The 43,244-nt window shown below is 68.9% G+C and carries 39 protein-coding genes and 2 pseudogenes; 21 read left to right on the top strand and 20 right to left on the bottom strand.

Annotated elements, in window-relative coordinates:
• Positions 1-167: 167 nt before the first annotated feature.
• Positions 168-1,196: an endonuclease/exonuclease/phosphatase family protein gene (locus GAS53_RS10175; RefSeq protein WP_151477159.1), complete on the top strand. Its 1,029-nt coding sequence runs from the start codon at positions 168-170 to the stop codon at positions 1,194-1,196.
• A gap of 127 nt (positions 1,197-1,323) precedes the next feature.
• Here the strand turns inward: GAS53_RS10175 and snpA are convergent, their stop codons facing one another.
• On the bottom strand, positions 1,324-1,977 hold the full coding sequence (gene snpA / locus GAS53_RS10180) for a snapalysin (RefSeq protein WP_404829201.1): 654 nt from the start codon (positions 1,975-1,977) through the stop codon (positions 1,324-1,326).
• A gap of 228 nt (positions 1,978-2,205) precedes the next feature.
• Between snpA and GAS53_RS10185 the strand changes: the two genes are divergently transcribed.
• Positions 2,206-3,135 carry a LysR family transcriptional regulator gene (locus tag GAS53_RS10185; RefSeq protein ID WP_151477160.1) on the top strand — a complete coding sequence of 310 codons (930 nt, stop codon included), beginning with the start codon at positions 2,206-2,208 and terminating at the stop codon, positions 3,133-3,135.
• Between the two features lie 118 nt (positions 3,136-3,253).
• Here GAS53_RS10185 and GAS53_RS10190 read toward each other — a convergent pair whose 3' ends face one another.
• Positions 3,254-5,326: a PhoX family protein gene (locus tag GAS53_RS10190; protein ID WP_151477161.1), complete on the bottom strand. Its 2,073-nt coding sequence runs from the start codon at positions 5,324-5,326 to the stop codon at positions 3,254-3,256.
• Positions 5,327-5,572: 246 nt separating this feature from the next.
• Here GAS53_RS10190 and GAS53_RS10195 point away from each other — a divergent pair, with 246 nt between their 5' ends.
• The 4 genes from GAS53_RS10195 to GAS53_RS10210 all read left to right on the top strand — a co-directional run bounded on the left by GAS53_RS10195 (position 5,573) and on the right by GAS53_RS10210 (position 10,305).
• Entirely contained in the window at positions 5,573-6,985 is a 1,413-nt protein-coding gene (locus GAS53_RS10195; RefSeq protein WP_151477162.1) for a VWA domain-containing protein, read from the top strand.
• Between the two features lie 183 nt (positions 6,986-7,168).
• Entirely contained in the window at positions 7,169-8,884 is a 1,716-nt protein-coding gene (gene metG / locus GAS53_RS10200; RefSeq protein WP_151477163.1) for a methionine--tRNA ligase, read from the top strand.
• Positions 8,885-8,910: 26 nt separating this feature from the next.
• Complete coding sequence (locus GAS53_RS10205) at positions 8,911-9,504, top strand: hypothetical protein (protein ID WP_151477164.1); 594 nt, start codon at positions 8,911-8,913, stop codon at positions 9,502-9,504.
• 57 nt (positions 9,505-9,561) lie between these two features.
• The gene (locus GAS53_RS10210; protein ID WP_151477165.1) at positions 9,562-10,305 is read left to right on the top strand and encodes an aminoglycoside 3'-phosphotransferase; all 744 of its coding nucleotides are present in this window, start codon (positions 9,562-9,564) and stop codon (positions 10,303-10,305) included.
• A gap of 105 nt (positions 10,306-10,410) precedes the next feature.
• On the opposite strand, the gene GAS53_RS10215 is transcribed toward GAS53_RS10210, so the two are convergent.
• Together GAS53_RS10215 and GAS53_RS10220 are read right to left on the bottom strand one after the other, a co-directional pair.
• On the bottom strand, positions 10,411-11,124 hold the full coding sequence (locus GAS53_RS10215) for a class E sortase (protein WP_151477166.1): 714 nt from the start codon (positions 11,122-11,124) through the stop codon (positions 10,411-10,413).
• Between the two features lie 219 nt (positions 11,125-11,343).
• The gene (locus GAS53_RS10220) at positions 11,344-12,690 is read right to left on the bottom strand and encodes a pectate lyase family protein (RefSeq protein WP_151477167.1); all 1,347 of its coding nucleotides are present in this window, start codon (positions 12,688-12,690) and stop codon (positions 11,344-11,346) included.
• Positions 12,691-13,709: 1,019 nt separating this feature from the next.
• Here GAS53_RS10220 and GAS53_RS10235 point away from each other — a divergent pair.
• A complete protein-coding gene (locus tag GAS53_RS10235) occupies positions 13,710-14,186 on the top strand; it encodes a hypothetical protein (protein WP_151477168.1) in 477 nt (158 codons plus the stop codon).
• A gap of 127 nt (positions 14,187-14,313) precedes the next feature.
• Here GAS53_RS10235 and GAS53_RS10240 read toward each other — a convergent pair whose 3' ends face one another.
• From GAS53_RS10240 to aspS, 6 genes are all read right to left on the bottom strand, one after another.
• Entirely contained in the window at positions 14,314-14,679 is a 366-nt protein-coding gene (locus GAS53_RS10240; protein ID WP_151477169.1) for a cupin domain-containing protein, read from the bottom strand.
• A gap of 145 nt (positions 14,680-14,824) precedes the next feature.
• Positions 14,825-16,684, bottom strand: a complete 1,860-nt coding sequence (locus GAS53_RS57575) for a carbohydrate-binding domain-containing protein (RefSeq protein ID WP_263974121.1) — start codon at positions 16,682-16,684, stop codon at positions 14,825-14,827.
• On the bottom strand, positions 16,681-17,469 hold the full coding sequence (locus GAS53_RS10250) for a polyphosphate polymerase domain-containing protein (RefSeq protein WP_151477170.1): 789 nt from the start codon (positions 17,467-17,469) through the stop codon (positions 16,681-16,683). Before GAS53_RS10250 ends, GAS53_RS57575 begins: the two co-directional genes overlap by 4 nt.
• The gene (locus GAS53_RS10255; RefSeq protein WP_151477171.1) at positions 17,466-18,140 is read right to left on the bottom strand and encodes a DUF4956 domain-containing protein; all 675 of its coding nucleotides are present in this window, start codon (positions 18,138-18,140) and stop codon (positions 17,466-17,468) included. Before GAS53_RS10255 ends, GAS53_RS10250 begins: the two co-directional genes overlap by 4 nt.
• A 257-nt stretch (positions 18,141-18,397) precedes the next feature.
• The gene (locus GAS53_RS10260; RefSeq protein ID WP_151477172.1) at positions 18,398-19,360 is read right to left on the bottom strand and encodes an intradiol ring-cleavage dioxygenase; all 963 of its coding nucleotides are present in this window, start codon (positions 19,358-19,360) and stop codon (positions 18,398-18,400) included.
• 164 nt (positions 19,361-19,524) lie between these two features.
• Entirely contained in the window at positions 19,525-21,288 is a 1,764-nt protein-coding gene (aspS, locus tag GAS53_RS10265) for an aspartate--tRNA ligase (protein WP_151477173.1), read from the bottom strand.
• A gap of 245 nt (positions 21,289-21,533) precedes the next feature.
• Here aspS and GAS53_RS10270 point away from each other — a divergent pair.
• Positions 21,534-23,685 (top strand): annotated as a pseudogene (locus GAS53_RS10270) (SpoIIE family protein phosphatase); the annotation flags it as partial.
• Here the strand turns inward: GAS53_RS10270 and GAS53_RS56195 are convergent.
• On the bottom strand, positions 23,651-24,850 hold the full coding sequence (locus tag GAS53_RS56195) for an AI-2E family transporter (RefSeq protein ID WP_151477175.1): 1,200 nt from the start codon (positions 24,848-24,850) through the stop codon (positions 23,651-23,653). The pseudogene GAS53_RS10270 and the gene GAS53_RS56195 overlap by 35 nt on opposite strands.
• A 209-nt stretch (positions 24,851-25,059) precedes the next feature.
• Here GAS53_RS56195 and GAS53_RS10280 point away from each other — a divergent pair, with 209 nt between their 5' ends.
• Positions 25,060-26,427 (top strand): cytochrome P450, encoded by a 1,368-nt coding sequence (locus GAS53_RS10280; RefSeq protein WP_151477176.1) that lies wholly within the window; start codon positions 25,060-25,062, stop codon positions 26,425-26,427.
• A 147-nt stretch (positions 26,428-26,574) separates the two neighbouring features.
• Here the strand turns inward: GAS53_RS10280 and GAS53_RS10285 are convergent, their stop codons facing one another.
• A complete protein-coding gene (locus GAS53_RS10285) occupies positions 26,575-28,002 on the bottom strand; it encodes a condensation domain-containing protein (protein ID WP_151477177.1) in 1,428 nt (475 codons plus the stop codon).
• A gap of 176 nt (positions 28,003-28,178) precedes the next feature.
• Entirely contained in the window at positions 28,179-28,364 is a 186-nt protein-coding gene (locus GAS53_RS10290; RefSeq protein ID WP_151477178.1) for a hypothetical protein, read from the bottom strand.
• 394 nt (positions 28,365-28,758) lie between these two features.
• Between GAS53_RS10290 and GAS53_RS10295 the strand changes: the two genes are divergently transcribed.
• From GAS53_RS10295 to GAS53_RS10315, 5 genes are all read left to right on the top strand, one after another.
• The gene (locus GAS53_RS10295; RefSeq protein WP_151477179.1) at positions 28,759-29,001 is read left to right on the top strand and encodes a hypothetical protein; all 243 of its coding nucleotides are present in this window, start codon (positions 28,759-28,761) and stop codon (positions 28,999-29,001) included.
• A gap of 536 nt (positions 29,002-29,537) precedes the next feature.
• Positions 29,538-29,903 (top strand): hypothetical protein, encoded by a 366-nt coding sequence (locus GAS53_RS10300; RefSeq protein WP_151477180.1) that lies wholly within the window; start codon positions 29,538-29,540, stop codon positions 29,901-29,903.
• A gap of 400 nt (positions 29,904-30,303) precedes the next feature.
• Positions 30,304-30,591, top strand: coding sequence for a hypothetical protein (locus GAS53_RS10305; RefSeq protein ID WP_151477181.1), 288 nt, complete (start codon positions 30,304-30,306; stop codon positions 30,589-30,591).
• 120 nt (positions 30,592-30,711) lie between these two features.
• A complete protein-coding gene (locus tag GAS53_RS10310) occupies positions 30,712-30,999 on the top strand; it encodes a hypothetical protein (RefSeq protein ID WP_151477182.1) in 288 nt (95 codons plus the stop codon).
• A 104-nt stretch (positions 31,000-31,103) separates the two neighbouring features.
• A complete protein-coding gene (locus tag GAS53_RS10315) occupies positions 31,104-31,454 on the top strand; it encodes a hypothetical protein (RefSeq protein WP_225858848.1) in 351 nt (116 codons plus the stop codon).
• A 240-nt stretch (positions 31,455-31,694) separates the two neighbouring features.
• Here GAS53_RS10315 and GAS53_RS10320 read toward each other — a convergent pair whose 3' ends face one another.
• The 3 genes from GAS53_RS10320 to GAS53_RS10330 form a co-directional block, all read right to left on the bottom strand.
• The gene (locus tag GAS53_RS10320) at positions 31,695-31,991 is read right to left on the bottom strand and encodes a hypothetical protein (RefSeq protein WP_151477183.1); all 297 of its coding nucleotides are present in this window, start codon (positions 31,989-31,991) and stop codon (positions 31,695-31,697) included.
• A gap of 318 nt (positions 31,992-32,309) precedes the next feature.
• Positions 32,310-32,600: a hypothetical protein gene (locus GAS53_RS10325; protein WP_151477184.1), complete on the bottom strand. Its 291-nt coding sequence runs from the start codon at positions 32,598-32,600 to the stop codon at positions 32,310-32,312.
• A 219-nt stretch (positions 32,601-32,819) separates the two neighbouring features.
• The gene (locus GAS53_RS10330; protein ID WP_151477185.1) at positions 32,820-33,296 is read right to left on the bottom strand and encodes a hypothetical protein; all 477 of its coding nucleotides are present in this window, start codon (positions 33,294-33,296) and stop codon (positions 32,820-32,822) included.
• Positions 33,297-33,811: 515 nt separating this feature from the next.
• On the opposite strand from GAS53_RS10330, the gene GAS53_RS10335 reads away from it, so the two are divergent.
• Together GAS53_RS10335 and GAS53_RS10340 are read left to right on the top strand one after the other, a co-directional pair.
• A complete protein-coding gene (locus tag GAS53_RS10335) occupies positions 33,812-34,615 on the top strand; it encodes a hypothetical protein (RefSeq protein WP_151477186.1) in 804 nt (267 codons plus the stop codon).
• Between the two features lie 74 nt (positions 34,616-34,689).
• Positions 34,690-34,977, top strand: coding sequence for a hypothetical protein (locus tag GAS53_RS10340; RefSeq protein WP_151477187.1), 288 nt, complete (start codon positions 34,690-34,692; stop codon positions 34,975-34,977).
• A 152-nt stretch (positions 34,978-35,129) separates the two neighbouring features.
• Here the strand turns inward: GAS53_RS10340 and GAS53_RS56200 are convergent.
• From GAS53_RS56200 to GAS53_RS10350, 3 genes and pseudogenes are all read right to left on the bottom strand, one after another.
• A pseudogene (locus GAS53_RS56200) lies at positions 35,130-35,338 on the bottom strand (hypothetical protein); the annotation flags it as partial.
• Positions 35,339-35,510: 172 nt separating this feature from the next.
• A complete protein-coding gene (locus GAS53_RS10345; protein ID WP_151477188.1) occupies positions 35,511-36,482 on the bottom strand; it encodes a pirin family protein in 972 nt (323 codons plus the stop codon).
• A gap of 137 nt (positions 36,483-36,619) precedes the next feature.
• Positions 36,620-37,111 (bottom strand): SseB family protein, encoded by a 492-nt coding sequence (locus GAS53_RS10350; RefSeq protein ID WP_151477189.1) that lies wholly within the window; start codon positions 37,109-37,111, stop codon positions 36,620-36,622.
• Between the two features lie 248 nt (positions 37,112-37,359).
• Here GAS53_RS10350 and GAS53_RS10355 point away from each other — a divergent pair, with 248 nt between their 5' ends.
• The 3 genes from GAS53_RS10355 (at position 37,360) to GAS53_RS10365 (ending at position 41,018) form a co-directional block, all read left to right on the top strand.
• Positions 37,360-39,186, top strand: a complete 1,827-nt coding sequence (locus GAS53_RS10355) for an acyl-CoA dehydrogenase (protein WP_151477190.1) — start codon at positions 37,360-37,362, stop codon at positions 39,184-39,186.
• A 201-nt stretch (positions 39,187-39,387) separates the two neighbouring features.
• Positions 39,388-40,686: a M18 family aminopeptidase gene (locus GAS53_RS10360; protein ID WP_151477191.1), complete on the top strand. Its 1,299-nt coding sequence runs from the start codon at positions 39,388-39,390 to the stop codon at positions 40,684-40,686.
• Between the two features lie 80 nt (positions 40,687-40,766).
• Positions 40,767-41,018 carry a DUF6458 family protein gene (locus GAS53_RS10365; RefSeq protein ID WP_151477192.1) on the top strand — a complete coding sequence of 84 codons (252 nt, stop codon included), beginning with the start codon at positions 40,767-40,769 and terminating at the stop codon, positions 41,016-41,018.
• Between the two features lie 78 nt (positions 41,019-41,096).
• On the opposite strand, the gene GAS53_RS10370 is transcribed toward GAS53_RS10365, so the two are convergent.
• Entirely contained in the window at positions 41,097-41,540 is a 444-nt protein-coding gene (locus tag GAS53_RS10370) for a cupin domain-containing protein (RefSeq protein ID WP_151477193.1), read from the bottom strand.
• A gap of 52 nt (positions 41,541-41,592) precedes the next feature.
• On the opposite strand from GAS53_RS10370, the gene GAS53_RS10375 reads away from it, so the two are divergent.
• Positions 41,593-42,609, top strand: a complete 1,017-nt coding sequence (locus GAS53_RS10375) for a GlxA family transcriptional regulator (protein WP_151477194.1) — start codon at positions 41,593-41,595, stop codon at positions 42,607-42,609.
• Positions 42,606-43,100 (top strand): LURP-one-related/scramblase family protein, encoded by a 495-nt coding sequence (locus GAS53_RS10380; protein WP_151477195.1) that lies wholly within the window; start codon positions 42,606-42,608, stop codon positions 43,098-43,100. The genes GAS53_RS10375 and GAS53_RS10380 overlap by 4 nt, the downstream gene beginning before the upstream one ends.
• Positions 43,101-43,244 lie beyond the last annotated feature (144 nt).

The raw sequence follows: 43,244 nt of genomic DNA on the forward strand, positions 1-43,244 counted from the left end.
ACCAACCGACACCCCCACCCACCCCAGGGGCGCGGGGCTGTGACATTTGCGGCTCCGCCGCGTGGGCGCGACCAGCCCCCACCCACCCGCACTCACCCCCCGTCGGCAACCATCCCCCCACGTCCCCCGTCTTTGAGAGAGGATCCAGGAAGACGAAAGGGGCGGACTTGGGCAGTGCGACGGCAGAGACGGATGAGTGGACCGAGGGCGGCGACGACGACGTCCCGGTGTCGCGGCGCGGCGGGACACGGGCCGGCGCGTGGTTCGCGGCGCTACTGCTTCTCGGCGTGAGCGTCGTCGTCGGGTGCCGTATCGCCGACACCGACGGCATCACCCCCGTCCCCCAACTCCTCGCCTTCCTGCCCTGGCTCCTCGCCCCCACCGCCCTCGCCCTCCTCCTCGCCGCCCTCAGCCGCTGGCGTACCGGCCTCGCGTGGGGCGTGGCCGCCCTCGCCGCGATCGCCTGGTTCATCGAGCCGTACGGGAAGACGACAGAACCCGAGGGCACCCCGGTCACCGAACTCCGCGTTCTCACCTCGAACATCGAGTTCGGCCAGGCGACGGACGAACTGATCGAGGAAGTCAGAAAGCAGAGTCCCGACATCGTCTTCGTCCAGGAATGCGAGTACACCTGCGACGACAGGCTGAAACAGGTCTTCGGCAAGGGAACGAAGGACGCATACCCCTACCGGCAGGCGGTCGAAGGCGCGGGCTCGGACGGGTCCGTCATCCTCAGCCGCCATCCCCTGAAACCGACGGCCGGCATCCCGGCCACCATGGGCATGCCCGGCGCCACCGCCGATGTGAAGGGCCACGAGATCCGTCTCCAGCTGGCCCACCCCATGCCCCCGCTCCCGGCCCACGTGAGCACCTGGCGCAAGGAACTCAGCACCCTCCGCGACTACGCCGCGGCGAACGACACCCGCCCCACCATCCTCGCGGGCGACTTCAACGCCTCGCAGGACCACGCGGCCTTCCGCCGCATCCTCGACACCGGCTTCAGGGACAGCGCCCGCCTCACCGGCGACACCCGCACCCCGACCTGGCCCGCCATCACGGCCCCCGCCCTGGGCGCCCAGATCGACCACGTTCTCGTATCCCGGGACCTCTCGGCGAACAGAACCCGTTTCCTGGAACTCGGGAGCACGGACCACCGGGCACTCGTCGTGGATCTGACCCTCCACAAGGTCACGTAGAACCAGGGAGAGCCGGGGACAGCCGGGGACAGCCGGGGACAGCCAGGAACGAAAGGCGACGTGGGCCGACCCTGTGCAGGAGGGGCGGCCCACGTCAGTGGGGGGTGGGTGTTACAGCCGGGAGGACCTAACGGTCCTGGTTCACCTTCGCCAGCGCCTTCGCGAGACCATTGGCCCACAGCTGGTCCACGCGGGCCCGCTCCTGCGCGTCCGGGTTCGGGTTGGTGCAGGACGGCCCGGGCCCGCCGCCCGACATCAGCTCGCTGCACGGCCCTTCGTAGTGGTCGGGCAGGCCGAGCACGTGCCCGGTCTCGTGGGCGGTCACGCGCGTGGAGTCGTACTCCTCGTTCTGCGCGTAGTCGAGGAAGATGTAGCCGCCGCCGTGCCCGTCCGTGGAGGCGTACGAGCCGCGCGGGTCGTTCCCCTCGCGGTACGTGAAGTCGGCGTTGGAGCCGGCCTGGAGCTTCACGTTCGAGACGGAGCTGTTCCAGATCTGCGTGCTGCGGGCTATCTCGGCGCTGAAGGTGGGCGCGGAGGAGGCGTTGTAGACGACGGTGACGGCGGCGGCCTTCGGGTTCGCGGCCCGCTTCTCGGCCACGGACTTCAGCACGGCGTCGAAGAACGCCTGGTTGGCCTTGGCTTCCTCGGCGGAGCCGTTGTAGCCGGCGACGGGAGTGGCCGGAGCGGCCGAGGCCGGGACGGCACCGAGAGCGGCGGCCGTGAGACCGAGCCCGACCGCGGCCGAGAGCATGGGCATGGACAGGCGCATGGAGAAGCGCATCGATGACTCCTTGAGTGGGGGGTGAGTCGTCATCGGTGAGTGTCGGCGCCTGTGCGGCGGCTGTGATGATGGCAACTGGCGATAGGACACGCCTATTACCCGGTCCGCTCCCCCTTCACTTCCCCCTTCACTGCAGACCGTTACCGATCAGTATCCGCCCCAACTCGCCCGCTTCAGTCGGGGTTTGTGCGTCTGGTGCGACCCGTGCGACCGTCCTAGGCTCACCGCATGGAGCTCGAGGTGAGGCACCTCCGCGCGCTGTGCGCCATCGCCGACACCGGCAGCCTGCACCGGGCGGCCCGCCAACTCGGCGTGGCGCAGCCCTCGTTGAGCACCCAGCTCAAACGCATCGAGCATGAGCTCGGCGGCCCGCTCTTCCTCCGCGAACGCACCGGCTGCCGTCCGACCCCGCTCGGCCGTATCGTCCTCGGCCGTGCCCGCCCTCTGGTGGCCGAAATGCACGCCCTGGTCGCGGAGGCGCGGGCGGCCTCCGCCTCCGCGGACGTCGACGGGCCCCAGCTCCGTACCGGCTCCACCGCCAGCCGCGCCCTCGCGGGCTGGCTGCGCCGGTTGCGCGCCCGGCAGCGGGAGCCGCTCCTGCAGATGGATGTCTCCGCGAACGCACTGCTGCGCATGCTCGCCGACGGTCGGCTCGACGTGGCCTTCGTGCACGAGGTGGAGGGCTGCCCGTTGCGCGTCCCGGACGGGCTGCGGGTGCGCGTCCTGATCGAACGCGAGCCGCAGTTCGTCTCACTGCCCGCCGACCATCCGGCCGCCGCGCGCCCGGAGGTCCAGCTGTCCGATCTGGCCGAGGACCGTTGGATGATCGACCCGACGGTCGACGGTGAGTGGGACGCGGTGCATCGCATGCTGCGTGCGGCGGGGCTCAATCCCCGTGTGCTGCACGGGGATTACCACACCGCTGCGTCTCTGGTGGCCACCGGTGAGGTCGTCACGGTGTGCCAGCCGACGTGTCAGCCTCGGCCGGAGATGGCTGTGCGGCGGATTCATGGGGATCCGCTGGGTGTACGGCTGTTGCTTGCGGCGCGTACGGAGGGGGAGTTGGACGGTGTTTATCCGGAGCTGTGGGAGGCGTACGAGGAGGTTGCCTTGCAGGCGCCCGGGTATCGGGAGTGGCTGGAGCGAGTTGGTGTGTGAGGTGCGGGTCGGTGGTGATCTGCGGGCCGGTGGGGGCTGGTCGCGCAGTTCCCCGCGCCCCTGAAAAGCACAGGGGCGCCCCATCTCCGATGGGGCGCCCCATGCCAGTCGGAACTACTCACGCACCGATGTCGCGGCCGTCCTTGCGCCAGACCGCTACTACCGACGGGCGGACCATCTTGCCGGGGCCGTCGGGCCAGGTGCTTGCCGGCTTTTCGACGGTGGCGCCGTCGATCTCGCCGGGGTGCTGGACGGCGACGAGGACGCGGCGCTCCTGGACGATCGGGCCGCAGGTCTCGGCGCCCTTCGGCATGGTCAGGAACTGCTTCAGCTCACCGCGCCGGTCGCCCTTGGTCGCGACGCCGAACAGGCCGTCGTGGAAGCCGAGTTGGGCGCCGTCGGTGGAGATCCACAGGTTGCCGTACCGGTCGAAGGCCACGTTGTCGGGGCAGGAGATCGGGCTGACCTTCTCCTTGGGGAAGCCCGCGAAGTAGGTGGCCGGGTCCTTCGGGTCACCCGCGACGAGGAACAGCGACCAGGCGAAGGACGTGCTCTCCGGACGGTTCCAGCGCTCGGTGAGTTCGAGGACGTGCCCGTGCTTGTTGGCGTTGCGCGGGTTGGCCTCGTCGGCCTTGGCGTTCGTACCGACACCGCGGTTGGAGTTGTTGGTCAGGGCGACGTACACCTTGCCGGTGACCGGATTGGGCTCGATGTCCTCGGGCCGGTCCATCTTGGTGGCGCCGACCTTGTCACCGGCGAGCCGCGTGAAGACGAAGACCTCCTCGGCGGTCATGCCCTCGACGTGCGAGACGGCACCCTTCGCCGTGGCGGTGGCCAGCGGAATCCACGTACCACTGCCGTCGAACTCACCGTCGGCCGGCAGCTTTCCGGTCCCGTCGATCTCGATCGCCGGGGAGTCGCCGGTGAGCTTGGCGACGTACAGCGTGCCCTCGTCGAGGAGCGTCAGGTTGTGCTCGCGGGCGGAGCGGCTGTGGCCGTGGCGCATCTTCTTGCTGCCGACGAACTTGTAGAAATAGTCGAAGCGCTCGTCGTCGCCGGAGTAGACGACCGGACGGCCGTCGTGCGTGAGACGGACGGTGGCGCCCTCGTGCTTGAAACGGCCGAGCGCGGTGCGCTTGCGGGGCGTCGAGGTCGGGTCGTACGGGTCCAGCTCGACGACGTAGCCGAAGCGGTGGACCTCGTTCGGCTCCTGGGCGACGTCGAAGCGCTTGTCGAAACGCTCCCACTTGCGCTCGGAGGCGGCGGTGCCGATGCCGTAGCGCTTGTCCGTCGCCCGGCTGCTGTTGGCGAAGTACTGGTTGAAGTTCTCCTCGCCGTGCAGCGTCGTGCCCCAGGGGGTCTCGCCGCCGGCGCAGTTGTTGAGCGTGCCGAGGACCTTGGTGCCGGTCGGGTCGGCGGAGGTCTTGAGGAGGGCGGACCCGGCGGCCGGCCCGGTGAGCTTGAACTCGGTGGTGGCGGTGACGCGCCGGTTGAGGTGGTGGCGCGGCACGGGGGTGAGCTTGCCGGTCTTCCAGTCCCCCTCCACCACGACGACGGACAGGCCGTGGGCCGCCCAGGCGATCTCGGCCTGCTCGCGGGTGGGGTTGGCGGCGTCGTACCCCTTGAACATCAGGATCTCGTCCGTGTACTCGTGGTTCGCGACGAGTATCTGGCGGCCCCGCTCGCCCGGCAGCGGGAGCAGGCCGAGGTAGTCGCAGTTGTAGCCGAACTGGCCCGCCTGCGCCTTGGCGCTCTGCTTGCCCGGGTCGAAGGCGGGGGCGCCGCGGAGGATGGGTTCGCCCCAGCGGATGACCACGTTCTGGCCGTAGCCCTCGGGGATGGTCACGGCGTCGGCGGTGTTCGGCGCGACGGGCGTGAAGCGGAGGCCGCGGGCGGCCTTGCCGCCGGTGAACGCGGCGGGAGCACTCTCGGCGGCCTGCGCGGCGGCCGGCGTCGCGCCGGTGCCGACGACCGCGCCCCCGGCGGCCGCACTCACGGTCACCACGGCCGCGGCCCGCATCATGGAACGGCGGCTGAGTGCTCCGGCGATGACGTCGCCGACGTATTCGTTGGCGCTGGTGTTGGGCACCTCGTGGAAGCAGGCGTCACCACAGCGGTACCTACAGGTCATCGCGGAACGGCCGCCCGGGTGTGAACCGTTCGAGCCGATCAGAGGCAGCAGGTTGCGCACGTTCCCTCCCCTATGTCTGTGTCGGGCGTGACGCTAGGGGCACGCCCGTTCGGGGGCGCAGCCATGAGGTGAACGGAAGGTGAACCCCGCGTCTACAGGGGGGAGTCAAGGCAAAGGGAAGGTAAGGGATACCTAAGTTGATGACGGGAGCCGACCCTGCCAAAGATCGTCAAATCCTGCGGCTAACCTTACGTGTCCGTCCTGGCCAGGGATTGACGGAACCAACTCATGCGAAGGGTTGCGCACATGGGCATTCTCACCCGCCTGCGGAATGCGTTCGGAAAGTCACGCAAGGGGGACGCTGCCGCCGCCACCCCTGCCGCCGAGCCGAGCGTGCCGGCTGCCCGTCAGGAGACGGCTCCCGAGCCTGTGCCTCCGGCGGCCGAGCCGGAGTCCTCGGTCCCGGCCCCCGCGCCGGCCGAGCCGAAGGTCTCCTCCACCCCGACGCCCCCCACCGAGCCCAAGGCGTCCGTGGTGGACGAGCTGGTTTCAGCGGCGTTCGACAACGTCTCGGTCCCGAAGCAGGGGCCTGCGGCGCCTGAGCCGGAAAAGAAGGCTGAGCCTGCGCCTGCGGCGGCTGAGCCTGCCACCGAGGCGGAGCCTGCCGGGGAGACTGAGCCGAAGGCCGAGCCGGTCGTGGAGACTGAGCCGGAGCCGAAGGCCGAGCCGGAGATCAAAGCTGAGCCTGTGGTGGAGCCGGAGCCGAAGGCCGAGCCAGTCGCCGAGACTGTGGCGGAGAAGGCCGAGGCCGAGCCCGTCGTCGAGGCCGAGCCCGAGCCGGAGCCTGTTGTAGCCGACGTGACCCCGGAGCCGGAGCCCGAGCCGGTCGTCGAGCCGGAGCCCGTCGCCGCCCAGGCGACCGAGCCCGCAGCCGCCGACGGCGATCAGGCCCCACAAGGGCCACCCGCAGTCGACGACGAAGGCGTCACGGGCGGTGCGGGCGGGAAAACAGACGCGGACGAAGGCGAAGCCGAGTCCGCCACCCCCGCTCCCCAGCCCGCCGCGCTCCTGACCCGCATCAAGTCAAACGCCCCCGGCCTCCTCACCGCCTACAAGGCCGCCACCACCACCCTCGAAAAGCACAACCTCACCGGCACCCGAGCCAAGGTCTACCTCGTCCTCGACCGCTCCGCCTCCATGCGCCCGTACTACAAGGACGGCTCCGCGCAGGCCCTCGGCGAGCAGACCCTCGCCCTCGCCGCCCACCTCGACCCCCAGGCAACCGTCCACGTCGTCTTCTTCTCCACCGAACTGGACGGCACCGGCGAACTCACCCTCACCGACCACGAGAACAAGATCGACGAACTCCACGCCGGCCTCGGCCGCATGGGCCGTACGAGCTACCACGCGGCCGTACAGGAAGTGATCACCCACCACGAGAAGTCGGACGCCCCCACGTCCCCCGCCCTCGTGATCTTCCAGACGGACGGCGCCCCGGACGCGAAGACCCCCGCCACCCAGTCCCTGACGGACGCGGCGAAGAACCACCCCACCGTCTTCTTCTCCTTCGTCGCGTTCGGCGAGCACGACAACAAGGCCTTCGACTACCTCCGCAAACTGAAGACGGACAACACCGCCTTCTTCCACGCGGGCCCGACCCCGCGCGAGCTCACGGACACCGAGGTCTACGAGGGCGTACTGGCGAACTGGCGCCCGTAATCCCCGTACTCCCTGGAATCCCCGTAAGGAACCACCGGGCGGCCGCCCCCTTCTCACCCCATAAAAGGAGAAGCGGGCGGCCCACCCATGTCGGCTACGATTTCAAGGTTCGTAGACGGTCGAAGCACAAAGCACAACAACAACGAACCGTCACCCCGCGTAACGACTTGGGAGCAGCCCCCGATGGCTCGACACCTCATCACCAGCGCCCTTCCGTATATCAACGGGATCAAGCACCTGGGCAACATGGTGGGGTCCATGCTCCCGGCGGACGTGTACTCCCGGTACCTCCGCCAGCGCGGCCACGACGTCCTCTACATCTGCGCGACGGACGAGCACGGCACGCCGGCCGAGCTGGCGGCAAAGGAGCAGGGCCTCCCGGTCGACGAGTTCTGCGCCCAGGCACACGACGCGCAGAAGGCGGTCTACGACGGCTTCGAGCTGGCCTTCGACTACTTCGGCCGCAGCTCCAGCCCGCAGAACCGCGAGATCACACAGGAGATCGCCCGCGAGCTGAAGGCGAACGGCTTCATCGAGGAGCGGGCGATCCGCCAGGTGTACTCGAACGCCGACGGCCGCTTCCTCCCGGACCGCTACATCATCGGCACGTGCCCGCACTGCGGCTACGACAAGGCCCGCGGCGACCAGTGCGAGAACTGCACGCGCGTCCTCGACCCGACCGACCTGATCGAACCGCGCTCGGCGATCAGCGGCAGCAGTGACCTGGAGATCCGCGAGACGAAGCACCTCTTCCTCCTCCAGTCGGCCCTCGCCGGCGAGGTCGAGTCCTGGGTCGACGAGCGCGCCGACAACTGGCCGGTGCTGGCCTCCTCCATCGCCCGCAAGTGGCTGACGGAGGGCCTGCACGACCGCGCGATCACCCGCGACCTGGACTGGGGCGTCCCGGTTCCCGCCGACACGTGGCCGGAGCTGGCCGCCGACGGCAAGGTCTTCTACGTCTGGTTCGACGCCCCGATCGAGTACATCGGCTCGACGAAGGAGTGGGCGGACCAGGACCCGGAGAACCGCGACTGGCGCTCCTGGTGGTGGGAGTCGGAGACGGACGTCCACTACACGCAGTTCATGGGCAAGGACAATGTGCCCTTCCACAGCGTGATGTTCCCGGCGACCCTGCTGGGCACCCGCGCGCCGTGGAAGAAGGTCGACGTCATCAAGGCCTTCAACTGGCTGAACTACTACGGTGGCAAGTTCTCCACCTCGCAGCAGCGCGGCGTCTTCACGCACGACGCGCTGGAGATCCTGCCCGCCGACTTCTGGCGCTACTTCATGATGGCGAACGCCCCCGAGTCCGACGACTCCTCCTTCACCTGGGAGCACTTCACCGCCACGGTGAACAAGGACCTGGCGGACACCCTCGGCAACTTCGTCAACCGCGTCCTGTCGTTCTCCCGCAAGCGCTTCGGCGACGACGTCCCGGCGGGCGGCGAGCCCGGCGAGGCGGAGGCCAAGCTGGGCGAGGAGATCGCCCGCCTCCTCGCGGAGTACGAGGAGCAGATGGAGGCCATCCAGTTCCGCAAGGCGGCCTCCGCGCTGCGTGCCCTGTGGTCGGCCGGCAACTCCTACCTGGAGGAGAAGGCCCCCTGGCTGGAGATCAAGACCAACCCCGAGGGCGCGGCCCTGACCCTCCGCACGGCGATGAACCTGATCCACCTCTACTCGGTGGTCTCGGAACCCTTCATCCCGGCATCGGCGAGGTCCATGCGCTCGGCGTTCTCCCTGACCGACGACACGGCCCAGTGGGTCACGCAGGACGAGGCCCGCACCCTGGCCTCCGTTCCGGCGGGCACCCCCTTCACCGTCCCGCCGGTCCTCTTCGCCAAGATCACGGACGAGGACCTGGAGACGTACAAGGACCGCTTCGGCGGTGCACCGGAGTAACAGCCACCCATATCCGGAAGGGGCCGATGGACTCGCCGAGACGGGCTTCGGACTCGCTGAGACGGGCTTTCCTGAAATTCGACCGGCGTCACGGCGGGTCCGAGCCCCCGCCCCGGGTGCAGGTGTTCATCGCCCGCCATCCCGTGGGCTCGGGAGTGGTGTTCGGCGTTCTCCAGGGTCTGCTGTTCCTCTGGGCGCTGTCCGGCTTCGACGACCCGGAACGCCTGCTCCAGGGGGTGCTGCTGGGTCTGGGCTCGGGGCTGCTGTGCTGGCTCTTCTGTCGCTTCGAACGCCGACGCCAGGCGCACTACGAGCGGACGGGAGGGTTCCGTCCGGCTCCTCCCAAGCCTCCGCTGCAGGCTCCCCCGCCCGTGTGGTTGCAGGGCATGGCGTTGTGGATCGGCCAATGGGCAGCCTTCACGGTGCTCCTGCGGCTGTACATGTGGCTGAATGACGAATCGAGCGGCTGGCCGGAGAGCGCGGTCCTCGCCGGGATCGCCGTCATGGCGATCTGGACCATCCACCTGGTCAAGGACCGCAGGCACAGCCGTCGGTCGGGCCCGGCCGACCGGGCAGCAGACCGAAGTGACCTTCCCGGCCGAAGCGACCTTCCCGGCTGAGAGCACGCACCGGAAATCCATTCGCTCGCGGCGCCGCGCAGCGGTGACCATGCGGTCATGGAATATTCCGGACCGCCACGTTCTGACGTGCGGGTACCCGCGTCGATCACTGCCATCGCCGGGGATCGGCCGCTCGTGCCCGTATGGCAGAACGCGTTGGGCGGCCTGACCTTCCGGATCGGCGACGGAGACGGCCGGCTGTTCGCCAAGTGGGCTCCGGCCGGCTCCGACCAGGACCTGGACGCCGAGGCGGCGCGCCTGCGCTGGGCCGCCCGCTTCACCGCGGTGCCTCGTGTACGGGACTCCGGAGCCGACGAGGAGGGAACCTGGCTCGTCACTCACGGGCTTCCCGGCGAGAGTGCCGTCAGCCCGCGGTGGAAGGCGGATCCCCGTACGGCGGTTCGTGCGCTGGGAGAAGGACTGCGGACCCTGCACGAGCGGCTGCCCGTGGCCGACTGCTCCTTCAGCTGGTCGGTGGATCACCGCCTGGAGCGTGCCCGGCAAGCAGCCGTCGAAGTACCTGCCGACCTGCCCCCGCCCCCACCGATCGACCGCCTGGTCGTGTGCCACGGCGACCCCTGCGCACCCAACACGCTGCTGCACGACGACGGCTCCTGGTCCGCTCATGTGGACATGGGCGCCCTCGGCGTAGCCGACCGATGGGCCGACCTGGCCGTCGCCACTTGGAACACCGAGTGCAACTACGGCCCGGGCTGGGAGGACACCCTCCTCGACGCCTACGGCATCGCTCCCGACCCGTACCGGACCGACTTCTACCGACGCCTCTGGAACGCCACTTGAGCATCCCGCTCATGCCCAGCGAGGTGGATTCGTCCGGAAGCCCGCGGTGACCACGCCTCTCCTGCGCAGCCGACTTCTCCTACGCAGCCGACCTCAGCACGCCGATCACGCAGCCGACTTCAGCACGCCGATCTTCTCGATGCGGTGTTCGGGGTTGCCTCTGTCGTCGCGCCAGTAGTTTCCGGCAGCGTTGTCCTCGGGTGTCGCGCAGGTGGAGAGGGTGATCATGGCTTGGGCGGGCCGCCGCTCCGGGAAGCCCGGGACCGCCGCCCGCTGTTCGGCGAGCGAGCGCTCGGAGCGGAAGGAGGTCCTTCTGGTGTCGGTGATCTCGTACTCGTAGACCGTGCCGCCCGACGTGACGATGACCGAGTCGCCCTCGTCGAGAGCCGGGAGCTCGCGCAGAGGGCCGCCGGCGGAGAGGCGATGGGCCGTGACCAGGTAGTTGCCGACCTCACCGGGGCCGACACCGCCACGACTGCCGTACGGACTGGCGGCGACACCGCGGTTCTGTATCCGTGTGCCCGGCCAGTCGTCGGTCGTCCCCTCGTAAGGGACGACGCGCAGATCCTTGAGACCGATGTCCGGGATGCTGAGCGAAGCGGCGCGGGCCCGGGTGCTGGTGCTGGTGCTGGTCTTTGGAGGAGCCGGCTTCGCAGAAGGCGTGGCGGGGGCCGTCGTGGCGGGCGCAGTCGTGGCCGAGGGGGTGTCCCGTGAGGGCTTGGCGGAGGTGGTCGCCGACTCGGTCGCGGTGGAGCAGCCAAGAAGCACGACGATGACCGCGCCCGTGAGCGCGGCGGGAAACGCTGGGGAACGGGACATGGCACTCGGAATCGGCAGCCGGGATTCGCGTCGCGCCACCATGCGTGCAGGGTGACCGACTCAAGACTAAAAATTGAGATTCAAGACTCAAAGGGGAGAACGACGAGAGCGGACCAGGCGTTCCCTCCCTTCAGCCACGGGACTTCATCCACCGTGACGAGCGGGGCCCGGGATTCGGCATCCCGGGCCCCGCTCCTCGCTCAACGCTTCAGGGCAAGGTCAGGAAAGAACCCCGGCGCCCGTCGTCTTCAGCAGGTCCGCCGACAGGCTCTTCGCGGAGGTCTGGAGGCCCGCGGTCAGCGTCGGCTTCCAGTTCACCGTCGTCTTCAGCTTCTTGGAGTTCGCCGAGTTGTACGCGGCGACGAGGTCCGTGGCCTTGCCGTTGACGAGGTTGCCGGTGCCGGCCACCGAGCCCGTGCCGTCACCGCTCAGCAGCTTGGCGACCTTGGCGCCGGACGGAAGGGTCCAGGAGTTGTGCTCGGCGACGACCTGGGCCTTGGCGCGGGAGTCGAGGCTGTACTTGGGGGCGTACCCGTTGAGGGTCGTCGTGTCGTAGTGGTTGTTGTAGAGGTGGATCTGGCCGATGCGGGCCAGCGGGGCGCGCTGGGTGATGCCCTTCCACACGTTGTGGTGGATGGAGACCCGCAGCTTGCCGACGCTGTCGGTGTCGCTGCTGCCGATCAGCATCGTCTTGTCGTGGTTGGTGAACTGGTTTCGCTCCACGGTCACCAGGTCCGAGCCGTTGGTGATGTCGAGGGCGCCGTCGTGGATCTGGTACTTGCGGCCGAAGTACGTCTTCTCGGCCTTGTCGAAGAACGGCGCGTCGCTGAACGTGTTGTGGTCCGCCCACACATGAGTCGCCCCGCGCAGCGTGACCGAGTCGTAGTTGGAGTTCCACTCCCCGGAGGAACCGTCGGTCGGGTCCCACTGCGGGAAGCAGTCCTCGGTGGCGGTGAGGGCGAGGTTGCGGATGATGACGTTGTCCACGTTCTGCACCTGCAGACTGCCGCCCTTGATCCCGGCGTAGGTGCCCGGCACGCCCACGATGGTCGTGTTGGCCGGCACCTTGAAGACGATGTTCTTCTTCTGCTTGGCCTCGGCGGCCTCGCGCGCCTTCTCCTGCGTACCCGACGGCAGCTTCGACCTGCCGTACGTCGCCGGGTCGTACGCCTTGAGGTAGGCGGCCAGCGAGTAACCGGTGCCGGAGGCGTAGTCGGCGCAGGTCAGCTTCTTGCCCGCGTCGCTCGTGTTGGCGTCGATCGTGCCCTTGATCTTGATGATCTTCGGTGTGGAGTTGGTGGCCGAGCCGAGCGCCTTCACCAGCTGGGCGCGGGTGGAGACGGTGAAGGTGTGCGCGGAGTCGGCCTTCGAACCACCGGTCGTACCGGAACCGGAGGCCGCCCAGCCGTCCTTGGCGGGCAGGGCCTGGTGAGCCAGGTCGACGGGAGTCGCGTTCGCGTTCATCACGAAGATGCCGGCGCCGAGTCCCGCGGCCGCCACGGCAGCGGCGGAGACCAGGACGGTGCGCCGCTTGCGGAGGGACCGGCGATGGGAGGGGGATGCCACGGATGAGTCCTTACGTGGTTCTTGTGGGGCTCGTGCGTTGTGTGGAGCACCGGTGAACGGGGCTTCCGACTCATCTGTGGTCGCGGGGATGCGAAAGGTTGCCACGTCGTTTCGGTCAACTCGCTGGCTGGAAACGGCCGTTGGAGGGATTGGAGGAATGGGAGGGGTTGGCGACAGGCAGGGCTGAGCCGGGTCGCCCCAGACCGAGCCGAGCCGAGCTGACCCGGGCCAAGCCGAGCCGGTTCGCCGCGCGCGCCGCCGAGGTCAGGAAGTCCGTGCGCGCGCGGCGAGCCTGTATGCGTCAGGAGCCCTGTTCGCCCATCGGCACGCGGTTCGGGGTGACCGATGCGGTCAGGCCGCCCTTGTGCCTGGTGGACGCCGCAGCCGCCGGAACCGGTGTGGTCAGTTCCCCGCCTGCGGCACAGTCCACGACCGCGACCACAATGCCGAACAGAACGTGAAGAGGGCCGCCGGACTGGCGGCGTCGGCCTGCGGAGCGCCGGTAAGACCAGAACCCGTTCTGGCGCAGCGCGAAGAAACAGGAAGCCACGGAATCCTCACCGAAACCGCTGCCGCGTAACGGCACAGCAACCGGCAGGGAAGGCCAGAATCCTCGGGCATCAGCCCAAGGAGCATGTCAAGAACTCGCCTCGCGCCTGCGCGTCCAGGGGCGTCATCACACCGCCCACGCCCTCGTCCGGGCGGGGCTCGACCAGGCGGCCCCGGACGACCTTCTCTTCGTACAGCCGTGGGTGTACCGCTGGGGCCTGCTGTTCGAGTTTTCGATCACGTCCTACTGGGTGGGGGACCCCGCCGCCTCGCTCCGGGCATGCGACCGCCTTCTGGCGATGCCGGACCTGCCCGACGCGTACCGCAGGCAGACCGTGACCAACCGGGGGTTCGCCGAACGGCGCCTGGCAGTCCTCCGGGACGTGGGATCCGTCATGGCCGAAACCTGAGGCCGGTTCGTTACGAGCCCCGGCTGTGGCCTGTCCACAATCCATCCGTATGGTTTCGCCATGGCAGTACCCGAGGTCATCCCGATCGCCTACGAACCGCGCCACCGCACCGAGGCCATCGGTCACTACGCGGAGGGGCAGTTCCTGGGGTCGGTCACATACGCATTTCCCGAGGGGTTCCGTCCCGACGACGGCTGGGAAGAGCACAAACGCCTCTACACGGTGCTCCACACCTTCGACGCCGAGGGCCACTACCGCGACTCGGAGATCTGGTGCTCGGGCACCTGGGCCGATCAGCAGCGCGCCCCGCACGGCCCGGACTCGGTCCTCGCCCGGGCCCAGGCCCACCTGGCGAAGCTCCTCAGAAGCCTCCCCCGGCGCAGATACACCGACATCGCGATCCGCCCCTTCCGACTCACCGTCGACGGTGTGCTGTTCGGCCTGCTGACCGGCGAGGACGAGGGCGGGCCCTGGGCCGAGCTCTACCCGGACCGACTCGGTTTCGGCCCGCCCTGGGACGGCTTGTACGAGACCTGAGCAGTACTCCTCGCTTTCACAGCAGCCGCGCTCCTCACTTCCACAGAAACCGCGCTGCTTCCACAGAAACCGCGCTCCTCACTTCCACGGAAGCCGCGCTCCTCGCTTTCGCAGCGCGCGACCGCGGTCAGCCCATCTGCGCCTTGACGTGGTCGATGACCTCGTTGAACTCCTTCGCCGGAGAGAAGTCGATGTACTCGCAGTCCTCGAGCGCTTCCGGTACGTGACCGGGCGCCCAGTAGAAGGCCTGTCCCTCCTCGTAGATCTCTTCGCCCGCCTTGGTGCGCATCTTCAGCCGCCCCTTGAACAGGTATCCCCAGTGGGGGCACTGGCACTGGTCGTCGGGCAGGCCCTTCACCGCCGGTGCCATGTCCGTCCCCTTGGGGAACCGCACGAAGGCGACGGCCATGTCTCCGCCGACTTCCTGCGTGCGCAGCTCCACACCGTTGCCTTCGATGGCGACGGGGGTGTCATTCCGCGTGGTTGCCGTCATGATTCCTCCACGGCCGTTCCGCTACGGGCTCTCGGGAATCTCCGTCTCCGGAATCTCTGTCTCGAGGTTCTCCGCCTCCCTCCAGTCTGACCCCGCCGGCTACGGAGTGCGACAGCTCGTTGGTGCGGGCCATGGTCACGCGTTCCTACCCGCGTCCCCCGCCGAAGCCCCCCTCCGGCGCCTCCCCGGCCGTCACCGTGGCGATCTCCTCCGCCGAGCCCAGGTCACCCGAAGCCGTCAAACCCCCTGTGCCGGTGCCGGACTTCGTGCCGCCCGAGTAGATCTTGTACTCCTCGCCGCTCTTGATCGCCGAGGACGAGTGGACGACGTTCTGGATGGACTTCGACGTGACGTACGTGGCGACGACCTTGCCGTCCGAATCGACGACGTGGAGGGTCGTGTCGGCGGGGACCGTCGAGTCGAGGGTCGCGGAGAGCCAGCCCTGTTCGGAGTCGGTGGACGGGGCCACGGCCATGCCCGCGCTGCCGGCGGCGAGGAGGGTGCCGCCGCTGATGGTGAAGTCGCCGTTGACGTCGAGGGCGCCGTTGCCGCCCTCTTGAGGGCCGTTGACCACGACCGTACCGCCGGTGATCTCTGCGGTGCCGTTGGAGTCGAGGCCGTCGCCCTCGGAGTCGATGACGAGCGTGCCGCCGGTGACGGTCAGCTTGTAGTCGCCCACGTCCTCGCCACCGCCGCCTCCGCCGCCCCCGAAGCCGCCTCCGCCGCCCGAAGTCCCCGTACCGCCGGCCGCGTTGATCCCGTCGTCGCTCGAACGGATCTCCACCGTGCCGCCGTTCACGGAGATGTCGGCGCCCTCCACGCCCTCGACCGCCGACGTGATCTTCAACGACCCCTTGTCCACGGTCAGGTCACCCTCGGCATGGGCGCCGTCGTCGCCGCTCGCGGCCGTCACCTTCGCGCCGTTGACGTGCATCGCGCCGTCGCTGTGGACGGCGTCGTCGGAGGCGTCGACCGAGACGCCGCCGCCCTCCAGGACGTTGATCACGCCTGCCTTCAGCCCCTTGGTGGACACGTCGTCCGACGGCTGCGTACCGCTTCCGCCGCCGCTCTCGAGGGCCAGCATGCCGCCGGTGACCACCAGGTCGGTGGCCGCGTCGACCCCGTCGCCCCCGGCGGTCACCTTCAGCGTCCCGCCGCCGACAGCGACGTAACCGGAGTCCGTGTCCTCGGAGTTGTCGGCCTTGAGGCCGTCGCCACCGGCCGTGACGGTGAGCTTCCCGCCCTCGACGATCAGGTAGTCCTTGCCGCGGATGCCGTCGTCCGCCGCGTCCACGGTGACCGTGCCGGAGGCGATCACCAGGCCGTCCGTGCTCGCGATGCCGTCGTTGCCGTTGCCCCGCACGGCGAGCTTTCCGTCGCCCGTGATCGTCAGGTCGGCTGCGCTGTGGAGCGCGGCGTCGGCCTCGGCGTCGTCGGCGTACGAGTCGGCGTCGCTGAGCGAGTTCTCGCTGCCGGCGGCGAGGATCACGACGGCCTCGTCCGCCTCGGTGATGTCGATCGCCGCGCCGGAGGAGTTGGAGATCTCCACCCCGTCGAGCACCAGCTTCACCTTCTCGTCAGGGGCGTTGACGACGATCCGGCCGTCGGAGAGCGACCCGCTGATCCGGTACGTGCCGCCGGCGGTGATGGTCACCGTGGAGCCCTTCACGGACGCCCCGTCCCCGTCCCCGCCCCCGCCGACGGACGCGGAGTCGCCGTTCAACTCGATCGCGACGGCGTCCGACTCCTCCCACTCACCGTCGGAATCCTCGGCGTGCGATTCCTTGTTGTCGGCGAGCACGGCGGCCGCGGCCTGGCCCCCGTCCACGGCGGCCGACGACCCGCTCGTACCCGAAGAACTCGACGAGGAGGCGGAACCGGAGTCGCTCCCCGACGAACACCCGGCCAGCGCCGCCGTGGCGAGCACCAGCGAGGCGAGGGCACCCACCGCCCTCGTACGAAACGCCTTCGTACGAAGCCTTCGTGTTCTCATGCGCGTACTCATGCCGGACTCCCGTCAAGTGCGGTCGGAAAGTGGCGCCGCAGTACGGGCAGCCAACGGTTGGAAGGAAGGTCGGGGCGCAGGGCGGCGAGCCCGGTGCCGTACTTCGACACGGGGCAGGGCCGGTGCTTCAGCGACCAGAGCAGCCGGTCGGCGCCCGAGCCCGCCCGGCCCGCCTTCGTCTCGACGATGGCCCGGTCCGGGGTCCGCAGTGCGGTCCCGTCGGGCAGGGCCCAGGTCAGGCCGGTGTCGACGGTCAGGCGGCTCCCGGTGGCCGGGAGGAAGAGCGTCGTACGCCGGTAGTACGTGGTCAGCGCGGGTACGAAGCGGAAGCGGCCGGAGTTGATCCCGGCCTCGGCGAGCACCGTGTCGGCATACGCCCGGACGTCGGGCCCGAGCCGCCGGACGTCCCCCTCGTACGGGATGCGCTGCTTGACCGTGGTGCCTCGCGGGCCCCTCGTCTTGACCTCGAAGTAGTGCCGGCCGGAGTCGAGATACGTACGGATCCGGAGCTTGAACCGCCGCCGGCGGCGCCGGGCAGCGCCCAGGTACCCGTCCATCTCCGGGGTGTCGAAGTACACGGACCGGTACGCGAACTCCCGCGCGCCGTCCACGTCCAGGACCCTCGTGTCCTCGTCGAGGCCGCCCAGGACGAGGGGCAGATCGGCGACCGGCAGCATGTACTTGCGGTCCAGCCGGGTCAACAGCGAGGCCTGCGCGACGAGTTCGTCGAGCCCGATCGGCCGCAGCGAGCCGACCACCGGCCCGACGGAGTCGAGGGCTGTCATGCCCGGACTCCGTGCCCGGTAGGGGAGCCGGTCCGACCGGACTCAGGCCCGACCCCGACCCCCACCCCGGACCCGGACTCGGACCCGGACCCGGACTCGGACTCGGACTTCAGCCTGGCCGCCGGTGAGGCGGAGGCCACGTACCGGACCTCGACCAGGGTCGTGTCATTGACCAGGTCGATGCCCTTGACCGACAGGTTCACCACCCGCCCGCCCAGCAGCACTTGGAGGTGCGCGCGCAGGGCCTCCTCGTCGGTGTACGCGGAGTCCAGCCGCAGCTCGCGCTGCCGGTGGCGCGGGAACAGCCGGGGGTGGTCTCCGACGAAGAGCGTGGCCACGACGAGCATCATCAGCCCGGCGTGGAGGACTCCGACGGACTCGGAGAGGCCGGCCAGCAGTCCGAGGGCCAGCGCCGAGAAGTAGTACGCGATCTCCTGGTGCGCGATCTCGTACGACCGCAGCCTGATGATCGACAGGACCCCGAACAGGCCCATTCCCAGGCCGATTCCGACCGACGTGGACCCGAGGATCATCGCCACGGCCAGCACGCCGACGTTCACCCCCAGGAACGCGGCCATCAGGTCCCGGCGGTGGTGGCGCGGAAAGTAGATACCGAAGGTCAGTACGGAGATGGCGACCAGATCGGCGACCACGAGAAGCAACCGGTCCATGTCAGTCGTCTCCCTCGGATCTGCCGTCTTCGCCGGCGTTGAATGCGCTCATGCCAACGACAATCCCGGGCCCTCCTGTGAACCTCCTTTGCGTCCCCTTAAGGGAAGTTGAGAAGTCCAAAACAAAAACGGGGGGTGAACGCGACCAGGAGGGTGAACGCGGCTACGGGCCCCGAAGGGGCGCGGGGAACTGCGCGACCAGCCACGATGGCGCCGCAGACGATCGACGGCACATCGCGGCACTTCCAGCGGAGCGCCTAGGTCGACGCGGAAGCCCCCGGCTGCACCGCGTCACCCGTGCCGTCGTGTGTCGCCTCCGGGTCCACTCCCATCGTGATGGTGCCGATGACGCCCTTCGCGATGTCCTTCTTCTTGTACTTGAGCTTGAGGAGACCGCCGGTCGTGCCGGACTGGTCGTAGATCGTGTCCTCGGTGAGCGTCGTGCGCTCGGTGGTGCTCGTGGAGTACGGCTCGACCTCGGCGGAGGCGAGGACGGACTCCTCGTCGAAGAAGAACTGGCCGGTGTGGCAGGTGTTGCCGCCCTCGTAACCGGCGTCGGTCCAGCTGCCGTTGACGTGCACCTTGGTGTGGATGTGGACGCAGCGGCCCCGGTACCAGCCCGGGAAGATCGTCTTGAAGGTGACGAAGCCCTGCTTGTCCGTCTTCCACGTGCCGCGCAGGTAGCGCTTGTCGTCGGTCGGCTCCTCGTGGCTGCCACCGCCGCCGCCCGCGGGCGGGGATCCCGTCGGCGTACCGGACGGGACGTCGGTGGGCGTTCCGCTGGGCGGCGTGCCGCCGCCACCTCCGCCGGTGGAAAGGTCCTCGTAGCCGGAGTAGAGGCCCAGCGCGTCGCAGTGCCAGATGTCGACGGCGGCGTTCCTGATCGGTTTGCAGGTCTCGTTGTCGATCACCTTGAGGCGGAGGGTCAGTGGGATGCCCTCCTTTTCCTCGGTGATGTCCTGCCGGATCTTGTCCGCGTCGATGTAATACGGGCCCTCGGTGGTCTCCGAGGTGAGCTTGTAGCACTCCTCCGAGGAGGTGGAGGAGGCGGTCGGCGATACGCCCTTGCCGGTCTTGCTCGTCTGGCCCGCGTTCGCGGTCGCGGCGATCGTGCCGCCCACGCCCACCGCGACGACAGCCGCGCCACCTGCGACAACGACCTTGCGCCTCGTGACGTCCCGCTTGTGTTTCGGCCCTTGGGCCGTCTGGTTTTCCGTCATGGGCATGGAAGTTAGATAAGAAGGCTGTCAGCAGCGTGGGAAAGGACTGTGCTTTCCCCAGCTTTCCCAGCGAAGGCGAAAGGGGCTCGAAATCGACGTCGATTTCGAGCCCCTTCCCAAGGGAATTCAGGTAAGCCTTTCCTTACCCAAACCCCTCGTTGTCCTTACTTCGGTTGCGGCTTCCGCACCGAAAGATGCAGCTCCCGCAAGCGCGCCTCCTCCAGCTCCGTCGGCGCGCCCATCATCAGGTCCTGCGCGTTGCCGTTCAGCGGGAAGGCGATCGTCTCCCGGATGTTCGGCTCGTCGGCGAGGAGCATCACGATGCGGTCGACGCCCGGGGCGATGCCGCCGTGCGGCGGGGCGCCAAAGCGGAAGGCACGGAGCATGCCCGCGAACTGCTCCTCGACGGTCTCACGGTCGTAGCCCGCGATCTCGAAGGCCTTGATCATGATGTCGGGCTCGTGGTTCCGGATCGCGCCGGAGGACAGCTCGACGCCGTTGCAGACGATGTCGTACTGCCAGCCCAGGATCTCCAGCGGGTCCTGCGTCTGCAGGGCCTCCAGACCGCCCTGCGGCATCGAGAAGGGGTTGTGCGAGAAGTCGATCCTGCCGGTCTCCTCGTCCTTCTCGTACATCGGGAAGTCGACGATCCAGCAGAAGCGGAAGACGTTCTCCTCGAAGTGCCCGGCACGCTTGGCGGCTTCCACCCGCACCGCGCCCATGATCTTCGAGACCTCTTCGAACTCGCCCGCGCCGAAGAACACCGCGTGGCCGGCCGACAGCGACAGGCGCTTCGTCAGCTCCGCGACGTTCTCCTCGGTCAGGAACTTCGCGATCGGGCCCGTCAGCGAGCCGTCCTCGGTCACCCGGACCCAGGCCAGGCCCTTCGCGCCCTGCGAGACCGCGAAGTCACCCAGCTGGTCGAAGAACTTCCGGGGCTGTGCGGACACGTCCGGCACCGGCAGGGCGCGTACGTGCTTGCCCGCGAAGGCCTTGAACTCCGAGCCCTCGAAGATGTCGGTGATGTCGACGAGCTCCAGCTGGGCCCGCAGGTCCGGCTTGTCGGAGCCGTACTTCAGCATCGCCTCGCGGAACGGGATGCGCGGGAACGGGGACGTCACATGACGGCCGTTGCCGAACTCCTCGAACAGCTCCGTCATCAGCTTCTCGATCGGCTGGAAGACGTCCTCCTGCTCGACGAAGGACATCTCCACGTCGAGCTGGTAGAACTCGCCCGGCGAACGGTCCGCGCGCGCGTCCTCGTCACGGAAGCAGGGCGCGATCTGGAAGTACCGGTCGAAGCCCGAGATCATCAGCAGCTGCTTGAACTGCTGCGGAGCCTGGGGGAGGGCGTAGAACTTGCCCGGGTTCAGGCGCGACGGTACGACGAAGTCGCGGGCGCCCTCCGGGGAGGTGGCGCTGAGGATCGGCGTCGCCATCTCGTTGAAGCCCAGCGCCGTCATCTTGTGGCGGATGGCCGAGATGACCGACGTACGCAGCAGGATGTTGCGGTGCATGCGCTCGCGGCGCAGGTCGAGGAAGCGGTACTCCAGGCGCCGCTCCTCGTTCACCCCGTCCTCGGCGTTGATCGTGAAGGGCAGCGGGGCGGCCGCGCCGAGCAGCTCGACCTCGCTCACCTCGACCTCGATCTCGCCGGTCGGCAGGTCCGCGTTCACGTTCTCCGTGCCGCGCGAGACGACCTTGCCGTCGACGCGGACCGTCGACTCCTTGGAGAGCTTGTCGAGGGCCTCGTACGCGGGGGTGCCGGGGCGGGCGACGAGCTGCGTGATGCCGTAGTGGTCGCGCAGATCGATGAAGAGGATGCCGCCCAGGTCTCGGCGATTGTGCAGCCAGCCGCTCAGCCGGACGTCGGTGCCGACGTCAGAGGCGCGGAGCTCGCCGCAGGTGTGGGACCTGTACCGATGCATCGTCGTTCATCCAGTCTTCGCGGATCGGGGGCTGTTTCACGTGGAACGTCCGGGCCGAGACCCGGATCCCCCAAGGGTACCGGCCGCCCCAAGATCGCCGTCCGCAATAGTTGCCGGAGTTCGGTGGGCGTGGTGCGAGCGCGAGCTACGGGAGCCCCGTGGGCGCGGTGCGAGCGCGGGATGCCCACCCCGCGCCTCACCTGCCTCAGTGGCACCGTTCGTTCACCTCTTCATACAGTGGGTCAATGCGCACCGGTGATCCCCTTCCCTCTGTAGGGGACGTCCTCGCCACTCTCGCCACCGGCCTGTGGAGGTGGGACGACGCTGCCGGGAAGGTCACCCTCGACGCCGAGGCTTCCCGGCTCCTCGGCCTGCCCGCGGAGCCGACCGTACTCACGGAGGCGGGCGCACGCGCCCGCTTCCACCCCGTCGACTGGAACGAGGTCAACGGCGTCGTACAGCTCGCCGCCGCCGAGGGCACGCTCGCCGAGCTGCGCCTGCGGGTCATGGACGAGCAGGGCCGCGTGATCCGTACCGTACGCAGCCGCTCCAAGCCGTCGTTCGACCGCCAGACCGGTACGTACCAGCTGATCGGGACCCTTCAGGAGGTCACCGAGCCGCCGCCGGGCACCGCCGCGCGTACACCCGTGACGGGTGACTGGCGGCGCTCGCGTGAGGCGTTCCTGCTGGACGCGGGGCGGGCGCTGGCCGAGGCGCGGTCCACGGAGGAGGTGCTGCGGGTCGCGGCCGGCCTGTCGATGCCCGGCTTCTCGCCGGACGGGCTCGCGGTCTTCGGCGCGGAGGGCGACCGGCTGACGGTCATCGGCCACCACGGGCACAGGCCGGGGGACGAGGACCCGTTCTCCCACATGCCGCTGGACACGGACTATCCGGCCGCGGAGGTCGTACGCACGGGCCGTGCCGTCTATCTCTCCTCGCCGGACCACTACCGCGGCCGCTATCCGGCCGCCTGGCCGCTCGCCCAGCACTTCGGCCGCCAGTCCTGGGCGTTTCTGCCGCTCACGGTCGCGGGGCGCACGATGGGCGCGTGGATGGCGGCCTTCACGTACCCGGTCACGTTCACGCCGGACGAGCGCTCCGTGCTGACGACGGTGGCGCGGATGCTGGCCCAGGCTCTCTCGCGCGCCGGGCTCGCCGAGTCCGAGCGGGAGCTCACGGACGGCCTCCAGCGCTCGATGCTGCCCACGCTGGGGCCGCAGATCCCCGGGATGAGCGTCGCGGCCCGGTACGTGCCCACGGGCGGCGGGCTCCAGGTGGGCGGCGACTGGTACGACATGATCCCGCTGCCCGGCGGCAGCTCCCGGACCAGCCCGGGAGGAGGCCGCTTCGCCCTTGTCATCGGCGACGTCCAGGGCCATGACGTACGCGCCGCCGGGCTGATGGGCCAGCTCCGGATAGCGCTGCGGGCGTACGCCTCCGAGGGCCACCGCCCGGACGCGGTCCTCTCACGCGCCTCGCGCTTCCTGTACGGGATCACGTACGACGAGGAGATAACCGACCTGCGCTTCGCGACCTGCCTGTACGTCGAGGTCGACCCGGAGAGCGGAGTGCTCGAGATAGCCAGGGCCGGGCATCCGGACCCGGCGATACGCATGGCCGACGGGACCGTGCTGACCCGGCCCACCGCGGGCGGGCTGCCGCTCGGCATCGACCCGGACGCCGACTATCCGACGACGCGGCTCGTCCTGGAGCCCGGCGAGACCATGCTGATCTGCACGGACGGGCTCATCGAGACCGGCGGACACGACCTGGACACCGGCTGGCACCGTATCCGCAAGATCCTGGAGAACCACGACGGCGACATGGAGGCCCTCGCCGACGCGCTGGTCCAGGCCGTGCACGGGCCCTCCTCGCACCACACGACCGGGCCGCTGGTGGACCGCCGCGAGGACGACATAGCGGTGCTGCTGCTGTGCCGATCGGGGGAGGGGTGCGGTTGCGACGACACCCTGACCGAGCGGCCGGCCGTACGCCGCACCGTCGTGACCGTCGCGCAGGCAGAGCACGAGCGGGTCGCGGGAGCCAGGCAGCAGCTGCGGGAGTTCCTGCACGACTGGGCCTCCGCCGACCAGGTCGACTCGGCGGTACTGCTGGTCTCCGAGATGGTCACGAACGTACTCGTCCACACGGACGCGGACGCGCTGCTCGTCGCCGAGATGACGGGCCAGGCGGGGTCCCGCCGGATGCGGATCCACGTGACGGACGGAAGCGACGACCTCCCCCACAAGCGTCATCCCGGCGAAATGGCGTCCTCCGGGCGGGGTCTGGTGCTGATGGAGCTGCTCGCGGACGCGTGGGGGGTGGATCCGCGTGGTGAGGGGAAGAGCATCTGGTTCGAGCTCTACGAGGAGGGGTCGGAGTCCGGCGAGGAGGGGGAGCCGGGGGGTTCCGGGGGCTCTGGAGTTTCCGGGGGTTCCGGCGTTGCCGAGGATTCCGGGATTGCTGAGGACTCCGGGGAGCCCGGAGCATCCGGAGTGGTCGGGGTCTCCGAAGACGCGTAACGCACTCTCAGTTCCGCGACCACGCCGAACGCCGCCGCCGTCAGCGGCACCGCCAGCAGCATCCCGAGGACCCCCGCCACCGACGCGCCCGCGGTGATGGCCAGCATGACGACGGCGGGGTGCATCTGGACGGTCCGGCTCTGGATCATCGGCTGCAGCACATGCCCCTCGAGCACCTGCACGGCCAGCACGACGCCCAGCGCCCACAGCGCGATCACGAAGCCGCGGTCCGCGAGGGCCACCAGGATCGCCACCGCACCGGAGAGGAAAGCGCCCAGATACGGGATGTACGCGCCGACGAACACGAGCGCGCCGAGCCCGACCGCCCCCGGTACCCCCAGCACGACCAGCCCCACGGTGATGCAGATCGCGTCGATGAGCGCGATGAACGTCGTCCCGCGCATGAACCCCTCGACGGCCTGGTACGCGCGCCGCGCCATCGCCTCGACCGTGTCCCCCGAGCCCTGGGGCACCAGCGCGCGCAGGGTTCCGGCCGCCCGGTGCGAGTCCCGCAGGAAGAAGAAGACGAGCAGCAGCGCGAGGACGGCCATGGCGATCGCCTCGCCCACGACGCTGATCCCGCTGATCACACCGGACGCCGCCGTCCCGCCGAACTTGCTCAGCAGCTCCTTGGCGTTGGAGGCGAGGTCGTCGAGTGAGGTGCCGGCCGCCCCGAAGTGCTCGGACAGCGACTCGGCGGCCTGCTTGAGCGAGGCGATGATCTCGTCACCGGTGTCGATCAGCGCGGCGACGACGATGTACACGGCCCCGCCCACGACGGCGACCACGGCGGCGCACGTCACCCCGGCCGCGATCGACCGGTTCACCTTCGCCCTCACCAGCCGCCGGTACAGCGGCCCGAGCAGCGCCGTCCCGAGCAACGCGAGCAGCACCGGCACCACGGCCGTCCTGAACTCCGCGCACAGCCGCACCCCGACCACCACGACACCGGTGACCAGCAGCGCGACGACACACCAGGCGGCCACGCGACGAACGGGTTCGGGCAGGAGCCGGGCGGATTCGGGAAGGAGGGGCTGCACGCCTCCACCTGACCATGCGTCAGGCGCGGCGGCGCTCCGGGAGGGCTGAAAGGGGGAGAGGCCGTCGCGGAAACGACAAGCCGAGAAGGCCGGCGGAGAAGAGCAAAGAAGGCAAGCGGAGGAGAAGGCCGACGGAGAAGACAACAGGACAGACACAGGACGGATCAGGGGGAAGCTGCCCCGCACACGGGTGCGCGATGATGGCGGCCATGGCCGCCATCACTGAGATACCAGGGCCCAAGGGCCTCCCTCTGCTCGGCTCGGCACTCGATCTCCAGCGCGACTCGCTGGACGCCTTTTTGCGCGCCCGGCGGGAGTACGGCGACGTGGTCCGCATCTCCGCCGGCCCACCGGGACTGCGTACGGTGCTGCACTGCGTCTTCTCCGCGGAGGGCGCCCAGCAGGTCCTGGCCTCGCAGGCGGCCAACTTCCGCAAGGACAACCAGTTCTACGAGGAGCTGCGGTTGTCCGCCGGCAACGGCCTGCTCACCAGCCAGGACGCCGACTACCTCCGCCAACGCCGTCTGATCCAGCCGCTGTTCACCAAGCGTCAGGTGGACGGCTACGCCACGGCGGTGACACTGGAGGCCGACGGCACGGTGGAGCGCTGGCGGGACGCCCCCGACGGCGTGGTCGACGTGGTCCGGGAGATGGACCGCCTCGCACTGCGCACGGTTTCGCGCATCCTCTTCGGCGCGGACGTCGAGGCCGCCGTCGACGTCATCCACGACAACTTCCCCGTCATCAGCAAGTACGTGACGCTGCGCGGCTACTCCCCCGTCAACCCGCCGCGCTCCTGGCCCCTCCCGGCCAACCGCCGGGCCGAGGCGGCGACCCGAGCGGTCTACGCGATCTGCGACCGGATCATCGCGGAGCGCAGGGCGGCCGAGGCAACGGGCCCCACCACCGATGACGACCTGCTCTCCCTCCTCTCCCGGGCGAGCAGCGAGGAGGACGGCAGCCTCGACGCCGACGAGCTCCGCGACCAGGTCCTGGTCTTCCTGCTCGCGGGCCACGAGACGACCGCGACCTCCATGGCCTTCGCACTCCACCTGCTCGCCCGGCATCCCGAGGCCCAGAAGCGGGCCCACGCGGAGGCCGACCGGCTGCCGTCCGGGCGTACCCCCTCGGCCGCCGACCTCGACGAACTCCCGTACCTGACGAGGGTGCTGAAGGAGGCCATGCGGCTGTACCCGGCCGCTCCGGTGGTCGGCCGCCGGTCGGTCGAGGCCGCGGAGGTCGGCGGACACCTCATCCCCGCCGGCGCCGATGTCCTGGTCCTGCCCTGGGTCACCCACCGCCACCCGGACCTGTGGGACGACCCGGAACGCTTCGATCCCGACCGCTTCACCCCCGACCGAGAGGCGGCCCGGCACCGCTACGCCTGGTTCCCCTTCGGCGGCGGCCCCCGCGCCTGCATCGGCCAGCACTTCTCGATGCTCGAGTCCGTACTGGCCGTGGCGGCCCTGCTGCGCTCGTACGAACTGGAGGCGCTGGACACGGAGGTCCCGCTGGCGGCGGGGATCACGCTCCAGGCGACGGGCCCTGCGCGGGTGCGGGTGCGGGCCCGTACGTAACCTCCGTAGCCTCAGCGACTGGCGCCCCGCGCGAGGATCACGGACGCGTTCGTCCCAGGGGCGGGGCAGGCCGTCGAGCCCTTCCTCGTCCACCAGTGGCCCAGACCCTGCTTGTCGGCCACCGCCGACAAGCAAGGTGTCGCGGATTCACCCGGCAAGATCGTGTGATGCCAGTTCACGGAAAGCACGTTCCTCGCGGGCCACTGTGAGGATGACGTCCCGCAACCGCTCGACGTACAGCCGCATGTTCTTGTACGCGGCGTCGGTATTGGGGTAGCGGCAGGCGAACCACAGACCTTCGTGGAGTCGGTTGACCCAGACGCACACCTGGTCGCCGTAGGACACCCTGACGAGCCCGTAAGCCGTCAGCTCGGCCCAGCGCTCCGCCCCGGCGATCCCTCGCGCGTCGACGTACGAGACGATCGAGTACAGGTCGGGCGAGGTCGGGCGGAAGTCCGAGCCGAGCAGGCGCAGTACTCGGGCAAGCGGCATGCGTGCCAGCGACCTGTTGGCCTGCAGCTCGGCGCGCACGGCTTTCAGAGCGCCGGGGAAATCGGGCGCCTGGTCCATGGCGACCTCGATCGGCGCGCCGCCGACGTACCAGCCGACGGAGTCGCACCACTTCGACTTCACCCGGGTGTGGAACGGCACGACGGCGCGGTAGACGGGATGTCCGCCGATCTCGTGGACGATGAGGCTGGTGGCGGCCAGGATGCCGACGAGGCTGCCGCCGAAGGGCCGGCAGTACGACTCGAACGCCGCGGCCGTGTCCGCGTCGACGAGCATCTCGCGCATGAGTTTCTGCGTGGGCAGGGGGCCGCCGGCCTCAAGACCGAGTTGGACGGGGAAGTTGGGCAGCTTTCCGTTGCACCGCTGGATGAACTCCCGCCAGCGGCCGACGATCGCGTGCGTGTTGTCGATCCGGTCCGCGTCCGCCCGCTCGATCTCGCAGAAGTCGACGTAACTGCCGACCGGCGTCTCCTTCACGGGCCGGCCCTCGACGGCAGCCGCGTAGAGCTCGTGGATCTCCGCGGGGATGCGCTGGATGGAATAGGCGTCGACGTTGCTGTGGTCGAAGGCCATGTACACGCTGGCGCCGTCGTCCCTGATGACCGCCGCGTAGAGGAAGTTGGGCCAGCGCAGCGCGTTCGCGGCGGCGTCGAAACGGTCCTGCAGGTGCTGGACGAGCTCCGCCGCGTCGACGAAGTCACCGACCACCTCGCGGTGGAGTGACACGGCCTCGGTGTCGAGCGTGAACCGGCGCATCTCGTCGCCGTCCCAGCGGAAGCCGCTGCGCAGCGTCTCGTGCCGGAGCGTCCAGCTGCGCAGCGCGTCCTGCAGTGCGTCGAGGTCGACCCTGCCCGGGACGTCGAATCCCGTACCGAGCCAGGTCGGCACGAACAGGCCGTCCTCCCGCACGGATCGGGCGGTCCTGATGTGCGACTCCTGGACGTACGCCGGCGGCCGGGGGTCCTCCGGAAGGCCCGCCGCCGCCGTGACGGTCGCCGGACTGAGCGCCCACTCGACAAGCCGTCCGGGCCGGACCTCGCAACGCTGGATGTCGGTCATTCGCACGGGCGTCTCCGTTCGCAGTTGGAGCCCGGATCGGGCGGACCCGATCAAGGGAATGCCGCGATCGCGAGCAGAGACACCCGGAACATGATGTTTTCCCACCTTTGAGTGGATTGAGTGATCGGCGGATGTGAGCCAATCGGTCCGCCGAGCAATCCGGTGGGATCAACCCAGGCATTTCAGCCCACGAGCAGATCGCGTTCGAGAGCGCGGAGTTCCTTCGAATCCAGGCCAAGGGCCCACTTCTCGTACGCGGAGAAGAAGCCGCACTTCGAACGGAGCTCGTCGAACTGGTAGTTGAGGCCCTCGGGGCACACATAGAGGAGCGGCTCCTGGATCTCGACCCGCTCCGAGGGGAAGCGCACATCCCACCTCACCCTCCCGCCACGCCCGGGATGACTCAATGAACCGGACCGCAGCGCGGACGAGTTGCGATGAAACACCGCGAGTAACCGACCTCTCACCACCTGGCGAAAGCTCGAACCCTCCCAAGGGGAACCCTCGCCCCCAGGGCGAGCAGGCGGAGCCCCCCATCGCCAAGTAAGCCTGAAGCAGGCCCAGTTGAGTTGTCGCTGCCGCAGATCGGGCGGGCGCCACCACGTGTCCGACCCGCCCTCGACAACCCCGCATGCGCCCATGTCCCCGCCGGGACACGGGATATCCACAGCGTGGAATACCCCGGATGACTACTGCTAGTGTTCGTTCAGTCACGGTAGGCAATCAGCCTCGACGTACTGGCAATGAAGGACCGAGGGTTCCATGCGTAAGCTTCAGCAGGCCATGATCGCAGCAGTGGCGGCTGGCGGTCTGTCCGCCATCGGTGCCGGCGCAGGCACCGCCTACGCCGGCGACGGCGTGCCGCACGTGTCCGACCTCTACCGCCCCTACCAGGAGTGCAGCCCGCAGACGGTGGCCCAGAACGACATCCCGATCGGCGTGCTCGGTCTCGCCGAGAACCTCGACACCACCTGCGGCCAGTTCAACCAGGCCTTCTCTGGCTGAGGTCAGCGACGTAATCGTGCGCGACGCTTTCCGCGAGCCCCTCGGGGTCACTCCCCGAAGGGGCCCGTTCATGTGCGGGGTGGGGCGGCCTGGAGCGCGAGGCCGCTCCGCCGGCCCGCCCGCGTTCACGATGACTCTGAAATCCGGCGCGTCGATGACCGGTTGCCGGCATTTCGGACTGGCTTGCCGTAGCCATGAGGAGTCCTGCAGAGCGGCATCCGCCAGTCGCGCGACCTGAGCCTCGAAGTCCTTGGCGAGGTCGGGCCGCTCAACGGCGTACTGGGCAACGTGTTCGGCAGCGAGGGTCCGCAGAGCGCCCGGACCGCACCGATCGGCTCGGGCACGGACTGCAGCAAGAGCGCCTTCAGAGCAGTGCCTTCAGCAGGTCAGCCCTTCAACTTCGTAAGCGAAACGGACCCGAACGTCCCGGACTTGGGTCGGACGCCGGAGCCCGTCTCTCCGACATCCCAGGGCCCGACGCGGCCGGTTCGCGGCGCACGGCGCCCGGGGCACCCCTCACAAAGGAGACGCATCACATGTTCAGCAGGAAGAAGATCGCGGCGGTCTCGGGGCTTCTCGGCGGCCTCGCCCTGACCTGTACCGGTGTCACCCAGGTGCACGCCGCAGTGGGCCCGGGCACCTGCTCTGTCGACGCTCAGGGCAACATCACCTGCGTCCAACGGGTCAGCGGCGAGAAGGCCGAGGATGGCGGGTTCGTCCTCCGCCAGGCACAGGGCTGCGTGCCGATGAAGCCCTTCTCGTTGCCCGGCATCCCCCTTCTGAATAATGGGAGTACGCGGATCGGGCCCGAGGTGACCTGTCTGCCCACCACGACGTCGGCGCCCGACAGCAGTGACAAGAGTGAAGGCGGTCTGGGGCTGCCTGGCGGTCTGCTGAGCTGAGCCCCGGTACGGAATCTTCCGACACCGTCCTCACCTTCAAGCAGCGGATGGCCGGACCGGGGTGACCCGGGCCGGCCATCCGCTGCTTCCGCGTCCACGCGAGCGCCCGGTCGCGCAGCGCGCGTCGGCGGGCAAACGGGTGACCGCCCGTCACCGCCCGTGACTCGGCCCCGGGGAATCGTCGTTTCCAGGGAAGAACGGCGAGCCCACGACCCGGCCGCATCTCCAGCTCTCTCATCCCCTTTCAACTCCGTGGCGGGGCGGACGGAAGGGTGCTTCGCCATAAGCCGACACGGCGCACAGAAGGGCCCAAGATCCCAAATGACTACGTTTCGTGTGTATATGCTCACATTAAGTAGTCGAACCAGGGCACCATGCCCGGGTAAGAAAGGGTCAAACTATGCGCAAGTTTCAGCGCGTTGCGGTCGTAGCCGCAGCGATCGCGGGGCTGTCCACCATCGGCGCCGGCGTCAGCTTCGCCCACGGCGAGGGCGAGGGCGACGGCTTCGATGGAGTCACCGCGGTGGCTTCCTCGCAGGCCAACGCCGTGGCCAACTACGGCGGCACCCCGCACGGTCACGGGCGCCACGGCGGTCCGCAGGCGGCTCCGCACTTCGCGCCCCAGAACGGATTCAACTTCGCGCCGACGGACATTTTCGGTCACGGCTCCGCTCCGCACGGCTCCTAGTAAAGAAGCGCCGAGGGCTCGATGCGCAAGTTTCAGCGGGCTGCGGTCGTAGCCGCAGCGGTCGTGGGGCGGGTCGCTCCGTACTCCGCGCCGCAGTGGGCCCCGTAGGTCGTTTCGCAGGTGGTCGCGCCGCAGCCCGCACCCTGGTCGGCCCAGCAATCGGTCGCCTCGCGGACCATTGCGTCGCACATCGCCTCGGAACGCCACAACAGGCGCATCGAAATCCGTCAGAACACCCTATGCACCGTATCCAAGTCGCACGGTCTGAACGTCCATTTCCTGGATCAGCCCGGGCTGCTCAACGGTGTGCTGGATAACACCCTCAACGGCAATGGCAGCCCGGACGCGCAGCAAACCCACCAGGGTGCGCGCCCGGGCTGCAACAATTCCGTCGCCGGACGCAGTTGAAGACGCGTCAGGCGCTGGGTCCCGCATTTCGGCCTCCTCCAAGGCTTGGGCTCAAGCCGATCAACGGCAGGCGCCCGGGTCTCGATTGCAAAGGAACTCAGCACATGTTCAGTCGGCAGAAGATCGCAACCGTCTCGGGGCTCATCGGCAGTCTCGCCGTGATCTACGTCGGCGCCGCGCAGGCGTACGCCAATGAACCCCCGCGAAATTGCAAGACCTCCGCCCAGGGTGAAACCATCTGCGTTCGCAAGAGCGAGGTCGTCCGCACCGACAAGGACGGCAGGTATGTCATCAAGCAGACGCAGAACTGCGTGACGATGGAGCGGCCGCGCTTGGTGTGGGGTCCCGAGAACGGCCTGCTGAAAAAGGGGACCACAAAGGTCGGGCCGGTCGTTGAGTGCTCCAACAAGGTGACGCTGCCCAAGGGCTTCAAGCCGCCTCATTTCAAGTTCTGAGGCGCAATCGGCGAATGCCGGACCGGGACTGTTCTCCCGATCCGGCATTTCGGCTTTCTGGGGCGGCGGTCGACCCGTGGCCCGATGGAACTCTCCCATGGCGCGACGGAATGGGACAAGGCTTTCTTCCGATGCTTCCTTCCGACCCTTTCTGCCGACGCTTTCTGTCGACGCTTTCTGTCGACATAAAAACCTCGGTGCCCCGGCCTGTGGCCGGGGCACCGAGAGAAAGGTTCTGACTTACTTGCCGCCGACGCTGTTGTTGCAGCCCATGGTCGAACCCAGGGAGGTCGTCTGCGCACCCGGGTTGCCTTCGCCGTTCAGCAAGTTGCCGCCCAGGCCGTTGGCGACGCCGACCTGGCCGAGGATGTCGACGTTGGCGTCGTGTGACCGGCAGGTGGTGCTCTGGAAGACGTTGAGACCACCGCCGTGACCCCGGCCGCCCGGACCTCCGTCGGCGTGGGCAGCGCCGGCACTCAGGAGTCCGACGCTCCCGAGGGCGGCGACCAGGACGGCAGCCTTGCGGAGCTTGTGCATTTCATCTCCGATGGAGTGAGGTGGATGCGATCTGTAATAGACCGCCTTCGTACAGTTACGGAGGCTAATAGGAAATAACCTCGAAACACCCTGTGGCGCGCCGAATTCGATGAATCCTCACCACCTTGGCCGAAGGCCGGGAAATGCCGCGCCCCGCGCGTGAATTCGCGACGTCGGCACCGGTCTCTTTCGGCTCGGTCGCCGCTGACGATGCCGATCGGATGGCCACTTCGACACAAAAAGGGTCCCGGCACCGGGCCTGAGGCTCAGTGCCGGGACATGTTTCCCGCTGTCGGCCGCCTAAGCGGCCGTCACACACTAGAAGGCGCTGTTGTTGCAGCCCATGCTCGAGCCGAGGTGAGTGTCCTGCCCACCGGCGTTGCCCTCGCCGTTGAGCGCGTTGCCCAGCAGGCCGTTGAGGATCCCGACCTGGCCGAGGATGTCGAGGTTCAGGTCGTGCGACTTGCAGTTGGAGCTCTGCAGGATGTTGGTCCCCTTGCCGCCGTGACCGTCGTCGCCACCACCCTGGGCGTTGGCGGTGCCGGCGCCCAGGAGTCCGACGCTGCCGATGGCGGCGACCACGACGGCAGCCTTGCGAAGCTTGTGCATGTCATCTCCGATGGAGTGAGGTGGATGCGGTCCGTAATAGACCGCTTCGTACTGTGACGGGAGATTAGTACGAAATACCCTCAAACCACTCAGCGACGCGCCGGGTTGAGTGATCTTGTCGCGGAAGCAACCTGACGTTGCATCAGCTGCGACCGGGCCCTTGGAAGACGATCCTCGAAGGGCCCGTGCTGGGCGACTGTGTCCGGCCGTCCGACGGCCCTAGCGGGCGCTCGCGAGGGCGTTCGACTGGCTGTTGGCCTGGGTGCAGGTGATGCCCCGGGTCTCGGAGGCGGCGAGCAGGGCAACCGGGGCATTCGCGTTGAGCAGGGACTGCGGGCTGCACTCCTGGTCCGGGTGGAAGAGGTTGTTCTGGTTCGGCGGAGTACCGCCGCCCTGCGCCGGGGCCGGCTGGGGCGAGACCTGGGGGTTGATCTGAGGGCTCAGCTGAGGACTGACCTGCGGGCTGACATCGGCGCCCTGCTGTGGGGCCGCCTGTCGCTGCGCGGTCGGCGAGCCGTTGGAGTGCGCGGTGGCCTGCGAGTTGGTCCACGAGCCGGCCTGGGCGTCCGGCTGCCCAACGGGTGGCGGAGCAGCGTTGTATGCAGCGGCATCGGCAGCGAAACCGGGACCGGCGCCGATGGCGGACAGACCGCCGGCAGCTGCGACGACGAGCGCGACCTGCTGAAGCTTGCGCATGGAATCCTCGGCCCTTCATTGACCTGTGCATGGAACGTATTGAAATGCTGATGAGCCACTGCAGCTGTTGCTCTTCTGCTGCCTGTGCGGCTGCGATGGACCATCGTTCTGGTCCCGTGGGGAACGAGACAAGTACGGGTCCAGTCACGGGAGCCGGAGCGGGGTCACCCATTTGCCAAAGGACGTGAAAACGGAGGAGTGCCGTCCTCGCACTCGTACTTGACGGAACGACAATCCGGAAACAAATCCGGTAATCCGATCGATGGCGAATGGGTGACGGAATTTTGGGATCCCGTGACCGGTTCGGAGGGAATGTCGTTGCCAGCTGGGAGAGGGCAGCGACCATGAATCAGAGAGGGGCATCGGGATCCGCTGTCGGCTCCGGCGTGAAGTCCACGTGGCAGCCCAGGATTTCCCCTGTCAGGGCGCGGTACGAACGTCAGACTGGGCGCACGCAAGACTGCACTGAAATACAACGGATTTCCCTGAACAGGTATTGAAGGGCCGAGGGTTCCATGCGAAAGCTTCACAAGGCCGCGCTCGTCGTAGCAGCGGCCGGCGGTCTGACCGCCATCGGCGCCGGCGTCAGCCATGCCGACTCTCCCGTCGGGTATAGCGGTGGCGCTCCGGCGCCCGCTCCCCAGTACTACCCGGCCCCGGCGCCTGCTCCCCAGTACCAGGCACCCCAACCCCAGTACCAGGCGCCTCCTCCGCAGTACCAGGCACCCCAACCCCAGTACCAGGCACCCCAGTCGGCCCCGGCGCCTGCTCCCCAGTACCAGGCACCCCAGCAGAGTGCTCCGCAGGCCACGGCAGGTGCCGGTTCGGCAGGCACCGCACAGGCCACCGGTCCGCAGTCCTACCACCAGCCGGCGCAGCAGGCAGCTCCGCAGGCGCCCGCTCCGCAGCAGAGCGCGCCGCAGCAGAGCGGTTACGCCTCCGCCTCGGCCTCGTCGGGGGGCTTCGCGCATGCCTCCAACTCGCCATACGGCTCGCAGCACTCCGCCCCGCAGCAGTCCGCGCCGCAGCAGTCCGCCCCCCAGCAGCCGGCGCCGGCACAGGTCATGCCGCAGGTCACCCCGCAGACGTCGCCGCAGGTCATGCCGCAGGTCGCCCCGCAGGTCTCCGCACCCCAGGTCTTCAACCCGGAGCCCGCGCCGCGTGTCGCCCCGCAGGTGAACCCGCAGGTGAATCCTCAGGTGAACCCGCTCGTCAACCCGCTGATCGCGCCGGCCGGCCCGCCGCAGGTACCCGGGCTCGGCCTCGGACAGGTCGCGGCGCCTCCCGTGGGCCAGCTCGGTCTGCCCCGACTCGGCTGATGGCCTCCCCGCAGTTGTCCACCGTCCCAACTCGATCTGCTGCAGATCACATCCGCTCGACCAACGGAGAAAAAATGCGCAAGCTTCAGAAGGTCGCCATCGTGGGCGCCGTCCTCGGCAGTGTCGGCTCCTTCGGCTTCGGCACCGCCTTCGCACACGACGACCGGGGGCACGACGGTTTCGACGACTTCGACGTCAAGCAGGGCATCGAGTGTCGCTCGCACGACATGAACATCGACGTGCTCGGCAGCATCGGCGCCATCAACGGCGCGCTGGGCAACGCGCTCAACGGCGAGGGCAACCCGGGTGCGCAGCCCACCCACCTCGGTTCGGACATGGGCTGCAACAGTCGGGCGTTCTGAGCAACCGCGCTACACACTCCTCCCCAAGACCCTCCCCTCTTCGTGTTCTTCACGGTCCTGCAAGAGGGCCGCTGACCTCCGGGCCCGGCATGACTGCTCCCCCTGGTGATCGGATGACCTGGGGTGGTGTCACCGGGCCCGAGAGGTTCCGTTGAGATCCAGTCTCGTCCGTGCAGCAATTCGCGCTTGAAGCCCTGGAAGAACGACTCAGCCGGGGCGGTGCATGTGACTGGCCGGCAACTGACCGGCCCCCGATCCGGCGCGAGCAGACGTCGATGACCCTGGCCAGAGACAGCCACGTCGGTCCGACGGCCATGTACGTGATGTCGCCGCACCACCTGGTGTTGAGTGCCGACGCGGTGCATGCAGTCCCCGTTCGTCAGGTGCGGCGCGGGCGCCGTCGGCCTCCACCGCACGGCCGACCAGTGAGCGGGACGACCTCGACGTCCGTCGGGCGGCGCAGGCGCGAAAACGGGACCCGGTCCCCGACCGTTGTGCGGTCGGGGACCGGGTCCCGTTCGTTGGTTCCGGGCCTACAGCCCGCCCTCGGACATCCCGTGGACGGCGGGGATCGTGCCCAGCCGCCCCTTCTGGAAGTCCTCGAACGCCTGCTGCAGCTCCTCGCGGGTGTTCATCACGAACGGCCCGTAGTGCGCCATCGGCTCGCGGATCGGCTGACCGCCCAGGATCACGACCTCCAGGTCCGGCGTGTTCGAGTCCTGCTTCTCGTCCGCGCGGACGGTCAGCGAGGAGCCCGCGCCGAAGACGGTCGTCTGCCCGGTGTGGACCGAGCGGCGGTCCGCACCGACGCTGCCGCGGCCGGCCATCACGTACGCGAGGGCGTTGAAGTCCTCGCGCCACGGGAGCGTGAGCTCGGCGCCGGGCGCCACGGTCGCGTGGACCATGGTGATCGGCGTGTGCGTGATGCCGGGGCCCTGGTGACCGTCCAGCTCACCGGCGATGACACGCAGGAGCGCGCCGCCGTCGGGGGTGGAGAGCAGCTGGACCGAACCACCGCGGATGTCCTGGTAGCGCGGCGCCATCATCTTGTCCTTGGCCGGCAGGTTCACCCACAGCTGGAGCCCGTGGAAGAGACCGCCCGACATGACGAGCGACTCCGGCGGAGCCTCGATGTGCAGGAGGCCCGAGCCCGCCGTCATCCACTGGGTGTCGCCGTTGGTGATGGTGCCGCCGCCACCGTTGGAGTCCTGGTGGTCGAAGATTCCGTCAATGATGTAGGTCACGGTCTCGAAGCCGCGGTGGGGGTGCCAGGGGGTGCCCTTGGGCTCGCCCGGCGCGTACTCCACCTCGCCCATCTGGTCCATCATGATGAACGGGTCGAGGTGGCGGTAGTTGATCCCGGCGAACGCGCGGCGAACCGGGAAGCCCTCGCCCTCGAAGCCGCTCGGCGCGGTGGTCACGGCGAGCACGGGGCGGGCCACGGCCTCGGCCGACGCCGCGACGCGGGGCAGGGTCAGCGGGTTCTCGACGGTCACTGCAGGCATGTCGGTACCTCCTTGTGCTCCGAGTTTAGTTGAATGTAGAACTTTCTGCCACCTGGAACGCAGAACGCCCGGAGGGCATTCCCTCCGGGCGTCGCTCGTGGCGCGAGGCGCGTCAGCCGTCTGTGAAGCAAGGGCGACTAGCCGTACATCCGGCGCATCGCGAAGTCCACCATCTGCTCGACCGCCTTCGCGTCGAAGACGATGCGATGCTCGCCCTCCATGTCGAGGACGAAGCCGTAGCCGGTGGGGAGCAGGTCGATCACCTCGGCGCCGGTGATCACGAAGTACTTGGACTCCTTGCCGGCGTACCGGCGCAGCTCCTTGAGCGAGGTGAACATCGGAATCACGGGCTGCTGGGTGTTGTGCAGCGCCAGGAAACCGGGGTTGTCGCCGCGCGGGCAGTAGACCTTGGAGGTGGCGAAGACCTGCTGGAAGTCCTCGGGGGTCAGCGACCCCGTGGTGAACGCGCGCACCGCGTCCGCGAGCGAGGGCGGTGATGGCTCGGGGTAGAGCGGCTGCTGCTGACCGTATCCGCCCACACCGCCGACCCCGCCGGGCTGCTGCGGCGGCGGCTGGGGCTGCGCGTACTGCTGCTGCCCCGGTCCCACGTTCTGGTCGTAGCCGTACATGGGGGCAAGCGTACTGGCGGGGCGGGGCACCCGGTCGCGCGCGCCGGATTTCCTCGAACAGGTGGCGGAGACGTCCGCGCACACCCGAATGTAGACCCTGCTCACACTTGGGCCGCTAGGGGTTGATTCTTATTACCGACGGGTAGCATCATCGTAGCTACTAGTTGGTACGTGAACCAGATGCGCACCAGACTCGAACCAGGTACGAGGAATCACCACCTCCCCGATCCCTTAACGGAGCCGTCGCCATGGGGCACTACAAGTCGAATCTCCGCGACATCGAGTTCAACCTCTTCGAGGTGCTCGGGCGCGACAAGCTGTACGGCACCGGCCCGTTCGCGGAGATGGACACCGAAACCGCCAAGAGCATCCTCGAAGAGGTGACCCGGCTCGCGGAGAACGAGCTGGCGGAGTCCTTCGCGGACGCCGACCGCAACCCGCCGGTCTTCGACCCGGAGACCAACACCGCGCCGGTACCCGCGTCCTTCAAGAAGAGCTACCAGGCCTTCATGGACTCCGAGTACTGGCGGCTCGGTCTGCCCGAGGAGATCGGCGGCACCACCGCCCCCCGCTCCCTGATCTGGGCCTACGCGGAGCTGCTGCTCGGCGCCAACCCGGCCGTCTGGATGTACTCCTCGGGACCGGCCTTCGCGGGCATCCTCTTCGACGAGGGCAACGAGGTCCAGAAGCACATCGCGAAGATCGCCGTGGACAAGCAGTGGGGCTCCACCATGGTGCTCACCGAGCCGGACGCCGGCTCGGACGTGGGCGCGGGCCGCACCAAGGCGGTTCAGCAGGAGGACGGCTCCTGGCACATCGAGGGCGTCAAGCGCTTCATCACGTCCGGTGAGCACGACATGTCGGACAACATCCTCCACTATGTGCTGGCCCGTCCCGAGGGCGCCGGACCCGGCACCAAGGGCCTGTCCCTCTTCCTCGTCCCGAAGTACCTCTTCGACTTCGAGACCGGCGAGCTGGGCGAGCGCAACGGCGTGTACGCGACGAACGTCGAGCACAAGATGGGCCTCAAGGCCTCCAACACGTGCGAGATGACGTTCGGCGACCGCCACCCCGCCAAGGGCTGGCTGATCGGCGACAAGCACGACGGCATCCGCCAGATGTTCCGCATCATCGAGTTCGCGCGGATGATGGTCGGCACGAAGGCGATCTCCACGCTGTCGACGGGCTACCTGAACGCGCTGGAGTACGCCAAGGAGCGCGTCCAGGGTCCCGACCTCGCGAACTTCATGGACAAGACCGCGCCCAAGGTCACCATCACGCACCACCCGGACGTACGCCGCTCGCTGATCACGCAGAAGGCGTACGCGGAGGGCATGCGCGCCCTCGTCCTCTACACCGCGTCGATCCAGGACGAGATCGCGCTCAAGGAGGCCGCCAGCGAGGACAGCGCCGCGCTGGAGGCGCTGAACGACCTGCTCCTGCCGATCGTGAAGGGCTACGGCTCCGAGAAGGGCTACGAGCAGCTCGCCCAGTCGCTGCAGACCCTCGGCGGCTCCGGCTTCCTGCAGGAGTACCCGATCGAGCAGTACATCCGCGACGCCAAGATCGACACCCTGTACGAGGGCACGACCGCGATCCAGGGCCAGGACTTCTTCTTCCGGAAGATCGTCCGCAACCAGGGCGCCGCGCTGAACTCGCTCGCCGAGGACATCAAGAAGTTCCTGGCGCTCGGCACCGGCGGCGAGGAGCTGTCCGGCGCCCGCGAGCACCTCGCCAAGGCGGCCGTCGAGCTGGAGGCCATCGTCGGCCTGATGCTCACCGACCTCGCGGCGACCGAGCAGGACGTCAAGAACATCTACAAGGTCGGCCTCAACACCACCCGCCTGCTGATGGCCTCGGGTGACGTGGTCGTCGGCTACCTGCTGCTGAAGGGTGCCGCAGTCGCCGCCGAGAAGCTGGAGACGGCCCCCGCGAAGGACAAGGCGTTCTACACCGGCAAGATCGCGGCGGCGAAGTTCTTCGCGGCGAACGTCCTGCCGGGTGTCACCGGTGCGCGCAAGATCGCCGAGGGTGTCGACCTGGACCTGATGGAGCTGGACGAGGCCGCCTTCTAGGACCTGGCCCAGGACCTGGCTCAGGACCTGGCGAGGCCGCCTCCAAGGCCTCCGCCAAAGGCCATCGATATGCCTCCGGCAAGGCCCTCCACGGGCGTACCGGAGGCTGTTCCTCCGGTCAGCCGCTCCTCCACAGACCCCTTACGAGAGCCCGTTCCCCATCACCGGGAGCGGGCTCTCGTACGTCGTTAAGGTGAACCCATGCGCACACCGCCCCGCTTCGACCGCGGACACACCGACGACCTCATGTCCTTCCTGGCGGCGAGCCCGTCCCCGTACCACGCGGTGGCCAACGCCGCCGAGCGGCTGGAGAAGGCAGGCTTCCGGCAGGTCGCGGAGACGGATGCCTGGGAGGGGACGAGCGGCGGAAAGTACGTGCTGCGCGGGGGCGCGATCGTTGCCTGGTACGTGCCGGAGGGCGCCGAGCCGCACACCGCGTTCCGCATCGTCGGGGCGCACACCGACTCCCCCAATCTGCGGGTGAAGCCGCGGCCCGACAGCGGGGCGCACGGCTGGCGCCAGGTCGCGGTCGAGATCTACGGCGGCCCGCTGCTCAACTCCTGGCTGGACCGCGACCTGGGTCTCGCGGGCCGGCTCTCCCTCCGGGACGGCTCGACGCGTCTGGTGAACATCGACCGGCCGCTGCTGCGCGTGCCCCAGCTCGCCATCCACCTCGACCGTTCCGTCACCTCGGACGGTCTCAAGCTCGACAAGCAGAGACATCTGCAGCCCATCTGGGGCCTGGGCAACGACGTGCGCGACGGCGATCTGATCCGCTTCCTGGAGGAGGAGTCGGGGCTGGCCGAGGGCGAGACCACCGGCTGGGACCTGATGGTGCACTCCATCGAACCGCCCGCCTACCTGGGCCGCGACAAGGAACTGCTCGCGGGCCCACGCATGGACAACCTCCTGTCCGTACACGCGGGTACGGCGGCGCTGGCGGCCGTGGCGACCTCCGACGAGCCCCTCCCGTACATCCCGGTCCTCGCGGCCTTCGACCACGAGGAGAACGGTTCGCAGTCGGACACCGGGGCGGACGGTCCGCTGCTCGGCAGCGTGCTGGAGCGTTCGGTGTTCGCGCGCGGAGGGTCGTACGAGGACAGGGCCCGCGCCTTCGCCGGCACGGTCTGCCTCTCCTCCGACACGGGTCACGCCGTCCACCCGAACTACGCCGAGCGGCACGACCCGACGCACCACCCGCGCGCGGGCGAGGGCCCGATCCTCAAGGTGAACGTCAACAACCGCTATGCGACGGACGGTTCGGGCCGCGCGGTGTGGGTCGCCGCCTGCGAGAAGGCCGACGTGCCCTTCCAGAACTTCGTCTCCAACAACTCCATGCCCTGCGGCACCACCATCGGCCCCATCACGGCAGCCCGCCACGGCATCAAGACGGTCGACATCGGCGTGGCCATCCTGTCGATGCACAGCGCCCGCGAACTGTGCGGCGCCGCCGACCCGTTCCTGCTGGCGAACTCGTTGGTGGCGTTCTTGGAGGGGTAGTTCCTGCATGCCCATGGTGGCGTCGGGTACCCGGGGTCGGACCGGAACGACACTGTGCTGGTTGACAGGAGGCGACACCCATGGGCCTGGGCGGGTGCATCATTCTGATCGCCGCAGGGGCGATCCTCACCTTCGCGACCGACTGGGACATGCAGGGGGTCAACCTCGACCTGGTCGGCATCATCTTCATGATCGTCGGACTGATCGGTGTGGCGACGTTCAGCAGCATCGCCAAGCGTCGGCGGGTCGTGGTGCCGCCGAGCACGCCGGTGATCGACGAGGAGCGCCACCACCACAACCGGGGCGGATACAGCGACGGTTACGGCGTCTGACCGCGGGTTACGCCGTCTGACCACCGGCGCGACGGCCGGAAAGTGAAGCTTCTGACCACCGGCGCAACAGCCGTCTGACTACCGGCGCAACGCGTGCCCGGTGGTGGCGTCCACGTGGTCCGGGATCTCCTCGTGGCGGTCCCCGACCGTCAGGGTGCCGGTGGGCTCGATGACGAGGATCGCGGCGCCGGACGGGGAGCTCGGCTTGTGCTCGGTGCCGCGCGGGACCGTGAAGACCGAGCCCTTGGGCAGGACCACCGTGCGCTCGCCACCGGGTTCGCGCAGGCCAATGTGCAGTTCGCCCTCCACGACCAGGAAGAACTCGTCGGTGTGGTCGTGGGTGTGCCAGAGGTGGTCGCCCTCGACCTTCGCGACGCGTACGTCGTAGTCGTTGACGGCGGTGACGATGCGAGGGCTCCACAGGTCGTCGAACGAGGCGAGGGCGGCGGCGAGGGAGACGGGTTCGTCGGCAGCTTGAGTGACAGCTTCGCCGGCGGCTCGAGTGACAGCTTCGTTGGCCATGGGCTCATCGTGCGGCGTGGCGGGACCGTCGTACGAGTGCTAGAAATCGCACATGCCGCAAGGATCCTCGCAGCACCTCCCGCCGGGCGGCCGGCCGCACCGGGTCGCCGTGATCGTCGACGAGGGCACCAACCCCTTCGAGGTCGGTGCCGCGACCGAACTGTTCGGGCTGCCCCGCCCCGAACTCGGTCTGCCCGCCCCGCTGTACGAGCTGACGCTGTGCACCCCCACGCCCGGGATCCGGATGAACCACGGCTTCTTCACCCTCACCGGAGTGCCCGGGCTCGACGCGGTGGACGGCGCGGACACCCTCATCGTCCCCGGCCGTCCCGACAACGTCGTCCCGCGCGGCGCCGCCGTACTCGACGCCATCCGGCGCGCCCATGCCCGCGGCGCCCGCATCGTCAGCTTCTGCACCGGCAGCTTCGCGCTCGCCGAGGCCGGGCTGCTCGACGGGCGCCGGGCCACCACGCACTGGCGCTGGGCCGACCTCTTCCGGGAACTCCACCCGAAGGTCCTCCTGGAGCCGGACGTGCTCTTCGTGGACGAGGGAGACGTGCTGACCGCGGCAGGCAGCGCGGCCGCGCTCGACCTCGGGCTGCACATCGTGCGCCGCGACCACGGCGCCGAGATCGCGGTCGCCGTCTCCCGCCGGCTCGTCTTCGCCGCTCATCGCGACGGCGGACAGCGGCAGTTCGTCGAGCGGCCCGTGCCCGACGTACCGGACGAGTCGCTGGCACCGCTGCTGGCCTGGGCCCAGGAACGGATCGGTGAGCCGCTGACGGTCGCGGACCTCGCGACGCGCGCGGCGGTCAGCCCGGCCACACTGCACCGCCGCTTCCGCGCCCAGCTCGGCACGACCCCGCTGGCGTGGCTCACGGGCGAGCGGGTGTCGCTGGCCTGCCGGCTCATCGAGCGGGGCGAGGAACGGCTCGACGTGGTGGCCGAACGCAGCGGTCTCGGCACGGCCGCCAACCTCCGGGCGCGACTGCGGCGCGAGACCGGGCTCAGCCCGTCGGCCTACAGACGGCGTTTCGGACCCGCTGCCGGGGAACCGCTAAGGGCATGAAATTCCTCGTACGCGAGCGGATCCTCGGGATCGGTGACGACTACTGGATCGAGGACGAGCACGGCCGGAAGGCCTTCCTCGTCGACGGCAAGGCGATGCGGCTGCGGGACACCTTCGAGCTGAAGGATCCGCAGGGGCGCGTGGTGATCGACATCCGGCAGAAGATGCTCGCTCTGCGGGACACGATGGTCATCGAGCGGGACGGCGAGCCCCTGGCGACCATCCGCAGGAAGCGGCTGTCGCTGCTGCGCAACCACTACCGCGTGGCGCTCGCCGACGGCAGCGAGCTCGACGTCAGCGGCAAGATTCTCGACCGGGAGTTCGTCGTCGAGTACGACGGGGAACTGCTCGCGCACGTCTCGCGGCGGTGGTTGCGGGTGCGGGAGACGTACGGGGTCGATGTCGTACGGGAGGACGCTGATCCGGGGCTGCTGATCGCGGTGGCGGTGTGCGTGATCCATTTGGCGGAGAAGGAGCGGGGGGTGGGCTGACCGGGTTCCCGGGGGTCTGGCGTTTTTCGCCCCCGCCGCCCCTACCCGTCCCATCCTTCTGGGGCTCCGCCCCAGGCCCCGCTCCTCAAACGCCGGAGGGGCTGAATACCCACGCCGGCCCAGGCATACCCAGCCCGTCCGGCG

The sequence above is a fragment of the Streptomyces albicerus genome, assembly GCF_008905045.1.
Classification (GTDB): domain Bacteria; phylum Actinomycetota; class Actinomycetes; order Streptomycetales; family Streptomycetaceae; genus Streptomyces; species Streptomyces albicerus.

Bases quoted from the DNA above. Each gene is read 5' to 3' on its own strand.
- snpA (WP_404829201.1), bottom strand. From the start codon at position 1,977: ATGCGCTTCTCCATGCGCCTGTCCATGCCCATGCTCTCGGCCGCGGTC.
- GAS53_RS10185 (WP_151477160.1), top strand. From the start codon at position 2,206: ATGGAGCTCGAGGTGAGGCACCTCCGCGCGCTGTGCGCCATCGCCGAC.
- GAS53_RS10195 (WP_151477162.1), top strand. From the start codon at position 5,573: ATGGGCATTCTCACCCGCCTGCGGAATGCGTTCGGAAAGTCACGCAAG.
- metG (WP_151477163.1), top strand. From the start codon at position 7,169: ATGGCTCGACACCTCATCACCAGCGCCCTTCCGTATATCAACGGGATC.
- GAS53_RS10205 (WP_151477164.1), top strand. From the start codon at position 8,911: ATGGACTCGCCGAGACGGGCTTCGGACTCGCTGAGACGGGCTTTCCTG.
- GAS53_RS10210 (WP_151477165.1), top strand. From the start codon at position 9,562: ATGGAATATTCCGGACCGCCACGTTCTGACGTGCGGGTACCCGCGTCG.
- GAS53_RS10215 (WP_151477166.1), bottom strand. From the start codon at position 11,124: ATGTCCCGTTCCCCAGCGTTTCCCGCCGCGCTCACGGGCGCGGTCATC.
- GAS53_RS10235 (WP_151477168.1), top strand. From the start codon at position 13,710: ATGGCAGTACCCGAGGTCATCCCGATCGCCTACGAACCGCGCCACCGC.
- GAS53_RS10240 (WP_151477169.1), bottom strand. From the start codon at position 14,679: ATGACGGCAACCACGCGGAATGACACCCCCGTCGCCATCGAAGGCAAC.
- GAS53_RS57575 (WP_263974121.1), bottom strand. From the start codon at position 16,684: ATGAGTACGCGCATGAGAACACGAAGGCTTCGTACGAAGGCGTTTCGT.
- GAS53_RS10250 (WP_151477170.1), bottom strand. From the start codon at position 17,469: ATGACAGCCCTCGACTCCGTCGGGCCGGTGGTCGGCTCGCTGCGGCCG.
- GAS53_RS10255 (WP_151477171.1), bottom strand. From the start codon at position 18,140: ATGGACCGGTTGCTTCTCGTGGTCGCCGATCTGGTCGCCATCTCCGTA.
- GAS53_RS10260 (WP_151477172.1), bottom strand. From the start codon at position 19,360: ATGACGGAAAACCAGACGGCCCAAGGGCCGAAACACAAGCGGGACGTC.
- aspS (WP_151477173.1), bottom strand. From the start codon at position 21,288: ATGCATCGGTACAGGTCCCACACCTGCGGCGAGCTCCGCGCCTCTGAC.
- GAS53_RS10280 (WP_151477176.1), top strand. From the start codon at position 25,060: ATGGCCGCCATCACTGAGATACCAGGGCCCAAGGGCCTCCCTCTGCTC.
- GAS53_RS10295 (WP_151477179.1), top strand. From the start codon at position 28,759: ATGCGTAAGCTTCAGCAGGCCATGATCGCAGCAGTGGCGGCTGGCGGT.
- GAS53_RS10300 (WP_151477180.1), top strand. From the start codon at position 29,538: ATGTTCAGCAGGAAGAAGATCGCGGCGGTCTCGGGGCTTCTCGGCGGC.
- GAS53_RS10305 (WP_151477181.1), top strand. From the start codon at position 30,304: ATGCGCAAGTTTCAGCGCGTTGCGGTCGTAGCCGCAGCGATCGCGGGG.
- GAS53_RS10315 (WP_225858848.1), top strand. From the start codon at position 31,104: ATGTTCAGTCGGCAGAAGATCGCAACCGTCTCGGGGCTCATCGGCAGT.
- GAS53_RS10320 (WP_151477183.1), bottom strand. From the start codon at position 31,991: ATGCACAAGCTCCGCAAGGCTGCCGTCCTGGTCGCCGCCCTCGGGAGC.
- GAS53_RS10325 (WP_151477184.1), bottom strand. From the start codon at position 32,600: ATGCACAAGCTTCGCAAGGCTGCCGTCGTGGTCGCCGCCATCGGCAGC.
- GAS53_RS10330 (WP_151477185.1), bottom strand. From the start codon at position 33,296: ATGCGCAAGCTTCAGCAGGTCGCGCTCGTCGTCGCAGCTGCCGGCGGT.
- GAS53_RS10335 (WP_151477186.1), top strand. From the start codon at position 33,812: ATGCGAAAGCTTCACAAGGCCGCGCTCGTCGTAGCAGCGGCCGGCGGT.
- GAS53_RS10340 (WP_151477187.1), top strand. From the start codon at position 34,690: ATGCGCAAGCTTCAGAAGGTCGCCATCGTGGGCGCCGTCCTCGGCAGT.
- GAS53_RS10345 (WP_151477188.1), bottom strand. From the start codon at position 36,482: ATGCCTGCAGTGACCGTCGAGAACCCGCTGACCCTGCCCCGCGTCGCG.
- GAS53_RS10350 (WP_151477189.1), bottom strand. From the start codon at position 37,111: ATGTACGGCTACGACCAGAACGTGGGACCGGGGCAGCAGCAGTACGCG.
- GAS53_RS10355 (WP_151477190.1), top strand. From the start codon at position 37,360: ATGGGGCACTACAAGTCGAATCTCCGCGACATCGAGTTCAACCTCTTC.
- GAS53_RS10360 (WP_151477191.1), top strand. From the start codon at position 39,388: ATGCGCACACCGCCCCGCTTCGACCGCGGACACACCGACGACCTCATG.
- GAS53_RS10365 (WP_151477192.1), top strand. From the start codon at position 40,767: ATGGGCCTGGGCGGGTGCATCATTCTGATCGCCGCAGGGGCGATCCTC.
- GAS53_RS10370 (WP_151477193.1), bottom strand. From the start codon at position 41,540: ATGGCCAACGAAGCTGTCACTCGAGCCGCCGGCGAAGCTGTCACTCAA.
- GAS53_RS10375 (WP_151477194.1), top strand. From the start codon at position 41,593: ATGCCGCAAGGATCCTCGCAGCACCTCCCGCCGGGCGGCCGGCCGCAC.
- GAS53_RS10380 (WP_151477195.1), top strand. From the start codon at position 42,606: ATGAAATTCCTCGTACGCGAGCGGATCCTCGGGATCGGTGACGACTAC.